This window comes from Lactobacillus sp. VURO6/B1 (VP7), from assembly GCF_058139575.1.
In genome coordinates, this window is record NZ_JBVOWJ010000002.1 from 172,768 (window position 1) to 219,134 (window position 46,367).

The 46,367-nt window shown below is 35.6% G+C and carries 45 protein-coding genes and 1 pseudogene (1 of these 46 running past the window's edge); 39 read left to right on the plus strand and 7 right to left on the minus strand.

Translation table 11 applies throughout. The features are described from left to right. From uvrB to whiA, 6 genes are all read left to right on the plus strand, one after another. Window positions 1-1,005: the 3' end of an excinuclease ABC subunit UvrB gene (gene uvrB / locus ACZ2M0_RS01980; protein ID WP_490058317.1), read on the plus strand. The gene continues 1,038 nt to the left of window position 1, outside the view; 1,005 of the gene's 2,043 nt are visible here — the last part of the coding sequence; the start codon falls outside the window, past its left edge; the stop codon is at window positions 1,003-1,005. After that, a complete protein-coding gene (gene uvrA, locus ACZ2M0_RS01985) occupies window positions 995-3,847 on the plus strand; it encodes an excinuclease ABC subunit UvrA (protein ID WP_490058318.1) in 2,853 nt (950 codons plus the stop codon). Before uvrB ends, uvrA begins: the two co-directional genes overlap by 11 nt. A gap of 50 nt (window positions 3,848-3,897) precedes the next feature. Beyond that, the gene (locus ACZ2M0_RS01990; RefSeq protein WP_490058319.1) at window positions 3,898-4,440 is read left to right on the plus strand and encodes an HdeD family acid-resistance protein; all 543 of its coding nucleotides are present in this window, start codon (window positions 3,898-3,900) and stop codon (window positions 4,438-4,440) included. 90 nt (window positions 4,441-4,530) lie between these two features. Continuing rightward, window positions 4,531-5,409, plus strand: coding sequence for an RNase adapter RapZ (gene rapZ, locus ACZ2M0_RS01995; protein ID WP_490058320.1), 879 nt, complete (start codon window positions 4,531-4,533; stop codon window positions 5,407-5,409). 4 nt (window positions 5,410-5,413) lie between these two features. After that, window positions 5,414-6,439 (plus strand): gluconeogenesis factor YvcK family protein, encoded by a 1,026-nt coding sequence (locus ACZ2M0_RS02000; protein ID WP_490058321.1) that lies wholly within the window; start codon window positions 5,414-5,416, stop codon window positions 6,437-6,439. 6 nt (window positions 6,440-6,445) lie between these two features. Next, entirely contained in the window at window positions 6,446-7,381 is a 936-nt protein-coding gene (whiA, locus tag ACZ2M0_RS02005) for a DNA-binding protein WhiA (RefSeq protein WP_490058322.1), read from the plus strand. Between the two features lie 60 nt (window positions 7,382-7,441). Here whiA and clpP read toward each other — a convergent pair whose 3' ends face one another. After that, window positions 7,442-8,026, minus strand: coding sequence for an ATP-dependent Clp endopeptidase proteolytic subunit ClpP (clpP, locus tag ACZ2M0_RS02010; protein WP_034977497.1), 585 nt, complete (start codon window positions 8,024-8,026; stop codon window positions 7,442-7,444). 160 nt (window positions 8,027-8,186) lie between these two features. Between clpP and ACZ2M0_RS02015 the strand changes: the two genes are divergently transcribed. The 6 genes from ACZ2M0_RS02015 to ACZ2M0_RS02040 all read left to right on the plus strand — a co-directional run bounded on the left by ACZ2M0_RS02015 (window position 8,187) and on the right by ACZ2M0_RS02040 (window position 16,755). Continuing rightward, complete coding sequence (locus tag ACZ2M0_RS02015; protein WP_490058323.1) at window positions 8,187-9,893, plus strand: SH3-like domain-containing protein; 1,707 nt, start codon at window positions 8,187-8,189, stop codon at window positions 9,891-9,893. Between the two features lie 609 nt (window positions 9,894-10,502). Further along, complete coding sequence (locus tag ACZ2M0_RS02020) at window positions 10,503-11,477, plus strand: DUF6574 domain-containing protein (RefSeq protein ID WP_490058324.1); 975 nt, start codon at window positions 10,503-10,505, stop codon at window positions 11,475-11,477. 23 nt (window positions 11,478-11,500) lie between these two features. Beyond that, complete coding sequence (locus tag ACZ2M0_RS02025) at window positions 11,501-12,910, plus strand: zinc ribbon domain-containing protein (protein WP_490058325.1); 1,410 nt, start codon at window positions 11,501-11,503, stop codon at window positions 12,908-12,910. A 31-nt stretch (window positions 12,911-12,941) separates the two neighbouring features. Then, window positions 12,942-14,762, plus strand: a complete 1,821-nt coding sequence (locus ACZ2M0_RS02030; protein WP_490058326.1) for an SEC10/PgrA surface exclusion domain-containing protein — start codon at window positions 12,942-12,944, stop codon at window positions 14,760-14,762. A gap of 432 nt (window positions 14,763-15,194) precedes the next feature. Next, entirely contained in the window at window positions 15,195-15,491 is a 297-nt protein-coding gene (locus tag ACZ2M0_RS02035; RefSeq protein WP_490058327.1) for a GtrA family protein, read from the plus strand. 211 nt (window positions 15,492-15,702) lie between these two features. After that, window positions 15,703-16,755: a hypothetical protein gene (locus tag ACZ2M0_RS02040; protein ID WP_490058328.1), complete on the plus strand. Its 1,053-nt coding sequence runs from the start codon at window positions 15,703-15,705 to the stop codon at window positions 16,753-16,755. A gap of 330 nt (window positions 16,756-17,085) precedes the next feature. Here ACZ2M0_RS02040 and ACZ2M0_RS02045 read toward each other — a convergent pair whose 3' ends face one another. Both ACZ2M0_RS02045 and ACZ2M0_RS02050 read right to left on the minus strand, forming a co-directional pair. Then, on the minus strand, window positions 17,086-17,535 hold the full coding sequence (locus tag ACZ2M0_RS02045; protein WP_490058329.1) for a Fur family transcriptional regulator: 450 nt from the start codon (window positions 17,533-17,535) through the stop codon (window positions 17,086-17,088). A gap of 87 nt (window positions 17,536-17,622) precedes the next feature. Beyond that, a complete protein-coding gene (locus ACZ2M0_RS02050) occupies window positions 17,623-19,059 on the minus strand; it encodes an APC family permease (RefSeq protein ID WP_490058330.1) in 1,437 nt (478 codons plus the stop codon). A 165-nt stretch (window positions 19,060-19,224) separates the two neighbouring features. On the opposite strand from ACZ2M0_RS02050, the gene ACZ2M0_RS02055 reads away from it, so the two are divergent. The 12 genes from ACZ2M0_RS02055 (at window position 19,225) to ACZ2M0_RS02110 (ending at window position 31,174) form a co-directional block, all read left to right on the plus strand. Beyond that, window positions 19,225-20,751 (plus strand): LBA0864 family S-layer associated protein, encoded by a 1,527-nt coding sequence (locus tag ACZ2M0_RS02055; protein ID WP_490058331.1) that lies wholly within the window; start codon window positions 19,225-19,227, stop codon window positions 20,749-20,751. A gap of 246 nt (window positions 20,752-20,997) precedes the next feature. Further along, window positions 20,998-21,990 (plus strand): ornithine carbamoyltransferase, encoded by a 993-nt coding sequence (argF, locus tag ACZ2M0_RS02060; protein WP_490058332.1) that lies wholly within the window; start codon window positions 20,998-21,000, stop codon window positions 21,988-21,990. 423 nt (window positions 21,991-22,413) lie between these two features. Beyond that, window positions 22,414-23,445, plus strand: coding sequence for a sugar-binding transcriptional regulator (locus ACZ2M0_RS02065; protein ID WP_046331889.1), 1,032 nt, complete (start codon window positions 22,414-22,416; stop codon window positions 23,443-23,445). A 63-nt stretch (window positions 23,446-23,508) separates the two neighbouring features. Next, window positions 23,509-24,525 (plus strand): type I glyceraldehyde-3-phosphate dehydrogenase, encoded by a 1,017-nt coding sequence (gap, locus tag ACZ2M0_RS02070; RefSeq protein WP_046331890.1) that lies wholly within the window; start codon window positions 23,509-23,511, stop codon window positions 24,523-24,525. 107 nt (window positions 24,526-24,632) lie between these two features. Next, a complete protein-coding gene (locus ACZ2M0_RS02075; protein WP_490058334.1) occupies window positions 24,633-25,844 on the plus strand; it encodes a phosphoglycerate kinase in 1,212 nt (403 codons plus the stop codon). A gap of 24 nt (window positions 25,845-25,868) precedes the next feature. Beyond that, on the plus strand, window positions 25,869-26,624 hold the full coding sequence (gene tpiA, locus ACZ2M0_RS02080; protein ID WP_490058335.1) for a triose-phosphate isomerase: 756 nt from the start codon (window positions 25,869-25,871) through the stop codon (window positions 26,622-26,624). Between the two features lie 155 nt (window positions 26,625-26,779). Beyond that, on the plus strand, window positions 26,780-27,361 hold the full coding sequence (locus ACZ2M0_RS02085; RefSeq protein ID WP_490058336.1) for a hypothetical protein: 582 nt from the start codon (window positions 26,780-26,782) through the stop codon (window positions 27,359-27,361). Window positions 27,362-27,495: 134 nt separating this feature from the next. Continuing rightward, complete coding sequence (locus ACZ2M0_RS02090; protein ID WP_490058337.1) at window positions 27,496-28,137, plus strand: hypothetical protein; 642 nt, start codon at window positions 27,496-27,498, stop codon at window positions 28,135-28,137. A gap of 128 nt (window positions 28,138-28,265) precedes the next feature. Then, window positions 28,266-28,871, plus strand: coding sequence for a hypothetical protein (locus ACZ2M0_RS02095; RefSeq protein ID WP_490058338.1), 606 nt, complete (start codon window positions 28,266-28,268; stop codon window positions 28,869-28,871). Window positions 28,872-28,937: 66 nt separating this feature from the next. Next, window positions 28,938-29,510, plus strand: coding sequence for a GDSL-type esterase/lipase family protein (locus tag ACZ2M0_RS02100; protein ID WP_490058339.1), 573 nt, complete (start codon window positions 28,938-28,940; stop codon window positions 29,508-29,510). 111 nt (window positions 29,511-29,621) lie between these two features. After that, window positions 29,622-30,686 carry a PucR family transcriptional regulator gene (locus tag ACZ2M0_RS02105; RefSeq protein ID WP_490058340.1) on the plus strand — a complete coding sequence of 355 codons (1,065 nt, stop codon included), beginning with the start codon at window positions 29,622-29,624 and terminating at the stop codon, window positions 30,684-30,686. 5 nt (window positions 30,687-30,691) lie between these two features. Continuing rightward, the gene (locus tag ACZ2M0_RS02110; RefSeq protein WP_490058341.1) at window positions 30,692-31,174 is read left to right on the plus strand and encodes a PTS sugar transporter subunit IIB; all 483 of its coding nucleotides are present in this window, start codon (window positions 30,692-30,694) and stop codon (window positions 31,172-31,174) included. Between the two features lie 125 nt (window positions 31,175-31,299). Here the strand turns inward: ACZ2M0_RS02110 and ACZ2M0_RS02115 are convergent, their stop codons facing one another. Continuing rightward, complete coding sequence (locus ACZ2M0_RS02115; protein WP_490058356.1) at window positions 31,300-31,815, minus strand: KpsF/GutQ family sugar-phosphate isomerase; 516 nt, start codon at window positions 31,813-31,815, stop codon at window positions 31,300-31,302. A gap of 242 nt (window positions 31,816-32,057) precedes the next feature. Between ACZ2M0_RS02115 and ACZ2M0_RS02120 the strand changes: the two genes are divergently transcribed. The 8 genes and pseudogenes from ACZ2M0_RS02120 to ACZ2M0_RS02155 form a co-directional block, all read left to right on the plus strand. Next, window positions 32,058-32,540 (plus strand): PTS sugar transporter subunit IIB, encoded by a 483-nt coding sequence (locus tag ACZ2M0_RS02120; RefSeq protein ID WP_490058342.1) that lies wholly within the window; start codon window positions 32,058-32,060, stop codon window positions 32,538-32,540. A 15-nt stretch (window positions 32,541-32,555) separates the two neighbouring features. Then, complete coding sequence (locus tag ACZ2M0_RS02125) at window positions 32,556-33,311, plus strand: PTS mannose/fructose/sorbose/N-acetylgalactosamine transporter subunit IIC (protein ID WP_338211851.1); 756 nt, start codon at window positions 32,556-32,558, stop codon at window positions 33,309-33,311. Window positions 33,312-33,313: 2 nt separating this feature from the next. Next, a complete protein-coding gene (locus tag ACZ2M0_RS02130) occupies window positions 33,314-34,138 on the plus strand; it encodes a PTS system mannose/fructose/sorbose family transporter subunit IID (protein ID WP_490058343.1) in 825 nt (274 codons plus the stop codon). Between the two features lie 12 nt (window positions 34,139-34,150). Then, window positions 34,151-35,080 carry a phosphoglycerate dehydrogenase gene (locus ACZ2M0_RS02135; RefSeq protein ID WP_490058344.1) on the plus strand — a complete coding sequence of 310 codons (930 nt, stop codon included), beginning with the start codon at window positions 34,151-34,153 and terminating at the stop codon, window positions 35,078-35,080. 5 nt (window positions 35,081-35,085) lie between these two features. Then, complete coding sequence (locus tag ACZ2M0_RS02140; RefSeq protein WP_490058345.1) at window positions 35,086-35,505, plus strand: PTS sugar transporter subunit IIA; 420 nt, start codon at window positions 35,086-35,088, stop codon at window positions 35,503-35,505. Then, a complete protein-coding gene (locus tag ACZ2M0_RS02145; protein ID WP_490058346.1) occupies window positions 35,498-36,388 on the plus strand; it encodes a dihydrodipicolinate synthase family protein in 891 nt (296 codons plus the stop codon). The genes ACZ2M0_RS02140 and ACZ2M0_RS02145 overlap by 8 nt, the downstream gene beginning before the upstream one ends. Before the next feature lie 8 nt (window positions 36,389-36,396). Beyond that, window positions 36,397-37,029, plus strand: coding sequence for a beta/alpha barrel domain-containing protein (locus ACZ2M0_RS02150; protein WP_490058347.1), 633 nt, complete (start codon window positions 36,397-36,399; stop codon window positions 37,027-37,029). A 164-nt stretch (window positions 37,030-37,193) separates the two neighbouring features. Next, window positions 37,194-37,392, plus strand: a pseudogene (locus ACZ2M0_RS02155) (aldo/keto reductase); the annotation flags it as partial. A 127-nt stretch (window positions 37,393-37,519) separates the two neighbouring features. On the opposite strand, the gene ACZ2M0_RS02160 reads toward ACZ2M0_RS02155, so the two are convergent. Both ACZ2M0_RS02160 and ACZ2M0_RS02165 read right to left on the minus strand, forming a co-directional pair. After that, window positions 37,520-38,041, minus strand: coding sequence for an LURP-one-related/scramblase family protein (locus ACZ2M0_RS02160; protein WP_045927831.1), 522 nt, complete (start codon window positions 38,039-38,041; stop codon window positions 37,520-37,522). Between the two features lie 10 nt (window positions 38,042-38,051). Then, the gene (locus tag ACZ2M0_RS02165) at window positions 38,052-38,927 is read right to left on the minus strand and encodes a Cof-type HAD-IIB family hydrolase (RefSeq protein ID WP_490058348.1); all 876 of its coding nucleotides are present in this window, start codon (window positions 38,925-38,927) and stop codon (window positions 38,052-38,054) included. 194 nt (window positions 38,928-39,121) lie between these two features. Between ACZ2M0_RS02165 and ACZ2M0_RS02170 the strand changes: the two genes are divergently transcribed. Genes ACZ2M0_RS02170 through tsaE form a run of 3 tightly spaced genes read left to right on the plus strand, consistent with a single transcriptional unit; the run spans window position 39,122 to window position 41,290 of the window. Then, entirely contained in the window at window positions 39,122-39,817 is a 696-nt protein-coding gene (locus ACZ2M0_RS02170) for a uracil-DNA glycosylase (RefSeq protein WP_187154425.1), read from the plus strand. An 11-nt stretch (window positions 39,818-39,828) separates the two neighbouring features. Beyond that, entirely contained in the window at window positions 39,829-40,827 is a 999-nt protein-coding gene (gene pta / locus ACZ2M0_RS02175) for a phosphate acetyltransferase (RefSeq protein ID WP_490058349.1), read from the plus strand. Continuing rightward, on the plus strand, window positions 40,817-41,290 hold the full coding sequence (gene tsaE, locus ACZ2M0_RS02180; protein ID WP_490058350.1) for a tRNA (adenosine(37)-N6)-threonylcarbamoyltransferase complex ATPase subunit type 1 TsaE: 474 nt from the start codon (window positions 40,817-40,819) through the stop codon (window positions 41,288-41,290). The genes pta and tsaE overlap by 11 nt, the downstream gene beginning before the upstream one ends. 33 nt (window positions 41,291-41,323) lie before the next feature. Here tsaE and ACZ2M0_RS02185 read toward each other — a convergent pair whose 3' ends face one another. Continuing rightward, window positions 41,324-41,857: a 3'-5' exonuclease gene (locus ACZ2M0_RS02185; protein ID WP_187154423.1), complete on the minus strand. Its 534-nt coding sequence runs from the start codon at window positions 41,855-41,857 to the stop codon at window positions 41,324-41,326. Window positions 41,858-41,957: 100 nt separating this feature from the next. Between ACZ2M0_RS02185 and murB the strand changes: the two genes are divergently transcribed. From murB to glmM, 4 genes are read left to right on the plus strand one after another with little or no spacing between them, the layout of a single operon-like run. Further along, window positions 41,958-42,857, plus strand: a complete 900-nt coding sequence (gene murB, locus ACZ2M0_RS02190; RefSeq protein ID WP_462985081.1) for a UDP-N-acetylmuramate dehydrogenase — start codon at window positions 41,958-41,960, stop codon at window positions 42,855-42,857. Window positions 42,858-42,892: 35 nt separating this feature from the next. Next, on the plus strand, window positions 42,893-43,738 hold the full coding sequence (cdaA, locus tag ACZ2M0_RS02195) for a diadenylate cyclase CdaA (RefSeq protein WP_046331904.1): 846 nt from the start codon (window positions 42,893-42,895) through the stop codon (window positions 43,736-43,738). Continuing rightward, window positions 43,735-44,712 carry a CdaR family protein gene (locus tag ACZ2M0_RS02200; RefSeq protein WP_490058351.1) on the plus strand — a complete coding sequence of 326 codons (978 nt, stop codon included), beginning with the start codon at window positions 43,735-43,737 and terminating at the stop codon, window positions 44,710-44,712. Before cdaA ends, ACZ2M0_RS02200 begins: the two co-directional genes overlap by 4 nt. Window positions 44,713-44,732: 20 nt before the next feature. After that, window positions 44,733-46,085 carry a phosphoglucosamine mutase gene (gene glmM, locus ACZ2M0_RS02205; protein WP_046331906.1) on the plus strand — a complete coding sequence of 451 codons (1,353 nt, stop codon included), beginning with the start codon at window positions 44,733-44,735 and terminating at the stop codon, window positions 46,083-46,085. Window positions 46,086-46,367 lie beyond the last annotated feature (282 nt).

Sequence of the window (46,367 nt, forward strand, 5' to 3'; positions counted from 1 at the left end):
GCTACAATGCCGGAAATACGGGCAATGTATAACGGCGACCGCAATCGTAAAAAGACTCTAATTGATTACGGCTTTCGTTTACCATCTGCGCTTGATAACAGACCTTTGAAACTGGCTGAATTTGAAAAACATGTAAATCAAATTCTTTATGTCTCAGCGACTCCGGGAGATTATGAACTAGAACGCACAGATCACAAAGTTGAACAAATAATCAGACCGACAGGTTTGCTTGACCCCAAGATTGAAGTTAAACCAGTTGAAGGACAGATCGATGATTTGGTTGCCGAAATTAACAAACGAATTGAAAAGAATGAACGTGTTTTTGTTACTACATTAACGAAAAAAATGGCAGAGGATCTGACAGATTATTTGAAAGATTTGGGTATCAAAGTACAGTATCTGCATTCAGATGTTAAAACATTGGAACGGATGCAGATTTTGCGTGATTTGCGGACTGGCAAGTATGACGTTTTGATTGGGATCAACTTATTGCGTGAAGGAATTGACGTACCGGAAGTTTCACTAGTTGCAATTCTTGACGCTGATAAAGAAGGATTTTTACGTGCCTACAGACCTCTCGTTCAGACAATGGGCCGGGCTTCAAGAAATGCTGATGGTGCGGTAATTATGTATGCTGACACGATTACTGACTCAATGAGAGAAGCCATTGAAGCAACACAGAGAAGACGTAAATTACAGATTAAGTTTAATGAAGAACACGGGATGAAACCGAAAACAATTGTTAAACCTATTAGGGATGTTATTTCTGCCACCAAAGTTGCCGATGAAGATACCCAAAGCGATAGTTTTGCCGATCTGAATTTTGATGAACTAACCGTTAAACAAAAGAGAACCATGATCAAAGACTTGCGCAAGCAAATGCAGGATGCCGCCAAGAAACTTGACTTTGAAGGTGCGGCTACTTTACGTGATGCCATCATGGAATTGGAGAGCTCAACTAGAAGCCCAATTAAGAAAAAAGGAAAAGCATTAAATGGTAAATGATAAAATTGTTATTCGAGGCGCTCGCGAACATAATTTAAAAGACATTAACCTGTCAATTCCTAAGGATAAGTTAGTCGTTATTACCGGTTTGTCAGGCTCTGGGAAAAGTTCTTTAGCTTTTGATACGCTTTATGCTGAGGGACGCAGAAGATACGTTCAATCACTGTCAAGCTATGCGAGACAATTTTTAGGTCAAATGGATAAACCTGATGTAGATTCGATTGATGGTTTAAATCCTGCAATTTCAATTGATCAAAAAACCACTTCGCATAATCCACGTTCAACTGTGGGTACGGTAACGGAGATAAATGATTATCTCAGATTATTATGGGCTCGAGTAGGGCATCCAGTTTGTCCAAATGATGGCACTTTAATTGAGCGGCAGTCAGTTGAACAGATGGTAAACCGCATTTTGGCATTACCTGAACGCAGTCGTATTCAAATTCTGGCTCCAGTAATTAGAGCTAAAAGGGGAGCACATAAAGAAGTATTTAAACGGGTACAACGCGCTGGATATGTGCGTGTTATCGTTGATGGCGATATGCACGAGATCGTTGAAAAGTTTGATTTAGAAAAGAATAAACGCCATTCTATCGATATCGTGGTTGACCGCCTAATTGTCAAAGAAGGTATTCGTTCACGCCTTTTTGATTCAGTAGAAGCTGCCTTGCGCTTATCAGATGGCTATATGAATGTTGATATTATCGGTGGTGATATGATCAACTTTTCAGAGTACTATGCCTGTCCTAAATGTGGTTTTACAGTAGGCGAGATGGAACCACGCCTGTTTTCTTTCAATGCACCGTTTGGTGCTTGTCCTGATTGTGATGGCTTGGGCGTTAAATTATCAGTAGATGAAGATTTAGTTGTTCCAGATAAAAGCAAAACTTTGGCTGAAGGAGCAGTTGCACCGTGGAAAAATTCAAAGTACTATGGGGAAATGCTTGAACAAGCTTGTGCGGCACTGAAAATTCCTCTAGATAAACCTTTTAGTAAGCTAACCAAAAAGCAAAGAGAAACAATTCTACATGGCTCTGCGAAAAAAATCAAATTTCATGTGACTGGTGATTTTGGGGTCAATGATACTACAGCACCTTTTGAGGGTGCTATGGAAAATGTTGAAAGACGTTATTATCATCCGATGTCCAAGTTCATGCGGGATGTTATGGGCAAGTACATGACAGAACTTACATGCTCAACTTGTCATGGCAAAAGATTAAATCGTAAAGCTTTGGCTGTTAAAGTCAACGGCAAAGATATTGCGGAAGCATCTGAATTGGCAATCAGTCATGCACTTGAATTCTTTAACGACATTAAGCTTGACGAGCAGGAGTCTGTAATTGCTAAACCGATATTAAAAGAAGTGCGAGACAGACTCACTTTTTTAAATAGCGTAGGCTTAGATTATCTGACACTGTCAAGGTCTGCCAATACCTTGTCTGGTGGGGAAGCTCAGAGAATTAGACTTGCTACCCAAATTGGTTCTAATCTTTCAGGTGTTATGTATGTTTTAGATGAGCCTTCAATCGGTTTGCATCAACGTGATAATGACCGATTAATTGCTGCTTTGAAACGTATGCGCGACTTGGGCAACTCACTTATTGTTGTCGAACATGATGACGAAACTATGAGGCAAGCAGACTATTTAATTGACATGGGACCAGGTGCTGGTACTTATGGCGGTGAGGTCATGGCTGCTGGTACTCCAAAAGAGGTTGAAGAGAATGACAAGTCTCTGACTGGGCAGTATATGGCTGGTAAAAAGTTTGTTCCAGTTCCTTTAAAAAGACGCAAAGGTAATGGCAAAAAAATTACAGTTACTGGTGCAGCAGAAAATAATCTTAAAAATCTGAAGGTAGAATTTCCTTTAGGCAAATTAATTGTGGTTACCGGCGTTTCCGGATCTGGCAAGTCAACATTAGTTAATATGATTTTAAAGCGAGCTCTAGCGCAAAAACTAAATCGTAACCAAACAAAGCCTGGCAAATATAAGAGTATTAGCGGCTATCAAAATATTGAAAAGATTATTGATATTGACCAAAGCCCAATAGGTCGGACTCCGCGTAGTAATCCTGCTACATATACTAGTGTCTTTGATGATATTAGAGCTCTGTTTGCGCAAACAAATGAAGCTAAACTACGTGGTTATACCAAAGCACGCTTTTCATTTAATGTTAAAGGCGGTCGTTGTGAAGCCTGCCATGGCGATGGCATTATCAAGATTGAAATGAACTTCCTACCGGACGTTTATGTTCCTTGTGAAGTATGTCATGGGAGTCGTTATAACTCTGAAACTTTAGAGGTTACTTACCGCAAGAAAAATATCGCGCAAGTGTTGGATATGACAATTAGCGAAGCATGCGGCTTTTTTAAAAATATCCCTAAAATTGCCCGAAAATTGCAAACGATTGTAGATGTCGGCCTAGGCTATGTCAAATTGGGTCAATCTGCGACTACTCTTTCTGGTGGGGAAGCTCAAAGAATGAAGCTGGCTGCTGAACTACAAAAGTTATCAACGGGAAAGAACTTCTATATTCTCGATGAACCAACGACTGGACTTCATACTGATGACATTAAGCGGTTACTGGAAGTCTTACAAAGATTGGTTGATCAAGGAAATACTGTTTTAATAATTGAACATAATCTTGATGTGATTAAAAATGCTGATTGGTTAATTGACCTAGGTCCTGAAGGAGGAGAAGCTGGTGGCAAAATAGTTGCTACTGGAACTCCAGAACAGGTGGCACAAGTTAAGGAAAGTTATACTGGTCAGTACTTAAAACCCGTGCTTAAACGTGATACGGCATTAACTGAAAAGGCTAGTAAAAAAGCAAGTAAATAGTATTAATTTATTGCGATAAAGTGTACAATAAAGCGCAAGGAGGAATAGAAATGGATAATTTTTCTAGTTACAGAGAAAATCGCGGGTTTAACTGGGCAGCATTTATCTCTGGTATTTTAATGGTAATTGCCGGGCTGTTCTTATTGCGTCACCCTGGCAAAGCACTTCATGCCTTTGTATTGCTTTTTGCTATTGTGTCTATTGTTCAGGGATTCGTGTGGCTGGTATTCTACAGTCGTTTTCGTTACTTTATCCCTTCCAGTTGGTTATCGATTGTTTCAGGGGTGCTGGATATTATTGTCGGAATTTTATTTCTCTATTCATACGATGCTGCGGGCTTGACAATCGCTTACCTGTTTGCCTTTTGGTTTTTATTTGATTCAATTAGCGGGATCATTTTTTCATGGAGTATGAGGAAGATTTCTACCTTTTTCTTTTGGCTCAATTTAATATTAAATATTTTAGGGTTACTGATAGCAATTAGTTTGATGTTTAATCCTGCATTGTCAGCTTTAACATTAATCTGGCTGGTTTCCTTCTGGTTGCTAATCTTTGGTATTAATCAGATAATTGCAGCATTTGTCAACAGATAATTTTAAAAAGTTCATTTGAACTTTTTTTTTGCCAAAAAAGTAATGAAACACCTGGTATGTTATAATTTTAGTAATAGGAGGTCAGCGAAAATGGCTAAGCATAAAAAGCAGCTACTGATTGTTACAGGCATGAGTGGTGCAGGGAAAACCGTGGCTTCTCATGCTTTAGAGGATATGGGCTATTTTGTGGTTGATAATTTACCTCCATCGCTTTTATCTAGTTTTTGGGACTTAATTGTTAATTCGGATGATTTTACTAAAGTAGCAGTTGTAATTGATTTGCGTGTTAGACGATTTTATAAAGATCTTGATAATGAAATTAATTCGCTGGAAGACAATGGTACTGTCCAAACTAGAATTATTTTTCTGGATGCTGCAGATAATACTTTAGTAGCACGTTATAAAGAAACAAGGCGTGTTCCGCCATTGGCCAATAATGGACGCTTACTTGATGGTATTCAGGAAGAAAGACGAATTTTAACCAGCATTAAGGGCCGGGCAAATGATATAATTGATACTTCTAATCTAACTCCAAAAGAATTGAAACAAGAACTGGCAAATAGGTTTAGTGAACTGCATAAACAGCCCTTTTCAATTGAGGTATTATCTTTTGGTTTCAAATATGGTATGCCGATTGACGCTGATATCGTGATGGATGTCAGATTTTTGCCTAATCCGTTTTATATACCAGAATTGCGCCCTTTTACTGGACTTGATAAAAGAGTTTTTAATTATGTGATGGAGAAAAAGGAAACGCGCAGTTTTTATCAGAAATTTCTGGACTTGTTAAAAGATGCTTTACCAGGTTACATCAAAGAGGGTAAAAGCAAGTTGACTATTGCTATTGGTTGTACGGGTGGACAGCATCGCAGTGTTGCAATTGCAAACCAATTAGCCAAAGACTTGGCTGAAGACTATACGGTTGACCTAACCCATCGCGAAATTAGTCGTTACACTAGAAATAGGTGATTATATGACATTTGGTGAAAAAACAAATCATACCAGTAAAAGCAGGAGACCGCAGGTTGTGGTTATTGGTGGCGGTACCGGTTTGCCTGTTGTTTTGACTGCACTCAAAGAGCAAAATGCTGATATCACAGCAATTGTAACGGTATCAGATGACGGTGGTTCTTCTGGCTCAATTCGCAACTTTATTAACGTTGTTCCACCGGGTGATATCCGTAATGTCTTAGTTTCGTTAAGTGAAATATCCCAAGAAGAAAAAGACGTTTTTCAGTATCGCTTTGATTCTTCTGATTCCTTTTTCTCTGGTCATGCCATTGGTAATTTGATTATTGCTGCTTTGAATGAAATGCACGGAAATATTTTTGATGCTGTCCAGTCTTTATCTAAAATGATGAAAGTAGACGGACATGTTCTCCCAGCTTCTAATGAGCCTTTAACGCTTAACGCTGAGTTTGTTGATGGTTCCGTTCAAGCTGGTGAAAAAGAAATTACTGATAAGGATAAAAGAATTAAACGGGTGTGGGTTACTGATACAAACTCCAAGTCCGAACCAGAAGCCGTACCACCTGTTTTAGAGGCAATAAAAAATGCTGATGCTGTAGTCTTAGGCCCTGGAAGTTTGTTCACATCAATCTTGCCTAATCTGATGATTCCTAATTTAGGAGAAGCAGTCAAAGAAACTAACGCAGAAGTAATATATATTTGCAATATCATGACTCAGCTAGGCGAAACGGATCACTTTTCAGATTGTGACCATGTCAGAGTAATCAATGCCCATCTTGGTGGGCATTATATTAATACGACCTTGGTTAATGGTGCCAAAATAGATATGTCCAAGTTTAATCCTAAAGATTATGATGCCTACCTAGAACCTGTAAAAAATGATTTCAAAGGGTTACGTGAGCAGGGCTGCCGCGTGATCACTGATGATTTTATTGACCAACATAGTGGCTTGGTTTTTCATGATGGCAGAAAAGTAGCTAAGGAAATCATCAACTTGGCTTATGCTGCAATGACTCGCAGGAAGGAATAACTAACAATGGCAAGCTATGCAAGTAATGTGAAAAAAGAGTTGACCTCACTACCTATTCATCCTGAACATGCTAAGGCAGAATTAGCTGCTTTTTTGCGCATGAATGGCGTTTTAAATTTTCACGAGCATCAGTTTAGCCTTGATATTACTACTGAAAACCCTGCAATTGCTAGACGGATTTTTTCTTTAATAAAGACTGCGTATAAAGTTGAACCACAACTAATAGTTTCACGCAAAATGAAGCTTAAGAAAAATAACCAATACCTGGTACGATTGCAGAATCATGTCAAAGAAATACTGAATAATTTAGAAATTTTAACACCTACGTTAAATTTAATTACCAGAATTCCAGAGAGGATTATTAAATCACGTGAAGGGGCAATGTCATACCTTAGGGGTGCATTTTTGGCAAGCGGTAGCGTGAATAATCCTAATACCAGTCGATATCATTTAGAGATTTATTCTATTTATCAAAATCATAATGATGATCTACTCAAGATTATGAATGATCGCTTTAATTTAAATGCTAAAAGCACAAAAAGGCGACGAGGCTATATTGTATACCTGAAAGAAGCCGAAAAAATTGGTGACTTTTTACATATCGTGGGGGCTTTAAATGCAATGCTGTCTTTTGAGGATCTGCGTATTATGCGTGATATGCGTAATTCTGTCAACCGGCTTGTTAATTGTGATACAGCCAATTTAAAAAAGACTGCAAATGCAGCAGCGAAACAGGTTGAAGACATAGAACTAATTGAGCGCAAAATTGGCTTAGAAAATATTCCTGAAAAGTTGCAGGGATTGGCTAGACTACGATTAGAGGAACCGGAACTGTCACTGAAAGAAATAGCGCAGCAGGTTCCGGACGGTCCAATATCAAAATCAGGAGTCAATCATCGTTTTAAAAAAATTCATGATATAGCAGAAAACATTCAGAAATAAAAAAAGAAACTCATCCATGTGAATGAGTTTCTTTTTTTAATACAAGTTAATTGCTAAAGCTTATTTCTTTTGGTTAACCATAATTTCATCGATTAAACCATAGTCTTTAGCTTGCTGTGCGGTCATGTAATTGTCCCGCTCAGTGTCCTTTTGAATTTTTTCTAAGGGCTGACCAGTAGTTTCATGCAAAATTCTGTTAATCTTTTCACGGCTCTTTAAAATTTCATTGGCAGCAATTTGAATGTCTGTTTGCTGACCCTGTGCACCACCTAAAGGCTGGTGAATTAGAACCGTTGAATTAGGTAATGCAAAACGTTTACCTTTTGCACCACTAGTCAGTAAAATGGAAGCCATAGAGGCTGCCATACCGATAGCGATGGTTGAAACATCAGATTTAATAAAATTCATGGTATCCATGATTGCTAAGCCAGAAGTGATTACACCACCTGGTGAGTTAATGTAAAGTGAAATATCCTTGGTGTTGTCTTGGGCATCAAGAAATAGTAATTGTGCAATAATTGAATTTGCCATATCATCGTTAATTTCACCACTTAACATGATGATTCTGTCTTTCAATAAACGTGAATATATGTCATATGCGCGTTCGCCGCGTGCAGTTTGTTCAATAACTGTAGGTACAAGCATCTTTCTACCTCCTAAATATAATTAGCACTCTATCAAGTACAGTGCTAATTAAATCACTTACATTACTTGCTGTCAATGAAAGTGTATTAAAATTGTATTCTTTTTAATAAGGTTTTTATTATATAATTTAGATGTAAACTTAAATATTGGAGGATATATTTTGAAGCTTTATAAGAAAACAATAACCTATTTGCTGACTTTAGTTGCCGGATTATTGATCTATACCGGTTTGTCAACTACATCAGTTGCGGCAGATTCCAGTAGCACTCAGCCGCCAGTTCAAGATGATAGTAATAAATCATCGAATAGCTCAACTGATGCAAATTCTGATAATACTGATGCCAATAAATCAGGTCAAACTGATCAAAATGGTACAGATGATCAGGATAATACTAAGCCTAAACCCAAACAGGTTGTTACCGGTTTTGCTATGATGACAAAAGTTGCCGGTAATAAGAACTATAAGGTTTGGAAAGAAGTTAAAGACGGCAAAGTTAATACTAAAGTAGCTGATGGCATAAATTTTCAGTATAGTCATATTCAGTCAGATCAACTGATCGAAACCAAGAAATATCGCTATTGGCGTATTTATGTTAATGGTCGTGAAGTAGGCTATGTAAATGAAAATTACTTTGACAGAAACAAAATCGCTGTTCCTAAAACTGTCACTTTGGTCCGCAATGAGTTTTATAACTTTTCACCAAAAGATGCAATTTCATATGTCACTAACAGTATGGGAACTGTGATTGACAATAGTCAAGTTATTGTGTCAAAGGATAGTATAAATTGTGGTACGCCAAAAACATATAAAGTTAAATATACCTATGGGGATGCGACTGCTACAGTTAAAATAACGGTTAGAAAGAGCACTAAAGAGGGAGTTGTTAATCCTGATACTTTTAATTCCTTCCCTGCTCAACCAGGTACAAATGATTATCAAGCTTGGAAAACTCATTATGGCTCATCCTTAAACTACGTTAGTCCAACAGAGTATAGTCCTGAAGATAGTAAACATACCTTAACTAGTGGTGACTTGACACTGAAAACCAAGTTTTATCAACCAGTTTTATTAAGTGTTGCAGATCCAACCGATGATAACATCAATCGTGTCGGTCATATTCCAGAAGGAGTAACCGTTTCTGATGGGTGGGCCTATACCAGTCTTTTGAGTCATACAGATGTGATGTCTGGGCACATTGTAGGCTATGATTTGAACAAATTAACTAGTCCATATAATGCGCAGCACCTACTTGATATGACCCAAAAGAAGTTTAACAATTACGTTAAACATATCAAAGTTAGTCCGTATATTCCAATCGGCCACGGCCAAGCTATGGGTTCAAGCGACAAATACATTTATGTTTTAAACAACGACAATACTTTAAAAGACACAAATGATTCTGAAGAATTGATTCAAATACGTAAAAGTGACTTGCAGATTAATAAAATTTGGACAATCAAAACGTGGATTGATGACGGCAAGACTAACCGCTATTTCCATAATGGTGTGATGATTTCTGACTATGACATGTATACCGTTTATCATGACACTGAAAATAATTGTTATGAATACTGGGAATTTACTCGTACCGGTGATAACTGGTATCCAAAAATAGTAGGAAAAACTGATGGCAACTTTGTTAATAACAATGCACCTGTCCAAGGTTTTACTTATGATCCCAAGCATAAAAACTTTTATTTAGCCTTTAACGATTTGATTTTTAAAATTGGTCGTAATGGTAAAATAAAAGATACCTACTCATTTGATACTGGTCGAGAAATCGAAGGCATCTCAATTAGCGATAATAAGCTGTATGTAAATCTAGCTCAAAGAGCTGAATTACTCGTAAGTATGAACATTAAGTAGCCAAAATAATTTGAGAGTCTGGGAAAAAAGTGTTCTTTGAAGTTAAATTAAAAAATTTCACAATTTAAAAAGACCGACAAATCAACGTTTTATTGACGTGATTTGTCGGCCTTTTTTAGTTAGGTTAGAGTTTTTTCCCAGACTCTTTTGCTTACAAATAAAAAATTCCTTTAATAAAATTACGCGTTGATAAATCTTAAAGAAAGTTAAATATCGCTAATCTATAATATTATAATAATATTTATTAAATATATATAAATGATGATATCATATAAAAACAAAAAGCAAAAAAGTATTTCTAATAGCAGAAAAACTAAATTTAGTCTAAATCGTTTTTGTATGTGAAAAAATAAAAAGCAAACTGCTAATATAATCTTTGTTATTATTATTTTTATATGATGTTCCAAAACCACTACAGCAGTTCTATTATAATTTGTAGCACTTTTACGATTAGTTTTATATATTAATTAAAGTAATTGTATGCAATATAAACTTTGATTATTTTGTTAGGAAAATGACTTCTTAATTAATGTTTTTATATAATTATAATAGATATAATTAAGTTTAAAATATCAGATTTGAATACTTGCCTTTTAAAGGAGTAAATAAATGAAAAAATGTCCCAATTGTGGTGCTTTGATGGAGGCTGACGTTAACTTTTGTACTAAATGCGGTACTGATTTGCGTAACATCAACAATACTCAAGCTAATAAATCAGAACTTAAGCCAAATGTTAACCCACCAATTATTCCAGAAAAAAATGAGTCGGAGCATATGAAACAAAGTGCAACTCCGAATGAACAACAATCAATTTCTGATCAAGCTAGTCAAACTGAAAGCCAGTTTGCAGAGCCTAGAATAACGCCGCAGCCTCCACAGTACAATTCTCAGCCAACTTATTCAAATCAAGGACAAACAAATAATCAATATCAAACTTCGAATAGTGAAAGAAAAGAAAAGTTCAACAACTATTGGCAATGGTGTGTGGCATCATGGAAGTGCCCATTCTCAGAACTTACTGGAGAAAGTTGGTATGGCTGGGTGACGATCCTCGCAGAAGATATTGTGCTGGTTTTAGGAATTTATTTTGGAATGAAAGCCGTTGCTAATAGTTATGGTGCAAGTTCTTTTGGTCTAGGAGATACAGTTTCTGGAATTGCCTTTAATGCTACAATTGCATTATTATTTTTCTCAGTCCTTTTTGAAGTGATAGTTATTGGTGGCTATTATGCTGCTTATAGATTTATATATGGTCACGGCAAAAATTTGCTTGAATTTGTTAATTCTGGTGTTCACAGTAGTAATTTGAATTTAATCCTAACCGTTTTAACGTTTATCATCATGTTATTAGGATCAAGTAACGGTTCAGTGGCAGGTTTATTGTTTTTGCTAATAATTGCAAACTTCTTTATGGGTTTTCAGGTGACTACTTTAGGTGAAAATCTTAAGCCGGTACGTGACAAAATGTACGGCTACATTATTTCCTTCTTTATTATTATTATCGCGCTAATAATTTTGTTCTCTCTGATATATAGTTCAGCCTATGATTCATTAATGAATCAGTTGTTTTCAGCCTTTAGCTGATAAGGACAGAGGAGCAAAAAATAATGAGTGGAAGAAGATTTTGTCCCAATTGTGGCACAAAGTTAGAGAGCAACGTTGAGTTTTGTCCCAACTGTGGTTTCAAATTAGCAAAAAAAGAGCATGCCAGTCCGTCAAGACAAGCATATCAGCAGACAGTTAAGAAACAGAGCTCGTCTCAAGGACGTCAAGCTTATCATGCCCAACCCATGAAGAAGAAAACGAAAGTTTTGCTTACTCTGGGTGTAACATTTTTAGCAGTTTTTACAATATTTTATGCTTGGGGCTCAAGCCATTATTCAAAAGAAAATCAAATTAATAGAATTAAAGCAGATTTAATTGATACTAAAGCCGGATTAGCTAAAGATGTTGTTGCAGATGATTCTGCTATGCAGGTAACAGATACGGCTTTAAAACCGACTCAGACTTATTTTGCGGAACATCATAAAGCCGCTAACGAGCTAATTAATTATTTAAAAGAAGATGCTTCATTCAATAGAATTCATCTTGTTCAATCTGGTCATCATATGTTGCTTTTTCCGAGATATGTTTTAAGAGTGCCTACGATTTATGCAACTGTAGCCACTAATCATTCAAATTCTTCCATAACTGTCAATGGTAAATACATTGGTCAGGTTAAACCCGGGAATTTTGCTAGTGAAAAACAAGATAATAAATATGGTGTTAAATTAAGACACTTGTTCGTCGGAACGTACCACATAAAAGTTAAATCTAATATTTCAGGCAGAAATTTGTCGACTACTTCAAATTATGACTTGTGGTCCAGTGGCACAGTCGATATGGGAATTAGGACTGAAAATTTCACGGTTAAAAGTACTCCAGGTGCAATAATTTACTTGAACGATAAAAAGGTTGGCACTTTAAACAAAAAAGGTAAATTAACATTTAAGGATTATCCAGTAACCGATAAGTTGAAAATTTATGTTAAGGCTAAAGTTGGTAATAAGACTATTAAATCTCAGGAAATAAATTATGGTGATGTGCAATATGATGATGCAAATGATAGTCATAAGACCATTGAGCCTAAGTGGGATGGTCTTATTGCCAAAGAGGATGCCCAAGAATTATTAGAGGACAATTTTAAGGATCCCGATGAAGATGCTTTTGTTAATGGAGCGGAAAACAAGAGTTATCAAGAGTTACGCAAAATGGACAAGGGATATGATGATGATGACGATATTGACAGTTATGATATGTCATGTTCTGTTATTTCTGTTAGTCCTGCACCAAATAAGTCTAGCAATGTAGTTTATAAAATTACCTTTACTTTTGAAGTTGGTGATACTGAAAGAAAACAAGTTTTGCTATATAAAGGTGCTTCATTCCGTTCTTCTGCTAGCGATGGTGAAGATAATGAAAGTCAAAAGATTAAATCAATTGGAACTGGTAAAATAGTTAGTGATAAAAGGTATTAGTAAGGTAGATTAATTTAGAAGGAGTTTAAACATGAAAAAGAATAGTTTTTACAAAAAAATGATGATGTCGGTGGCTGGTGCAGCTTTGGTATCAGTTGGCTTGAATCAATCACCAAATAACGCGTTTAATAGCGGTGTCACTGATGTCAGTGCTGCTAAGAAGACCAAAAAAGCCAAAACTGTTGGTGCAAATTCTGCGGTATACCAGAAAAAGGGCAAAAAGATGGTCAAAACCAAGAAGACCATTAAAGTAGGAAAAAAAGTACACGTTTTTGCTAAGAAAACTGTTAAAGGCAAAACTTACTACAAGATCGGCAAGAATCAATATATCAAAGCTGCTAATGTTGATGGCAAGACCCGTAAAGCAGGCAAAAAGACAGTATTATATACCAGAAGTGGCAAAGTAATTAAGAACAGTAAGGTTCGTAAAGGACAAAAGATCAAGGTATATGGTGGCCTAGTAACCATTAAGGGCAAGAAGTACTATTCAACAAAGTACGGTTACATAAAAGTAAGTGCTTTGGCTAAAAAAGCACCTGTTGTAAAACCAAACAATGATACATCAGACAATACTTCAACACCAACAACCCCTAAGCCAGTAGAAAACAATAGCAATGGTTCAAATGGCTCAACTGCTGGTTCCAATTCAAATGGGTCGAATGCAACAAATAGTTCAGTGTCAAATTCAAGTTCTAGCGGCAGCATAAGTGTGCCAACAGGAAACGATAGCAGTTCCAACAATACTGGTTCAAATGGTTCTAGCTCCAATGGTGGCAGTAGTAATGGCTCGGGTAGCACTGGTTCTAGTTCAAATAACACTAATTCCAACAGCAGCGACAATAATAGCTCAAATGAATCCGGCTCCACCAGCAGCGACAATAACAGCTCGAATGATTCCGGCTCCAACAGCAGCGACAATAATAGCTCAAATGATTCTGGCTCCAACAGCAGCGACAATAACAGCTCGAATGATTCCGGCTCCAACAGCAGCGACAATAATAGCTCAAATGGTTCCGGCTCCAACAGCAGCGACAACAACAGCTCAAATAGTTCTGAATCAAACTATGCTGAAAATACTATAGTTATTCCTTCTGATTACACATTGGAAAAGGTTAACAAAGCTGATGCTAGCGGTGCAACTACTGAAGATATTAGAGCGCTAGATAATGCTTCGAGCACTGGGATGAAAACCAATAAGTTTAAATCAGAATCGCAAGCTGATGATGAAGAAATTGTGGACTTGAATGCACTTACAGATTCGCAAAGTAAAGAATTAAGTGATTTCTTTGTCAAAATGTTGAATTCCGTTAGAGTTCAGTTAAATGAAAAGCCAATACACACAGACCCAAAGAATCAAAAATTGGCAAATGATATAGCTGCAATATATTTAAGGGATAAAAAATTTGGTTTTGTAACAGAGACCGAACCTACTGGCCATTACGTAAAGGGAATAGTTGAAGCCGCGCATAATAATGGACTTAATATATATGAGAACAACATTGAAGATGCTGGCATTAATTTTCAGACAGAGGGTTCTACGAGCATATTTACAGAAAAGACTAGCATGACGCAAGCAAAGAAATTTGTATACGGCACCATAGTAGGTATGCTCTTTGGAGGCACTACTAAAGAAGACGGAACAATCAGAGAAGGTACAGAATATCATCATGCAGCTTCATTATTAGCTGATGATAACCTTACAGGAGCCGTTTCATTTCATAATGCTAAACCAGATAGTGGCTTAGGAGCTGGATATGGTGTTACGGTTACCCATTTTATCTTAATAAATCAAAGTACTATTGATTATTCAAACTATAAAGGTGGTACTTATAAGCCTACCAGTCAAAACTAAATTGGTATAAAAGAAGTATATAACGTAAAAAAGAATAGTTTCTTAAAAAAAGATTATGTCGGTAGCTGGTGCAGCTTTGGTATCAATTGGTTTAAATCAAACACCAAATAACGGCATTTAGTGGCGGTGTTACTGAAGTCAGTGCTGCTATGAAAAAGCATTAAAAGCTTATAAGGAACCGATTGAAAAGAATATTACGGCTTGGGATCAAGTTTCAAGTGAAGGGATGAAAAAAATCATTTCTTTGTTAATCAAAAGCAGATGATGAAGAAGTTGTAGATTTAAATAATTTGATAAGTAATGAAAATAAAAACCTTGATTGTGAAATATTGGCAGGTAATAGCATATCTGATTTTTGGTGGCTTAACTACTTTAATTAACTTGCTATTATTTAACTATTTATATACTTAGAAACATATGACTGGCTACCAGATGGCCACCTTTGTGGCTTGGCTGGTGTCAGTCATTTTTGCCTATATTACTAATAAACTGTATGTGTTTCATGCACATTCTCCCACAAAAAAGGAAATGATTGGAGAAATTTTTTCTTTTTTCTTCTGGCGAATTCTCAGTTTATTAATAGATTTTTTGATTTTAAAAATTGGCATTGGGATCATGAATGCAAATGCTTTTTGGGTAAAAATTGTCGATAACGTAATTGTCATTATTGCTAATTATCTGTTTAGTAAAGTATTTATTTTTAAAGATAAAACTCGGCCAGATAATTAAGAGATGTAGTTAGATTTAGGAAGAATGTAAATCGTGTACAAATGAATATAAATTTTTCAAGTTAGGCATCTAATTTTTAAAACTTTTTTTATTATTTAGTTGCCTTCTGACACTAGAAATTTTTACTTATTGCTTCCTTAAATTAAAGCAGACTAATTAATGATAATATATTACAATCGGAGAGTTAAAGAAAGAGTTTAAAAATTCAAAAATGAAAGTCTTGAAAATGTTAGGTAAATTGAAAAAGTCAAAAATATTGCAATTTTTAGCTTTTTCATCTTTAGTGCTTTTATTGTTATCGGCTTGTAGTCAACAAACACAAAGAAAATCTGCTTCTGCTCCTGAAATAGTAAAGTCAAAACCAAATGAATCTAATTCTAAGACTAAATCTGCACCTAGAAAACGTAAAGCAATTGATTCCAACATAAATCCTAAAAGAACAGCTACTGTCATAGCGGTATATGCTGCCAAAAAATATGGCGGTGATTGGCAAAAAACATTAGCAGACGAAAAAGAAAATGGAATTGCTGTGGCTGTTAAAAACAGCGAATATTTTCCTCATGTACCTTCGAGCTTTGGTGTGGTTTACCAAATAGGAGATCACGAAGTGCTTTATACGTTAAAACAAGTCGGTCAAGATAATGTTGTCTATTTATATACAAATAATGGCATGAAAGAGTTGGGTCAAGCAACATTTAGAACTATGAGTCAATACTTGAAAGGAAATGGTTGGGAATATTTAATTAGCGAATATGCCCATAAAACTAAGATTTTTGATCTAAGGATCAGTCCAAAGCTAATGAGTCAAAAAATGCAGGGTGATGCTGGGTCTTTTATCATGCCACTTGCTATGCGAGGTAACTGGTATAGTTATTTTAATAAACGTATGAATACTACGACAATTGGCCCAAATTATACTATTGAAAATGGTGAAAAATATGAACTGCATCGGATCGATGATAGATTTTTTGAACATAAAACTTATGGAGAAATGTCTAAAAACTATCAAATAAGAACCGAAAATTGGAAAATGACAGGAGAAATGAACAGAAAGATCCATGGCATCAGATGGATTAATTTTCGAGCTTGGATGCAGGGAGCAGGAGATGGTATATTTTTGGGTCTGCATTCAGAAATGGGTCAACCAGTTTTAGTTGCTGCAAGCGGTGCCTCAATAGCAACTGATCAAATTTATTGGAAGACACCACAACTTGCCTTGCAAAATAAAAATAAAGAATTTAGCGATTTATACTATATTAGGTAACCCTCAAAATTTAAAAATGAAAATTATAATGTAATTTTTAGTTATGAATTTAAAAATATCATGATTAAAAGAGATTCATTAAGTAGGGTAGAATTAATTTTTATTTTGTCACATTCCTCTGAAGTAACTTACTTTTAATACAGAACAAAAAGGTTGTACTGATCTACTTTGGTTCTCAAATTTCAGCTTATAGAAGCAGAATTGGATCAGTTAGCAAAAAGCAATGGTAAATAAATCTGGTTAAAGAAAGTTACCAATAAATTATTTATCATAAACAAAAAAAGAGCCACTTTGATGTGACCCCATATTTTTTTAAATTTAGGAGCCGTATCATTCAGCTCTTTTTTCTTTCTTCTGGCATTCAGGACATAAACCATATATTTCAACATGGCTAGAGGATGTGACGAACCCAGTTTGCTTTTCGGCTTCTGTTCTCATGCGGTTTTCAATTGTATCAAATTCAGGATAATAAACGTCAGCTATTTTACCACACTTTTTACAGATAATATGAAAGTGGGGTTTGACAAAATAATCGTAGTGCAGAGAATCATCGCCATTTTTTATTTCGATTACAATTCCGGCATCAACCAATTTGTTTAAAGTATTATAAACTGTAGCACGGTAGGTAGGCTCGTCTCCACTGATTGCTGTATAAATTGTAGCAGCAGTAGGATGATTATGATGTGCCATTAAGTATTCTAATATTTTTAAGCGAGGTTTAGTAGCTTTTAAGTGGTGACTACGTAACAATTCTTCAGCATCATCATGAAAATTAGGCAAAGTTCTCATCTCCTTTATTATTTAGTTATAGTTTAGCATTTTTGTTAAAGAAAAAACCGCCTTAAGCAAGGCGATTTTATATAATTATTATTTTTCTTCTTGATGTCGTCTGATAGTAGGCATAATCAAACCAAGTAGCAGTAAAACTACAGGGGTAGCGATATTTAGACATAATGTAAATGGATCAGATGAGTACATACCCATTAAACAGCATGCAATAGTAACAGCCAATCCCCAAAGACCAGCTAAATAGGCCAGCCATTGATGCTTGGTCATTTGGTAGTTGTCAAAACCGTTATGAAACTTTTCATGTTGTTTTCGTAAAGCCAAATATGCAATAAAAACCCATAAATAACGCATAGGCATCACAATCGAATTAAGCTTGACCAATTGTGCCATTACTGCTTGTGCATCAGGCATAACGGCTTGAAGTGCTATAATTCCACCAGAAAGAATAACAATCATCCAAATACCGTTAATGTAGGCACCATGTTTATTAACTTTTAAAAGCTTTTTAGGAATGAAATCTTTAGCTTCTTTGCCTCCTAACAGCATTCTTAGGGGCGCATCAATACTTATAACTAAAGCAGAAAATTGACCAATCACATTGCACCAGGCATAGATGTAGAGGAATAATCCGCCAACTCCGTAATATTCACCCAATTTTTGAAAGGCAATGTATGGACCGTTTGAAATGTATTCATTCAAATTGCCATTAACAGTCTTAGGATCAAACATTAATGCTAAAGCAATTGTGCCCAAAATAGCTGAAATCATCACCATTCCGGCCAAGCCTAGCATTGCTTTCGGGAAATTTTTCGAAGGATTTTTCAATTTATTAACATATGGCGAAATTTTCTCCGCTCCACCGACGGCAAATACTAAAATTGACAGAGAAGTAAAATACTTAATGTTAAAATTTGGTACAAAATTTTGCCAATTCCAGTTTACAGTATTGAAATTAGCGTGCGGATTAATCATTGGCGCCGCAAACATCATGATAATAAATAAAATTGACATGATGAACATTGAAGTACCAGCAATTGTCGACAAAGTTTTAATTACTGGAATTCCTCGACTGGCTACCCAGCAGAAGAATAAAAAGACTACTAGTGTAGCTAGTTGTGTCCAAGCAGTTGGCAGGCTGTCATACCAATTAGTATTTCCAAAGATACCCCAGGCCATGCCTCTCAAGCCACCTGTACCTTTACTAGAAATGTAAACTACGTGAACCGCCCAAAAGGTCCAACCAGCATAATAGGCCCATTTAGGTCCAATGGTGGCGTTAATCCAAGAAGCCACACCACCTTCAGAATCTTTAAAAACAGACCCTAGTTCACCAACCATTAGGGCATAAGGGATAAAGAAAAGCAGGAAAATAACAATCCAGCTGAAAATTACCTTTGTGCCATCAAAATATATAAATCCGTTGACAACGTTGCCGAAGCTCCATACTATAGAAAAAGCCATAGTAGCAAGCGTTGTCCACATCATCTTTTTAGAATTGTTTGGTGTTTCACCCATGAAACTACTCCTTATTTTAAGATAACAATTTTATTATTTTAGCTTAAATGTTTTTAAAAATCTAATAAAAAGTAGTTTATTTTTTATAACGTCGGTAATTATTGATTTATGCCTAAAAAAGTGCAAAACTGTTATTATATTATAAAAGAAGGGTTGTAAGCTTTAATGAAAAAAAGATTTAAAAACACGCTGCTGGTTGCTGGAACTATAGCCGCAGTTGGTTTATTTGTTGGGAGTAATAATTCTTACATTTCTGCTAAAAGTTATCATAAGGCCGTCACTAAAATAGCTGGTAATGGTAACTATGCAGTTTATCGTCATGCTTCGAAGAAAGGACCATCCGGAAAATTTACTTCGACAAAATATTTTAAACACGCACAGATTCAATCTAAGAAGTCAATTAATACTAAAAAGGGCAAGTTTTGGAAAATAATTGTTGACGGTCGTACTGTTGGCTGGGTTAACCAAAACTTTTTTGCCAGAAATAAAATTTCAGTAGCTAATAAAGTTAGTTTAGTACAAAATAATCAATATTCGTTTAACACCAAAGATGCTATTAATTACGTGACTGATAGTGCCGGAACAGCCGTTGACGCAAGTAAAGTTAATGTATCTAAATCTAAGATTAATTCAGGCACACCAGGAAAAACTACTGTTAATTACAGTTATGGCAAAGCTAAGGCTAGTGTTGCTGTGACTGTTCGCTCTGACAAAAACGAAGGCATCGCAAGAGCCAATAAAACCCCTAAGAAGGGTCCAAAGGAAGTTACAACCTGGAAGGGAAGTTCCAAGTCTTCTTCCAGAAATTGGAATGCAGCTCATCACTATACCCCTGAAACCAGATCCAATACTTTTAGAGCTAATGGATTAACGTTAAAAACCAAGTTGTTCCAGCCCCGGTTTGTAAGTCTTGACTACCACAAGGCTGGCGACAAAATGGGGCAAGTAGGTGTTATTCCAGAAGGCATCACTGTTCATGGCTCAAACTTTACTGTTGCGGTCTTTAACTCTAGCAAAGCTCAAAACGGTCACTTAGTTTCTTATGACTTAAAACACATTAACAAGTTTAAGGCTCAAAACTTATTAACCTTAAACTGGTCAACTTTTAAGAAATATGCATCACATATTAAAGTCAGTCCTTATGTTAAATTAGGACATGGCCAGGCTATTGGTTCATCATCTAAATATGTTTACGTAATTGCCAATAATAATACTTCAAGCAATTCAGATGCTTCTGAAGAAATCTTACAAATCCGTAAGTCAGACATGAAGATTAATCAAATTTGGACCTTTAGAATTTCTAACTATGGTAATCCAAGATACATTCACAATGCTACATTTGCCGGAGACAATACAATGTATTGCCTATTTCACAATGGTGGCCACGGTTATTACGAATATTGGAAAGTTACCCGCAGTGGTGACACTTGGACTCCTGTTGAAGTTGGCGCTACAAAAGGCAACTTTGTAAGCAATCATTCTCCAGTTCAAGGATTCACTTATGATCAAAAGCACAGTCAATTTTATGTCGGTTTTAATGATTACATCTTTAAAGTTGATAAAGATGGTACATTTAAAAAGACCCATCATTTGAATGTTAGACGTGAAATTGAAGGGCTATCCTCATATGGCAATAAGCTTTATGTTGAGTTTGCTCAAAGAGGAGAACTAACAGCCGGTAACACGAATTAAAAATATTTACTGAGCAGCTTGATTTTCAAGCTGCTTTTTTTGTTTATTATTTTTGAAATTGTTATAAATGAAAAATACTATCAATTATGAGTTTAGTTCTGAAAATTATACTCAACTTTTACTCAAAAATGTTTTAAAAGTAATTAAGACTTTCTATATTCGACCCCAATTGGTTTTAAAAGAAGCGGAATTCCTGTATTATGATACGCAACAACACAAATAGCAGTTATTTATAAGGAGGATTTTTTGGTTAAAAGAGACTTTATTGATACTTGTAGCTTTTCAAAAGACGAAATGGAATATTTAGCTGAGCTGGGTATTAAAATTAAAGAAACTATTAATCATGGATATTACCCATCGTTATTAAAAGGAAAAAGTTTGGGAATGATTTTTGATCAAGTATCTACCAGAACTCGTTGTTCTGCTGAAACTGCCATGACTGAACTTGGAGGACATGCCTTGTATTTAGCTCCGGGTCAAATTCAACTAGGAGAAAATGGTCACGAAGGTTTAGCTGATACCAGTCATGCTTTGGGCGACTTGGTTGATATCATAGGAGTTAGGACTGCCAGTCATGAGGATATTGTTGAAATTGCTCAAAATTCGCCTGCACCCGTAGTTAATTTCATGAGTGATAACGATCATCCAACACAAGCCCTTGGAGATTTAATTACAATCAAGGAATTTTTGCCTCAAGGAAAAAGTCTATCTGATGTAAAGCTGGTTTTTGTAGGAGATGCCACACAAATTACTCTTTCTGCTCTATTTTTGTGTGCACAAATGGGGATGCACTTTGTCCAATATGGTCCAAGATCAAAGTGGGTTCCTTCAGCCGTTTATGATAAAGCGAAGAAGTTAGCGCAGGAAAATGGTGGCACGATTACACTATCTGATGACGAAAAAGTTTTAGAAAATGCTGATTTTGTATATACAGATGTCTGGTATGGTCTGTATGACCAAGAGATTGATAAAGAAGAATACATGAAGATTTTTTATCCTAAATACCAAGTTAATGATGAGTTATTAACTAAAACAAATAATCCCGCTGTTAAGTTTATGCACTGTCTGCCTGCAAACAGAGGTGAAGAAGTGACAGCCGCTGTGCTTGACGGTGAAAAATCAATTGTCTGGCAGCAAGCTGCCAACAAAAAAACAGCGATGAGGGCAGTATTCACTTATCTGCTTAAAGGCCAACTTAATAATGAAAGCCAAAAAGCTTTACAAAATTTATTAGCTTAAAACTAAAAGAGTATCTTTTGCTAAATTGCAAGAGATACTCTTTTTAATTCAATGGGTCCCCTGAGAGTCGAACTCAGATTTTAAGAACCGGAATCTTACGTGCGATCCATTACACTAAGGACCCAAATTGACACAACAACAAGTATAACAGAAAAAAACTAAAAATTGAATTGTTTTTTCTTTAGCAAAAGGAAAAGACGGTAGATTATTTTAAGAATAAGAGTTGGTCAAAAATATTAAGACTTTCTAATTGATTCATTTAAACTTGAATTATTTACTTGGTGTTGCTATACTATAGTTGTCGATTGAGAAATGATTAACTTGATCAGTGTCAAGTCACGTTTCTCATATATTTTTAGACAATCTGGGACATCTAATGACAATAAATGGGTCAATATCGTCCCAGAAGAAGGAGAGATATTAATGTACTCGGAATTTCCCGTGCTTGAAGCTCTCGTTCCTGACATCTTAAAAGTTTTTCGACAAAGATATCTAGTCCTTGAGCAAATATCATTTAATGCACCAATTGGTCGCAGAAGTGTGGCTCAGTCATTAGGACTTTCTGAAAGAAATGTGCGAACAGAAACTGAATATTTGCGTGATCATGGTTTGATCGAGATCAAAAGTTTTGGCATGTTTATGACAGAAAAGGGCAAAAAGATATTGCAGGAGGCCGCACCTCTAATAGATCGCCTGTTTAACGCTCGCAAATCAGAAATTGATTTAGCGCGTAGACTTGGTATTGAACGGACAATCATTGTACCGGGAGATAGCGATTTACAGGAATTGGTTTATGAGAGAATGGGTGAAGAGCTTAATGCAGCTCTAGATCTGATTTTACCTTTAGGACATTCAATTATTACTGTTCTTGGTGGCGAAGCTCTTGCAAGATCTACTAGGAATTTGTCTAAAAGTTTAAGTAAAAATCGACAACTGGTATTTGTGCCAGGTCGTGGGGCCTTGGGTGAAAATGTTGCGATTCAAAGCAATACTATTGTTCAAGAGATGGCAGCTGAAACTGGTGGTAAATACAAAACTTTATATTTACCGGAACAGATTTCTTCAGCAGCCTACAAATCCTTGATTCGTGAATCTACTTTTACCGATGTGCTTGAAGATATTTCACAAACGGATGTAGTAATTCATGGAATTGGACTGGCACACGATATGGCTAGGCGCAGAGGATACGATTCAATTCGCTTGTCTGAATTGCGTGAAAAAAAAGTAGTCACCGAATGTTTTGGGTGTTTTTTCGATGGCGAAGGAAAGATTGTTGACCGCGTGCATCAGGTTGGCTTGCAGTTTGAGAATCTAAATAAAATACCCCACATATTTGCATTTGCTTGCGGTGGCCGCAAGGCCAAAGCAATCAAGGCTTATATGCCTAATGCTCCCCATCAAACCTGGTTAATTACTGATGAAGGAGCCTCAGAGAAGATTTTAAAGGAGAAATAATTCTCATTTAAAATAAATTGATGTTTACAGTTCTTACATAGTTCTTAAGGAGGACTTTAGAATATGACAGTTAAAATTGGTATTAACGGCTTTGGCCGTATTGGTCGTTTGGCATTCCGTCGCATTATGGACTTGGGCGAAAAGTCAAAGGATATTGAAGTTGTTGCTATTAACGACTTGACTACTCCAGCACTTTTGGCACACTTGCTAAAATATGACTCAACTCATGGTACATTTGACCACGAAGTTTCAGCTACTGAAGATTCAATCGTTGTAGATGGCAAGAAATACCGTGTATACGCAGAACCTCAAGCTCAAAACATTCCATGGGTTAAGAATGATGGTGTTGACTTTGTTCTTGAATGTACTGGTTTCTACACCAGCAAAGCTAAGTCACAAGCTCACCTTGACGCAGGTGCCAAGAGAGTCTTGATTTCAGCTCCTGCCGGCAATGACTTGAAGACTATTGTTTACTCAGTAAACGATGACACTTTGGATGCAAACGACAAGATCGTTTCAGCTGGTTCATGTACTACTAACTCATTAGCACCAATGGTTGATGCTTTGCAAAAAGAGTTTGGCATCAAGGTAGCTACTATGACTACTATCCACGCTTACACTTCAACCCAAATGCTTTTGGATGGTCCTGTTCGTGGTGGTAACAAGCGTTCAGCACGTGCTGCTGCTGTTAACATTATTCCTCACTCAACTGGTGCTGCTAAGGCTATCGGTCTTGTTGTTCCAGAATTGAATGGTAAAGTTAATGGTCACGCACAACGTGTTCCAGTTACTGATGGTTCATTAACTGAATTAGTTTCAATCCTTGACAAGAAAGTTACTGCTGACGAAGTTAACTCAGCATTGAAGAAGTACGAAAGCCCATCATTTGCTTACAACGATGATGAAATCGTTTCAAGTGATGTAGTTGGTATGACTGCTGGTTCAATCTTTGACCCAACTCAAACTATGGTAACTACTGCCGGTGACAATCAGTTAGTTAAGACTGTTGCTTGGTATGACAATGAATACTCATTCACTTGCCAAATGGTTCGTACTTTGTTGAAATTTGCTACTCTTTAATCTGTATTGTTTGATTACTGTTAAGTGGTAAAAGAGAAGGCGGAGGGAAATTCTTCCTTCCGCCTTTTTTTCAAAATTAAAAATAATTAAGTTATCGGAGGATATAGATGGCTAAATTAATTGTTTCTGACCTTGATGTAAAAGACAAAAAGGTTTTAGTCCGTGTTGATTTTAACGTGCCAATTAAAGATGGTGTGATTGGCGATGACAACAGAATTGTTGCTGCACTTCCTACTATTAAATACATCATTGAAAATGGTGGCAAGGCTATTCTTCTTAGTCACTTGGGACGTGTAAAGTCAGATGATGACAAGAAAGAATTGTCATTAAAACCAGTTGCGGAACGTTTAAGCGAGCTCTTAAAGAAGCCAGTTACCTTTGTTCCAGCTAACGAAGGTAAAGAAGTTGAAGACGCTGTTGCCAAGATGCAAGACGGTGACGTTGCTGTTTTAGAAAACACTCGTTTCCAAGATATCGACAATGACTTTGGCAAACGTGAAAGCAAGAATGATCCTAAGTTAGGTGAATACTGGGCTTCATTAGGTGACATGTACGTTAACGATGCTTTTGGTACTGCTCACAGAAGTCACGCTTCTAACGTTGGTATCGCTGAAGCCATGAAGAAGGATGGCAAGCCTGTTGCTGCCGGTTTCTTAATGGAAAAAGAAATCAAGTTCTTAGGTGATGCTGTTGCTAACCCTGTACATCCATTCGTTACAATTTTAGGTGGTGCTAAGGTTTCAGACAAGATCGATGTTATTACTAACCTCATTCCAAAATCTGACCACATTTTAATTGGTGGTGGTATGGCTTACACATTCTTAGCAGCTCAAGGCCATGAAATCGGTAAATCTTTGTTTGAACCAGATAAAGTAGATCTTGCTAAAAAATTGTTGAAAGACGCTGATGGTAAAATTGTTTTGCCTGTTGACAATGTTGCAGCTACTGAGTTTTCTAATGATGCAGCTCGCAAAGTTGTAGAAGATGACATTCCCGAAAACATGATGGGTCTTGATATCGGTCCTAAGACTGTTGCCAAGTTCAAAGATGTTTTAAAAGATGCCAAGACAGTTGTTTGGAACGGACCAATGGGTGCCTTTGAAATGTCAAACTTTGCTGAAGGTACTTTAGAAGTAGGCAAGGCACTTGCTGATTTAACTGATGCTACAACTATTATCGGTGGTGGTGATTCTACAGCTGCTGCTAAACAACTTGGTATTGCTCCAAAGATCACCCACATCTCAACTGGTGGTGGAGCTTCCTTGCAATACCTTGAAGGTAAGGAATTACCAGGAATTGCCTGCATTTCAGACAAGTAAATTTAAAGAAAGGACATTATTTACATGCGTACACCAATTATTGCTGGTAACTGGAAATTACATATGAATCCTAAGCAAACAACTGAGTTTGTTGCTGCTGTAAAGGATAAATTGCCAGAAGCAAGTAAAGTTGAAGCTTTGATTTGTGCTCCAGCTGTTGACCTTGAAAGTTTAGCTCAAGCTGCAAACGGCTCTGAATTAAGGGTCGGTGCCGAAAATGCTTATTTCGAAGATGAAGGTGCCTTCACTGGTGAAACCTCACCTAAAGTTTTAAAAGAAATGGGTATGAATTATTGTATTATTGGTCACTCTGAACGCCGTGGCTACTTCCACGAGACAGACGAAGATATTAACAAGAAAGCTAAAGCTTTATTTGCTAATGATATTACCCCAATTATTTGCTGTGGCGAATCACTTGAAACACGTGAGGCTAATAAGCAAGAAGATTGGGTAGTTAGTCAAATCAAAGCTGCACTTGCTGGCTTATCTGCGGATCAAGTTGCCAGTTTAGTTATTGCCTATGAACCAATCTGGGCTATTGGAACCGGTAAGACTGCCAGTTCAGATCAAGCTGAAGAAATGTGCAAGACTATTCGTGATACTGTCAAGGATTTGTACAATGAAGAAACTGCTGAGAATGTTAGAATTCAATACGGTGGTTCTGTAAATCCAGGCAATGTTAAAGAATTAATGGCTAAACCTGATATTGATGGTGGCTTAGTCGGCGGTGCTTCACTTAAACCAGATTCCTTCTTGGAATTAGTAAACTACCAAGATTAATTTTAAATGCAATTTAACAAAAAGTTTCTGCAATTTGTAGAAACTTTTTTTGTTTGTTCCAAAAGATATTTAGTTTATGCTTGATTTTTAATAAAATAGAAAATAATATAATTTTATAAATAATTTATATATAAATAATAAAATGAGGCAGTAAAATGAAAAAGAAAGTTAATTTTAAACTAGCAGAAATATTGGTAGCCCTCTTGGTATTGCTAGTTTTAGGAATTTGTGTTAGTCAAGGCAATAGTAATTTTGCGGATTTTAATAAAGTTGTAGAGGCAAAGCATGTTAAGGGAGACTTAGGAAAATTTACTGTACCTAAAAAAATGCGCGGCACATGGTATGGCAAGTATTTTGACATCAATGGAATTAAAGCAAAGAAAATTAATAAGATAAAGATTACTGCCCACACGATTGCCGGGAGTCCATTGCATAAGCAAGAAGCTAATTTTAAAGGTACCAAAATACCAAAGGCGGCTCGGAACTGGTCGAGAACATATTATCCAGTAAAGTTTAAAAAAGATAAGGGTATAAAATACATATCCATGTATCCGTGGGTAAGTCCGGTTTTATCTGGTGAGAGTCTTGGCTTATATCATTACAAAGGTCATACGGTTTTAATTGATAGAACTACATCCTCATTTAGAATTACTAATGTTTATTGGAAAACAGGCAAGCTGGCTAAAAAATATGGAGGTCATAAGCCTAAAGAGCTAAAAAGATACGGAGAATGGTAATTTCATGCATTTTTCCTAAGTAATCGAGGTCACTATTCATAGTGGCTTTTTGTTTACTTTCAGTGATACCGCTTGCAATAAGGAAAATACCTGTCCATAATATGAGGTAAAAATTATAGTAAGGAGTCAATACTATGAAATTTCGTAAAACTGCTATTTGGACAGCAACAGTAATTGCTTTAGCTGCAGCAGGTGGAATTATTAATAGCCAGACAAATCAAGCTCAGACTATTAAGGTGCAAAAATCCGTTAAGAAAATCAGTAATAAAACTAAGTATGGCTTTAAAAGAGATTTCAAATTTCCACGATCATGGCGGGGCAAGTGGTTTAGTAATACACATGGTCACTTGAGCAACATGATTATTAAGAAAAATGGTTTCAACACACCTTGGACTGGAGAATACGTTGAATTAGTTTCAGCCGGTAAAGTAAAAGGTACGAATAAGTACTTGTGGCAAATGCCTCAAAGTTGGTTTACCAAGCATGATAAAATTTTCAAACATTTGGGTCGAGTAACAACTAATAAGATTAGCAACAAAAAATGGATTGTCTTTAGCCCAATAGATGAAAATAATATCAAAATCGGATATGCTTTCAGTTTACAAAATAAAAAAATTGACGGTAAAACCCAGAAAGTAATGTTTGAAGCTAATCCTAAGACTGGCGAAATCTATGATCAATTTTACAGTTCACCAAAATTAGCACAGAAATATCAGAATTATCATTTTAAGAATGAGACATATGCTCCTGTTTTTAATCAATATCAGAAAAAGTAAATATATATTTTAGAATTAAAAACTGGTTTTAAATGGAACCAGTTTTTTCATAAAAAATGTATTTCTTAAATTGAGCAGCCAGTTTATAATTATTACTATATAATAAAAAGTATTTTAGGAGAAAATAAATGTCTAAAAAAATCACTGCATTAATTGCCATAGCATCTCTCACTCTATCACTTGGTGTACCAATTAAAGCAAACGAACCGCAAACGGCGAAAGCTGCGCAAAATCAGAAGAGCCAGCTTAGACTGGGGCAGCAATTTAAATTTCCCAAGACTTGGCGGGGTAAGTGGTTTAGCAACAATAATCTCACACCGAGCCCCATGTTTATTCACAAGACTGCGTTTAATACTCCTTGGGCAAATGATTATGTTAAAGTTGTGAAAACAGGTTTTGTTAAAGGAACAAGAAAATATCCTTGGCAAATGCCTAATGCCTGGAAACAAAGTAACAAAGATGAACTTGCTAAATACATGCGTGTTACAAGTAAGAAAATAAATGGTAACAAATGGATTATTCTAAGCCCAGTCCAAGAAAAATCCTTAAAAAATGGCTATGCTTTTATAGTTAAAAAAGAATCGATCGCAGGTAAAAATCATAAAGTACTATTTCAAGGTAATCCTGAAAATGGTCTAGTAATAAATCAATATTTTAAATCTAAAACTTTAACTAATAAGTATAGTGCATATGAATTTAAAAATATGAAGTATAGTAAAATTAATCCTCGTTAAGATATTAAACTGTAGTCTCAACTCTCTGTGATTACAGTTTTTTTTATGAAAAGTTAGGTGAGACTCGTGAAACTACTGTTAACAGGGGATAGCATTATTGCACGCAAAGAAGGCTTAAAAGAGCCTCGTATTAATGCAGAGATAAAAGAAAAAATACCAGGCACAAATTTAATTAATACGGCAGTTTCTGGTATTAACTCAGGAGCATTTTACGCATTATTGCCAGATTTAGTGTTAAAAGTTGAGCGTTGTGACAAATTAATTCTACTCTTGGGAACTAATGACTTGACCCTGCACAAAAATGTTCCGGTTACACAATTTAGTAAAAATATTTCTCTCATAATTTCCAGCGTAATTTGTTTATATTATCCGCAAAATGTAATTTTGATTTCACGGCCTGCAGTTGATGAAACCAGACAAAAAAATAGAATCAATCGTGAAATAGCTATTTATACTGCAGAATTAATAAAACTAGCCGAAACTTATAATTTGCATTTTATTAACCTATTTCAAGCTATGATTAAACGTGGTGACTTAACAAATCTTTGTCGAGGACAATTAAATGATGGTTTGCATTTTGGAGCAGAAGGATACCAGTTTTTATCAGATTTACTGGTAAAAGAATTATTGATTACCTAAAAGTACTCAACATTTTTTAATTCCTTGTGCTATACTGTTTCACTGAAATTGTGATTTACAAAAAATCTGGTTGAATGAATAGGTTATTTAAAGGTTAAACTGGAATAAAAAATGAATTTAAAAGCTATTTTTCAGGATTTCGAAAAAGTGGTTAAAAAAGATTCAAATATTTCTATTAGCTTGTTTGATACCAAAGGCCAATTAATAGATAGTAGTCAAGAAGATACCTCAGATCTTAATTTAAAGCTCTTAAAAAAAAGTAATTCACATGTTGCTATATATAAAATTGAAGTCTTAGATATTTTTTATGGTTACTTGGTGGTAAAAACAAAAGAAGCATATAAATATTTGGATGATGTTGGCTCTGTATTGTTTGAAACTTTTAAAACCCGTATAGAGTTAGAAAACGAAAAACAACAAAGAGATAGAATTCTTTCTGCTAATGAAAAATTGATTGAATCGATTATTTACGGTAATAGTATAAACATTAGTTTATCCTTGATGAAACAAGTTCTTTTAAAAAGTAACATTTATCGAATTCCGATAGTTTGTGTAAATTTGCATTCATTTGCGAGTGATGTATTAATTAATTTAAAATATAGGATTAACGATAATCAAACTTTTTATTCTGAAATAAATGAAAATACCATCATTTTATTTATGCATATAAACGATAAACAATTTGATGGCTACGAAGAATTTTTAACAGCTATGCTAAAAGATCTTGAAGATTGGGGATTAGAAAATACAACGTTTTATGTAGGTACCTTAGTAAACAATATTAATGATTATGAACAAAGCTACCTGCAAGCACTTTGGCTAAAAGATTACATTACTCCCAAAACTGGTTCCGTAGTATTTTTTAAAGATTATTATTTGACTTACTTAATAATGACCAGTAAGGAGTTTTATAATTCTTTTGATAATTACATTGAAAAAATTGAGCAAGAAAATATGGATTTGAAACAAGTTAAATCAGTTTTAGAAAATTTAATTGATTGTGATTTTAATTTATCTCTCACTGCGAAAAAAATGTTTATTCATAAAAACACATTATTGTACCGAATAAATAAGTTAGAACAAAATATTTTTGGATTTAATATCCGAAATAATTTTCAAAATAAAGTTTTTGTAGGTTCTTTCTTAAATTACATAAAATATATAAAAATTAGGTAAATAAAATGTCATTAAACGTAAAATTAGTCAGAGTTGATAATCGACTTTTACATTCAACAATTGTTTTAACATGGAGTAGATTTTTAAATATAAATTATTTTTTAATAGTTGATGATAACGAGCATGTTAACGGATTTTACTATCATATTCTAAAACTGGGAATCCCAGAAAATAAAGAATTAAAAATAGTTTCAAGTGAATCTTTGAACTCCACGCTAAACAAATTAAAAAAAGTAAATAAAAAGTATAATATAATCTTAGTCTTCAGTTCTTATAAAACACTTTTAAAATCAATTAAAATGGGTATGTCTTATAAAGATATTCAAGTTCCATACAGAAGCAGCAGATTAACAATGGCTGGGTTAGACAAGCAATTTGCTGCTTCAGATTTGGATTTAATTAAATTATGCAAAAAAATGGGAGCCAAATTCTACTTTCAGACAACACCATATGAAGAAAAAAATTATGGCCCATTTAGCAAATTGTAGGGTCATTAATTATTTAAATATTGACCTAAAAATCAAAGAATATAATTATAAAAAGATTCGCTTAAATACTGCTAAATTAGTATTTAAGCGAATTTTTTTATTTTGTGTCATAAAAACAATCAGTTTTATTTTCCAAATAGTTCTTTTCCTAAAGCACCATTTGGATGAAAACCTGCAAAATCCTTTCTAGTAAAATTTTTACTCTCTGATAAAGCACAAGCCAATGCATCACCAACTGCTAGTTCAGCCGTCGAACTGGAAGTTGGAGCCAAATTTAAATTATCAGCTTCATTCTTAACATGAATTATTAATTTGTAATCACACTTTTTAGCTAAAGTTGAGGTCACGCCACCTGTCATTGCTATAGTTTTTGCACCAATCTTTTTAATAAATTTTATAGGTGCAAGAGTCTCTTTGGTTTCACCACTGTTTGACAAAATGATAACAATATCATTTTTAGTAATCATACCAAGATCTCCGTGCATACTTTCTACGGCATGTACGAAAAGAGAAGGAATTCCTAGGCTGGAAAAAGTTGCGGCTAATTTTTGACCGATATGTCCTGTTTTACCTACTCCCATAAAAATTATTCTTCCGTGACAATTTTGACAAGCTGCTATTACTGCTTGATAGTCATTCATATTTGTCGAAATTTGCTTGTTAACTTGTTCAATTGCTTCTGCTTCATTGTCTAAAACTCGTTTCATAGTTTCAATTGCTTCTGTCATTATCAATTCCTCCTTATTTTTTTATTGATAGCTTAATAAGAATAAGGAAATTTGTATTCGTACAAATGCACAAATAATTTCTAATATTTTTGTACTTTATTACGTACATTTTGAAAGCGTATTCAAATATCATTGAAGTAAAAGGAGGAAAAATAATGTCAGTAAGATTAACAAGAGTAGATTATAGAATGATCCATGGTCAAGTTATTACAAGATGGATTAAACAGTGTGATATCAATGAAATTGATGCTATTGACACAGCATTGAGTAATGATGAGTTCATGCAAGAAGTTTTCAAAATGGCTGTACCAGCAGGTGTTAAAATTAAAATTTTTTCAGTAGATGAAGCAATAAAAGCACAACAGGAAGGTGCTTTTGATAAAAGACATTGTTTATTGCTTTTTAAAACTGTGCCCTCAATTTATGAAGCTGTTATGAAGGGTTTCAAAATGAATGAAATTCAAATTGGTGGCTTAGGTGGAGGTAAGGACAGAAAGGCAGTAAACAATGCAATCACACTTAATTTGGAAGATGGCCAAAAATTGAAGGAAATGGAGCAAAAAGGCATTCATATTTATCTTCAGACAACACCTGATTATCCATCAATAGAACTTGATGAAGCTTTGAAAAAGCTTTAAAGGGAGGTTAAGAAAATGATTGTAAAGGCTATTTTAGTTGGTATTTTATATTGGCTGGGTATGGGCAGAGCAGAATATTATGTGGCCTATGCTTTAAGAAAGCCCGTAGTTACGGGTACTTTAATTGGTTTAATATATGGTAATGTTCAAGCTGGCTTGTTATATGGCGCTACCATTCAGTTAATGTGGATGGGCGGTATTGAAGCTGGAGGAAACATTCCAGCAGATCAAAGTTTAGCAACATGTATAGCAGTTCCTGCAGCAATTTTAAGTGGTATAAAGCCAGGAGCAGCTGTTGCTTTAGCAGTTCCTTTTAGTGTATTAGGAGTCTTAATTAATAATTTACGCAGGACTTTTAACTCATTTTTTAATACAAGAGTAGACAAACTTATTTCTGAAAAAAAGTTTGATGCGGTTAACAAATGGGAGTTTCTTATTCCTTGGGCTTGTAACTTTGTTTTATATTTCACTCCAGTATTTGTGGCAACCTTATTTGGTCCTTCAGTGTTAAAAGCATTTGTAAATATTATTCCAGTATGGCTAATGAATGGTTTAAATAATGCAGGGATGATGCTTCCAGCTCTTGGTTTTGCCTTAACAATTGTTGTTATGGGAAAGAAAAAATATATTCCGTTCTTTGTTTTAGGATATTTTATGTTTGCTACTATGAAATTTTCAATGCTAACAGGAGCAGTATTTGCAATTTCAATCGCTTTAATTTTCTCTTTATTACAACAAAATGATGATGCTGAAGAAAAAGAGGAGGTATAAAAATGGATAGCTCAAAAGAAAAAAATAAGAAAATAACTAAACTAGATATAGTTAAGGCATGGGCAAAGTGGTGTTTAGCGGTAGAAGTACCGGTTAGCTTTGATAGAATGCAGGCATTGGCATTTAGTTTTTCAATCAGTCATATACTAAAAAAAGTTTATCGTGATGATCCCGAAGAATATCAAAATGCAATGATTCGTCACGTGCAAATGTTTAACTCCAATTGTGATTGGGGAAGTATCATTCACGGCATTACTATTTCTTTGGAAGAACAAAGGGCCCAGGGAAACAAAAATGTTACACCTGAGATGATAGAGTCATTGAAAGTCGGTTTAATGGGACCTTTAGCCGGTATAGGAGACAGTGTAGATCAAGGTATTGTTGCAACAATTCCGCTGGCAATTTTTGTTCCTATGGCCTTAAAGGGTGCAGTTTGGGCAGCTTTTGTTCCGGGAATTATCTATCTCGTTTGGAGTTATTGCTGGTCATTTTTCTTAATAAATCAAGGTTATAAGTTAGGTCGTAATTCTGTTATGAAGTTGCTGAAATCCGGGTTACTTCAAAGAGTTATTGATGTAGCAAGTATTGTTGGACTGTTTATGATAGGTTGTTTGTCAGCATCTTATGTAAAATTTCCAATTGCATTAAAAGCTGGTGGAGTGAGTATTCAACAGATCTTAGATCAGATACTTCCAGGCATGTTGCCTTTTTTACTAACAATGGGCATGTACTTTTATATTGATAAAAAAGGACCGAAATTTATTAGAATTCTGCTAGTAACAATGATTTTAGCCATAATTTTAACAGCAACAGGAATTATGGCTTAGAAAGGGCGTAAAATGAAAATTTTAATAACTCCAAGGGGTTTTGCAAATGTGGGTCAGAAATATATTCAAGAACTAATCGATGCTGGTTTTACTGTTGACTATAACAAAACTGGTGCTCAATATTCATATGAACAATTTAAAGAAAAAGCAACGGATGCAGATGGAATCATCGTGGGTGTTGATAAGGTTGACAGTGAAGTTTTTGATGTAGCTCACAATTTAAAAGCGGTATGCAAATTTGGTGTTGGTATTGATAACATCGATGTAACAGAAGCAAAAAAGAAAAATGTTGAAATAGGCAGGACCGTAGGCTCTAATTCTAATTCAGTTGCAGAGCATGTTCTTTCTTTTATATTTGCCGATGCCAAAAATTTGTTTAATACATTTTCTAAAGTAAAAGCTGGACAGTGGGACAAGCCTACCGATATTGAAATTGAGGGAAAAGTATTGGGCATTGATGGCTTCGGAGCAATTGGTAAAATTTTAGCAAAAAAGGCAAGCCAGTTAGGAATGACTGTACTAGTTCACGACATTTTTAATATTGATCACGAAACTCAAAAAGTTTTTGGTATTAAACAAGTTTCTTTTGATGAACTTTTGAAAAATTCTGATTACTTGACGTTACATTTGCCATTAACCAAAAAAACTCGAAACACAATTGATAGTGATGAATTTAAAAAGATGAAACGTAATGCTTGTTTAATAAATGCTGCTAGGGGTGGTATTGTCAACGAAGAAGCTTTATTGGATGCACTAAAGAAAAATATGATCAGAAGTGCTTATTTTGATGTTTTCAGCAGTGAGCCTCCTGCTAAGAATGATCAGTTATTAAGGCAACCAAATTTTTATTTAACAGCGCACACTGCAGCCAGGACTAAAGAAGCTGAGTTAAGGACATGTGAATATTCCACTAATTTCATGTTAAAGACACTTAGGAGGTGAGTAGAGTGGCAATAAAAATAGTGGTAGCTACTCATGGTAACTTTGGTAAAGAAATTATTAACTCTGCTAGTATGCTTATAGGAGATATTTCAAAAATTACGTCACTTTCGTTAATGCCTGGAATGTCTTTTGAGGATTTTGTGAATGAAGCAAGAGATACTTTGATTAAAAATAAGGATGAACAAATATTATGTTTTGTCGATCTTTTTGGTGGTACTCCATCTAATACAATGACTGCCTTAACTAGAGAATTTCAGATGAACGTTATTACAGGTTTAAATTTGCCTATGCTTATTGATGCTTGTCTAAAAATTCAGAGTGGAGAAACAAATTTAGCTAAGTTAACTGCTGAAGAGCATAAAGTAGGAAAAGACTCAGTAGTGATTACAAATGAAAAATTGGAGGAGAACAATAAAAATGTTTAACGGAATTATTACGCCAATCGTGACTCCATTTAATGATGATGAAACGCAAACTATTAATTATCAGGCAACAGACCAACTGATCGACCACTTGATAAAAAATGGTGTTAATGGAATATTTCCGTTGGGAAGCAATGGGGAATTCAATGTTCTTACTATAAAAGAAAGAAATGAGTTTGCTTCTCATGTCATTAATTATGTAAATCACAGAGTACCAGTTTATGTAGGCACAGGAGCCTGTAGCACTAATGAAGCTGTGTACTTATCACGAAAAGCGGAAGAACTAGGAGCTGATGCCCTTTCAGTAATTACTCCTTACTTTTTCAAATTACGAGATGAAGATATTTATGATTATTATAAGCAAATTGCTGAAAGCGTTAAAATTCCAATTATCTTATACAATATTCCCGGAAACACACAAAATAATATTAATCCTAAAGTTTTAGACCAATTAGCTGAAATTCCAAACGTGGCCGGAATTAAGGATAGTAGTGGCAATACAGAAAGCATAGATGCATACTTAAAAGTGGTGCAAAAACATGAAAATTTACATTTTTTAATTGGCTCTGATTCCAAAATTTCTTATGCCTTTGAAAGAGGAGCTACCGGAGCAATTGCAGGTACAAGCAATTTATTAGTTAAAAATGTGGTGGCGCTAAATAATGCTCTGCGTTCAGGAGATATTGAAACGGCAAAAAAAATGCAAGAAAGTCTTAATCCTTTAAGAAAAATTATGCATGAAGCTCCAGTACCATCAGTTTTAAAACGTGCAGTAACACTTGCAGGAATAGCTAATGTAGGTAATGCTAGAAAACCAGAGATCGCTCCTAATGAAACCTTGAATCAAGAAATAAAAGAACTTATTGTTGAATATAATCTCAAATAGGAGGAAAAATGCGTAAATTTGATAATATGAGAAGAATTTTAGATAGTTGTGCTTTAGCTGTTGTTAGGGCTCCTAAAAAACGAGTTTTAGAAGTGGCCCAGGGAATAAGTCAAGGTGGAATAGATGTTATGGAGGTAAGTTACACTAATAACGATGCACCATTGGCGATTGATTTGGTACACGAAAAGCTTGGGGATAAAGTTTTAGTTGGAGCTGGAACCGTTCTTGATGCTCCAACCGCAAGAGATGCAATTTCACATGATGCCGGGTTTTTATATTCTCCGATGTTTGATAAAGGAGTTGCAGAAATTGCAAATGAGTATCAAATTCCTTATGCTGCTGGTTGTACAACTGTAACTGAAGCTATCACAGCAATGCGTGCTGGTGCTACATTTATCAAGATGTTTCCATATTCAGGAATTGAAGGCCCTGAGGTCATAAAAACAATCAAGACACCAATACCATGGATGCCTGTTCTCCAATCTGGATCTATAAATGTTGACAATATTCATGAATGGCTTGATGCTGGAGCTGAAATCTTGGGAATTGGTAGTGCCCTTACAAAAGGAACTGTTGAAGATATTGCTCAAAGTGCATCAAAAATACGACAGACTATAGATAACTATTACCAAAAAGGGTAACTGCTATATACTACAAAAATAATCAAAATTCCTGCAAAAAGCAGGAATTTTTTATTAAAGAATTTAAAATTACTTTAACGATTAAGTAATATTTTTATTTAATTTGCTATAAAGTTAACTCCAAGGTTTACAATCTGTTTGTAATTTAATAAAGGAGTAATAAAATGAAAGAAATCAAATTAAATAATGGTATTACAATGCCTATCTTGGGCTTTGGCGTTTTTCAAATAAATGATTTGAATATTGCTGAAAATGTGGTTGAGGATGCAATTAGATCCGGATTATCGTTTAATTGACACAGCTGCTTCTTACGGCAATGAAGGAGCGGTAGGAAAAGCTGTTAAAAATAGTGGAGTTAATCGATAAGATTTGTTTATTACTACTCGCGCTGAAGAAATTGCCAATTTTACTTTTACAGATTTGTCATTAAATTAGTTTTAAACAGTAAAAAAGTTACTAGTAAAGTCAGTTTGATATGCTAGTAACTATATTAATTAAAGTTAACATTATATTTACGACCAATAGGTGGAAAAGTTGGCAGTCTCAATGGTGTAGTATGCCATTGGGTGAAAAGAGTAGCACATAATAAAATAAAAGGAACATCTTCAGGTCGTTCAATGTCGCAAATGAGGACTACGCCCTCACTTTGAACAACAGTACGCACTGTTGCGACTTTTTTGATACCAAAGAGGAACTTATAACTTCCCTTTTTGATACTGCCAGAGACTATATAATTTAATCTAGTAATATAAAAAAGGTTTGCCAATTTATTGTTTAAGCGTTTAACCTTTACTAAAGAATGGTTGATAACATCAATTGTGTAGGAAGAAATAAATCCATTGCCATCGGTATAAAGACGTCCGATTTCTTTACCATTAACTTTTTTTAAGTACAGAGTATGGTTGGGATTATCTAAATTGCCTTGAATAATATACTGAATTTTATTGTTTTCATTTGCTACAGGTATTTGACCATATTCCTGTTTTTGAGTTAATTCCAATAAGTAGCGCATCTAAGCACCTCTATTCTTTTGCATTATCCTTGATAAATTTTCTTAAAACATAAGCAACTCCATCTTCATTATTTGACTTGGTTTTGACTTGTGCTAATTCTTTTATTGCCGGAACAGCATTGGCCATAGCCACCCCTGTTCCGGCATCTCTAATCATGCTGGCATCATTTAAATTATCACCGATAGCAGCTACTTCTTCACGTTTAATACCCTTTTGACGTGCATAATCAAGAAGCGCTGGTCCCTTTTGTGCTTTAGCATCATTAATCTCAATATTAGCAGCAGAGCTTGAAGTCACAACAACGTCACCTAAAGCATTGATTTCTTTTTTAGCTTGAGTAAAAGCAGCTTGACCGCGACCATCGAATGCAATAATTTTCATGATTTCAATCTTGGGATTTGTTAGCAAGTGATCATAATCATCTACTAAAGTCATGCTTAGCATAGCATCACTACCTGCAGCAGTAGCTACTGCTTTTTTAAAATTAACCTTTGGATCAAGTAACATTAAGGAACGAGCTAAATTAACTATTCGCTTACTAGTATCCGTTGAGAAAATCTTTTCAGCGGTGACTAATTCAAAATAAATATTATTTTCCCTGAGGATTTTTGAAATTAGACTGGCTTTTTTATTTGGCAGTTTGTGCTTAACCTTTAAATTGGCATCCGCATCATAGACTAATGCACCATTAATATTGATAAAGCCAGTTTTAAGACCATAATCATGCATAGTTTTACGAGATTGTCGTGGCGCACGCCCGGTTGCCACTAAAAATTCAATACCATTTTTTTGTGCTGCACGAATCGCAGCGACATTTTTGTCTGATATAGCCATATCACTGTTAAAAAGAGTTCCGTCTAAATCACAAGCTACTAATTTAATCAATGGTAAAATTACTCCTCCTCCAATTTTGCTAGTTAAATGAGTACTTTACATGTTAACATTATGAAGAAAACCTTACCTTTAATTTTTATCAACTTCACATGAAAATTAAAAGAAATTAAAAGTATTTATTGTCCCAGTTTCATTATTAATTTCATGATAACATAAAAGTTAACGAAAGAGAGGCTGTTTAGGTGATGAAAAAATTTATTGGAAACGACTGGGATGAAATCTTGGCTCCAGTGTTTAACAGTGAAAAGTATCAGCGATTACATGAATTTTTAAAAAAAGAATATGCGACCAAAAAGATTTATCCTGATATGTATCATATTTTTACCGCTTTTAAGTTAACTTCATTTGCAAATACTAAAGTAGTCATTTTGGGACAGGATCCGTATCATAATCCTGGTCAGGCAACAGGGATGAGCTTTTCAGTTAATCCCGGTGTAAAATTGCCACCTTCTCTGCAAAACATTTATAAGGAACTTTATGATGATGTGGGTTGTAGACCCGTTAATCATGGTTATTTAAAAAAATGGGCAGATCAGGGAGTTTTACTATTAAATGCTGTTTTAACTGTCCCTTACGGTCATGCTAACGGTCACCAGGGAAAAGGGTGGGAAGAAGTAACTGACGCCGCAATTAAGGCTTTAAGTGATCGTGGCAAAGTGGTCTTCATATTATGGGGTCGCTATGCTCAAAATAAAATCGTTTTGATTGACCAAGATAAAAACTTTGTGATTAAATCAGCTCATCCAAGTCCGTATTCTGCAGACAGAGGATTTTTTGGTTCAAGACCTTTTTCACGCTGCAACGAAGCACTAAAAAATTTTAACGAAATCCCCATTGATTGGCAGTTGCCGACCAAAGTTACACAAGCAGATTTAGCATAGGTAGGAAATAAATGAGCGTTTTTGATTTATTAAAAAATAAAGTACAAAAGTCACACAGAAAGTATCAGATTGTTTTTCCTGAAGGAGATGACCTCCGCATTTTAAACGCAGCCAGCAAATTATCTTTGGATAATGTTGTTAAGCCCATTTTATTAGGCAGTTCCACGAAGATAACTAGTTTGGTACAAGAACAAAATTTAACTTTTAGAGAGTTAGTAATAATTGATCCAGCTCACTATGAGAACAAGGCAGCTATGGTGCAGAACTTTATCAACGCACGAGGGAAAAAAGTTGAACCCACTGAAGTAGCAGAAACAGTAAAAGATCCAAATTATTTTGGCACTATGCTCGTTGAAATGGGGCTGGCCGACGGCATGGTATCAGGAGCAACTCATTCGACTGCTGCAACGGTAAGACCGGCTTTGCAATTGATCCACACCGCTAAAGGCATGAAACGTGTTTCTGGCAGTTTTATTATGGAGCGGCACGATGAAAAATATATCTTTGCTGATTGCGCAATTAATCTAGATCCAGATAGCCAAACTTTAGCTGAAATTGCATACCAGTCAGTTAAGACTGCACAAATGATTAATATTGATCCTAAAGTCGCATTTTTAAGTTTTTCAACTAAAGGTTCAGCCCAGGCAGATATGGTTGCTAAAGTTGAACAAGCTGCAGAAATTTTTAAACAGCAACATCCAGATATTCCTGCAGATGGTGAGTTACAATTTGATGCTGCTTTTGTGCCTGAAGTAGCTGCTAAAAAAGCTCCAGAATCTGTCATTAAGGGACGAGCAAATATTTTTATTTTTCCTGAATTGCAGTCTGGCAACATTTCTTATAAAATTGCTCAACGTCTAGGTAACTTTGCGGCTATTGGCCCTATCTTGCAGGGACTGCGCAAACCTGTTAATGATCTTTCGCGCGGGGCAAATACTCAAGATGTTTATAACATTGCCGTTTTAACTGCTGCACAGGCACTAATAAGGGATGAAGAAAATGAAGCTTGAGGTCAATTCGACACAAGAAATGCAACATTTAGGTGCAGTTATTGCTCAAACTGCACAAGCTCATGATTTATTACTGTTAAATGGTGATTTGGGCGCAGGTAAAACGACTTTAACTCAGGGAATTGGCAGGGCACTGGGAATTAAACGCCCAGTAAAAAGTCCTACTTTTACTATTGTGAGGGAATACACTGAAGCCAAGCTGCCATTATTTCATATGGATTTTTATCGTTTGGAAAATGATGATTTATCATCAATTGATTTAAGTGCTTATATGGCCGAACCTGGCTTGGTTGTAATTGAATGGCCGGAAATTGTGCAAGAACAACTTCCTGAGCAATTTTTACAACTGACCATCAAAAGAGTAGATGATAGCTGGAACTCGACTAAGCGAATAGTTGAATTCGCGCCCAAAGGCAGTAGGAATAAACAATGGGCAGAAAATATTATAGAAAAAATAAGTTAAAAAATAGGGCCTAAAAGGCCCTACTTTTTTATGCTATATTTGATAAACTAAGTTTTTCAGTGCTTCGTCACCATATTGTTTATCTTGTGCTATTAATATACCGGCACATGCTTCACTATCACTTAAGGCATTATGATGGTGCCATAATTCTACACCAAGAGCATTTGAAACAGTGTCGAGTTTATGGTTAGGTAATTTCGGTTCAAATAACTTGCTGGTCCGTAAAGTATCAATAACAAAATAGTGTGGTTCAGGTATGTCATAGCGTGCCAAGCTCTGTCGCATGACATTAGTATCAAAGCGGGCATTATGAGCCGTGACTAACATCCCCGGTTGATATAAATCCTTAATTTTAGGCCAAACTTCAGCCATCGTTGGGGCATCTTTGACATCTGCCGCAGTAATATCGTGAATTTGAATGTTGCGAGCATCAAAAGGCATTTGCGGATTAATTACCGTATAAAAACGATCTATAATTTGATTGTCCCGAACCATCACTAGTGCCAAAGAGCAAGCACTCTCTGGATGCCGGTTGGCTGTTTCAAAGTCCATCGCGATGAAATTCATATTATCTCCTTTAAATTTTAATTTTAGTATAACATATGATGAAGCAATTAACTGAATGCGGTAAAATAGTAAAAGATTAGTAAAAAAGGGGATTTTTGTTTTGAAATTAGCGGATTTAGCCCAAAATGGTATTGAAATGGAAAAGCAGGTTCCGCTTAGTAAATACACATTTACTAAAACTGGAGGACCAGCTGAATTTCTCGCCTTTCCTCGTAATGACAGTGAATTAAGGAAATTAGTAATTACTGCTAACGAAAATAATGTTCCCTTAACGGTAATAGGTAATGCTTCCAATTTAATTATCCGAGATGGTGGAATTGATGGTTTAGTCATAATTTTAACCAAGATGGAAAAAATAAAAGTTAAAGGTAATTGCGTTATTGCCCAAGCAGGAGCCACAATTGTTGATACGGCTTTTACTGCTGCTCATCATGGTTTAAGTGGTATGGAATTTGCAGCTGGAATTCCAGGCAGTGTTGGTGGGGCAGTCTTTATGAATGCTGGTGCTTATGGAGGAGAAACTTGCAATGTAATCCAAAGTGTAAAGGTGCTGACACGAGCAGGTGAATATAAAAATTATTCTCAAGCAGAAATGAAATTTTCCTACCGTCACTCCTTGGTGCAGGAAAATGGTGATATTGTAACAGAAGCAGCTTTTACCTTAAAAAAAGGAAATAAAAGCAAAATCTTGGCAAATATGAATTATCTCAACGCTTTGCGTAAGTATAAGCAGCCTCTGGAATATCCATCTTGTGGAAGTGTTTTCAAGCGCCCAGCTGGTCATTATGTTGGACCTATGATTATTCAAGCAGGACTTCAGGGAAAACAAATTGGTGGTGCTCAAGATTCAACTAAACATGCTGGTTTTATCGTGAATAAAGGTGGTGCTACGGCTACGGATTACTTAAATTTAATTCATTTAATTCAAAAGAAAATCAGGTCAAGTTTTGGACTTGACCTACAAACAGAAGTTAGAATAATTGGTAAGCCCAATGATTAAAGTATTATGTTTACACATAATGGGAAGGAGAATTTATGCAAAGTGTTGGTACCCATATTTTTACTTGGAGCACCTTTTCAACAATTCTTGATATTCTAATTATCTGGTTTGTTGTTTACCACCTGGTGGTTTTGATCCGGGGAACTAAAGCAGTTCAACTGGCCAAGGGCATTGTGCTGATATTTCTTGTACGCATTATTGCTGGCATCTTGCAATTGCATGCTACCACCTGGTTAATTGATCAAATCGTTTCCTGGTCCGTAGTAGGTATTATTGTGATTTTTCAGCCAGAAATCAGACGTGGACTTGAGCACTTAGGCCGTTTGCCTATTTTTGGCGGCCGTGAGGACAGTGCTCGGGATGAATCAATTAAATTTATTAATGAGCTTGATAAAGCTATTCAGTACATGTCAAAAAGAAGAATTGGAGCATTGATTACAATTCAGCAGGAAACCGGTCTTGAAGATTATATTGAAACTGGAATTAAGTTAAATGCAGATGTTACGGGGGAACTGCTTATTAACATTTTCATTCCCAATACTCCGTTACATGATGGTGCGGTTATCATCAACAATGATCATCAAATTGCAGTTGCTGCGGCCTATTTGCCACTTTCAGATAACAGCATGATTCCTAAAAGACTGGGAACACGCCATCGCGCTGCTGTAGGTATTTCTGAAGTGACGGATGCAATTACTGTAGTTGTTTCAGAGGAAACTGGAGGGGTTACAATTACCCGTAATGGCCGTTTTATGGTTGATTTAACCCGTGATGAATATCTAAAATATCTCAATGCAGAACTGGTTCCAAAGAAAAATGATAACGATAAATGGTATCAAAAAATTATCCGCAAGCTCTGGAAATGGGGTGCTGACCGATGAGAGAATTTTGGAAAAAATCTTGGTTTATTAAACTGGTATCTTTGTTAATAGCTGTTTTACTGGTTATTTATATTAACTCTACTCAGGCCGGATTTTTATCTCAAGGACAAGCAGAAAAAACAAAGCAAACTGCAAATAAAACCCAAACCATTAAGGTTCCCCTGCAAGTTTCGGTTGATACTGATAAGTATTATGTTGTTGGCTATCCTGAAAAAGTAAGTGTGACACTCGAGGGTTCAACTGCATTGGTTACTTCAACCGTTAATACCCAAAACTTCAGAGCGTACATCGATTTGACTAATAAAAGTATTGGCAAACATAACGTTAAAATTCATGTTAACGGCATTAACAGGCAAATATCCTATTCGCTTAATCCTCGCAGTGTTGAAGTTGATATTCAAAGACGAAAATCTACTACAATGCCTATACAAATAGAGTATAATAAGAGTGCTGTTGCTCGTGGCTATCAACTGGGTCACTCCAGTGTTTATCCGCAGCAGGTTGAAGTGACCGGAGCTCGTTCTGAAGTAGATCAAATTGACCAAATAGTAGCCAAAGTAGTTTTACCAAATGGGATTGACCACACATATGAGCGGCAGGTCAATTTAATAGCAGAAGATCATAAGGGCAGGCAACTAAACGTAGTTATTGATCCCGCAACGGCTAAAGTATCAATTCCCGTTACAACAGCCAAAAAAGCAGTTAAAATAAAGCTTGAGCCTGAGCATGAGAAAATGAATAAAATATATTCTCTAACTGCTAAAACTAAGTATGTTACTTTATATGGTAGTGAAGAAGACTTGGCTAAGGTGAAGCATTTAAAGGTCCCGGTCGATTTGAGAACTATTACGTCTTCTACTACCAAAACAATTACTTTTAATTTACCTGATGGGGTTGTGAGATCAAATCCCAGGCAGATTACTGTTGATGTAAAAGTGGAAAATGCAAACGATTCAAAAAATAAAAATAATTAAGATAGGAAGGTTGTTTAATAATGTTGAAATATTTTGGCACTGATGGTGTACGTGGAGTGGCTAATCAAGACTTGTCTCCAGAATTGGCATTTAAACTGGGTCGTGATGGTGGCTACGTTTTAACTAAAAATAAAGCTAAGGAAGAGCAGGCAAAAGTTCTAGTTTCTCGTGATACCAGGATTTCGGGGCAAATGTTGGAATACGCTTTGATATCCGGACTTCTTTCCGTTGGGATTGAGGTTTTAGAAGTTGGTGTAATTACTACCCCTGGTTTGTCCTACTTAGTCCGTGCTCAAGGGGCTGATGCCGGTGTTCAAATTTCCGCTTCCCATAATCCTGTAGAAGATAACGGTATTAAGTTCTTTGGCAGCGATGGTTTGAAATTGTCGGACGAAATGGAGGGCGAAATTGAAAAACTAATTGATGCTCCAGAAGATAATTTGCCTAGACCTTCTGCTAAAGGATTGGGTTCAGTCACTGACTTTCATGAAGGCGGTGCCAAATATTTACAATTTATTGAAAATACTATTCCCGAAGACCTTGGTGGTATCAAAGTGGTTATTGACGGTGCCAACGGTGCTGCCAGCAGTTTGATTTCTCGGCTATTTGCTGATTGCGGAGTTGATTTCACTACTATTGCTACTCATCCTGATGGCTTGAACATTAATGATCACGTTGGCGCTACGCATACCAAAAAACTGCAGGAAGAAGTCGTTAAACAAGGTGCGCAACTTGGTCTCGCTTTTGATGGCGATGCTGATCGTTGCATTGCTGTTGATGAAAATGGTCACGAAGTTGATGGCGACCACATCATGTATATTCTCGGCAGCTATATGGAAGATGGCGGTCGACTGAAAAAAGATACCATTGTCACTACTGTAATGAGTAATCTCGGCTTTACTAAGGCATTACAAAGGCGTGGCATTAAAAATGTTCGTACACAGGTGGGCGACAGGTATGTTTCAGAGGAAATGCGAGCAAACGGTTATAATTTAGGTGGAGAACAATCAGGTCACGTGATTATGAGTGACTATCATAATACCGGTGACGGAATGTTGACTGGCTTGCATCTAATGTTAGTAATGAAAAGAACTGGCAAAAGTTTGACAGAATTATTAACTGATTTTAAGGAATATCCCCAATGCTTGGTTAATGTTCCGGTTAAGGATAAAAAATCCTGGAAAGAGCACCAACCTATTTTAGACGTCATTAAAGAAGTTGAAAATGAAATGGGTGATGAGGGACGAGTATTAGTGCGGCCTTCCGGAACACAGTCGCTTCTGCGGGTAATGGCTGAAGGACCTACTCAAGAGGAAACTGACGCTTACGTTAAGAGAATAACCGATGTAGTGGAAGCGGAAATGGGAGTATAAATAAATAAAACCTACTTGTGCGTTTGAGTTAAAAAGCAGTTAAACCAGAATAAGACCCTCAAAATTGAGGGTCTTATTTTATTCTTTAACATTTTTTTCTATGCCAGCTGGTGTGACATCAGCTGCTGTATTTACTGGCTTTAAATTTTGCCAACTTATCTTACTAAAGCAGCCCATTCGTTTTAAGATAAGAATATTTTTTCTCACCCTTTTTGTTATAAACACGAGTCTTATGATTCAAGGTTAGCTTGCCTTGCTCAGAATTTACATTTGACGTAGTAG

Bases quoted from the DNA above. Each gene is read 5' to 3' on its own strand.
- ACZ2M0_RS02030 (WP_490058326.1), top strand. From the start codon at position 12,942: ATGAAAAAGAATAGTTTTTACAAAAAAATGATGATGTCGGTGGCTGGT.
- ACZ2M0_RS02110 (WP_490058341.1), top strand. From the start codon at position 30,692: ATGTCATTAAACGTAAAATTAGTCAGAGTTGATAATCGACTTTTACAT.
- ACZ2M0_RS02095 (WP_490058338.1), top strand. From the start codon at position 28,266: ATGTCTAAAAAAATCACTGCATTAATTGCCATAGCATCTCTCACTCTA.
- pta (WP_490058349.1), top strand. From the start codon at position 39,829: ATGAGCGTTTTTGATTTATTAAAAAATAAAGTACAAAAGTCACACAGA.
- ACZ2M0_RS02160 (WP_045927831.1), bottom strand. From the start codon at position 38,041: ATGCGCTACTTATTGGAATTAACTCAAAAACAGGAATATGGTCAAATA.
- clpP (WP_034977497.1), bottom strand. From the start codon at position 8,026: ATGCTTGTACCTACAGTTATTGAACAAACTGCACGCGGCGAACGCGCA.
- ACZ2M0_RS02185 (WP_187154423.1), bottom strand. From the start codon at position 41,857: ATGAATTTCATCGCGATGGACTTTGAAACAGCCAACCGGCATCCAGAG.
- ACZ2M0_RS02035 (WP_490058327.1), top strand. From the start codon at position 15,195: ATGGCCACCTTTGTGGCTTGGCTGGTGTCAGTCATTTTTGCCTATATT.
- ACZ2M0_RS02065 (WP_046331889.1), top strand. From the start codon at position 22,414: ATGTACTCGGAATTTCCCGTGCTTGAAGCTCTCGTTCCTGACATCTTA.
- ACZ2M0_RS02000 (WP_490058321.1), top strand. From the start codon at position 5,414: ATGACATTTGGTGAAAAAACAAATCATACCAGTAAAAGCAGGAGACCG.
- ACZ2M0_RS02040 (WP_490058328.1), top strand. From the start codon at position 15,703: ATGAAAGTCTTGAAAATGTTAGGTAAATTGAAAAAGTCAAAAATATTG.
- ACZ2M0_RS02135 (WP_490058344.1), top strand. From the start codon at position 34,151: ATGAAAATTTTAATAACTCCAAGGGGTTTTGCAAATGTGGGTCAGAAA.
- rapZ (WP_490058320.1), top strand. From the start codon at position 4,531: ATGGCTAAGCATAAAAAGCAGCTACTGATTGTTACAGGCATGAGTGGT.
- ACZ2M0_RS02120 (WP_490058342.1), top strand. From the start codon at position 32,058: ATGTCAGTAAGATTAACAAGAGTAGATTATAGAATGATCCATGGTCAA.
- gap (WP_046331890.1), top strand. From the start codon at position 23,509: ATGACAGTTAAAATTGGTATTAACGGCTTTGGCCGTATTGGTCGTTTG.
- ACZ2M0_RS02125 (WP_338211851.1), top strand. From the start codon at position 32,556: ATGATTGTAAAGGCTATTTTAGTTGGTATTTTATATTGGCTGGGTATG.
- whiA (WP_490058322.1), top strand. From the start codon at position 6,446: ATGGCAAGCTATGCAAGTAATGTGAAAAAAGAGTTGACCTCACTACCT.
- tsaE (WP_490058350.1), top strand. From the start codon at position 40,817: ATGAAGCTTGAGGTCAATTCGACACAAGAAATGCAACATTTAGGTGCA.
- cdaA (WP_046331904.1), top strand. From the start codon at position 42,893: ATGCAAAGTGTTGGTACCCATATTTTTACTTGGAGCACCTTTTCAACA.
- ACZ2M0_RS01990 (WP_490058319.1), top strand. From the start codon at position 3,898: ATGGATAATTTTTCTAGTTACAGAGAAAATCGCGGGTTTAACTGGGCA.
- tpiA (WP_490058335.1), top strand. From the start codon at position 25,869: ATGCGTACACCAATTATTGCTGGTAACTGGAAATTACATATGAATCCT.
- ACZ2M0_RS02085 (WP_490058336.1), top strand. From the start codon at position 26,780: ATGAAAAAGAAAGTTAATTTTAAACTAGCAGAAATATTGGTAGCCCTC.
- ACZ2M0_RS02020 (WP_490058324.1), top strand. From the start codon at position 10,503: ATGAAAAAATGTCCCAATTGTGGTGCTTTGATGGAGGCTGACGTTAAC.
- glmM (WP_046331906.1), top strand. From the start codon at position 44,733: ATGTTGAAATATTTTGGCACTGATGGTGTACGTGGAGTGGCTAATCAA.
- ACZ2M0_RS02200 (WP_490058351.1), top strand. From the start codon at position 43,735: ATGAGAGAATTTTGGAAAAAATCTTGGTTTATTAAACTGGTATCTTTG.
- ACZ2M0_RS02130 (WP_490058343.1), top strand. From the start codon at position 33,314: ATGGATAGCTCAAAAGAAAAAAATAAGAAAATAACTAAACTAGATATA.
- ACZ2M0_RS02055 (WP_490058331.1), top strand. From the start codon at position 19,225: ATGAAAAAAAGATTTAAAAACACGCTGCTGGTTGCTGGAACTATAGCC.
- ACZ2M0_RS02150 (WP_490058347.1), top strand. From the start codon at position 36,397: ATGCGTAAATTTGATAATATGAGAAGAATTTTAGATAGTTGTGCTTTA.
- ACZ2M0_RS02050 (WP_490058330.1), bottom strand. From the start codon at position 19,059: ATGGGTGAAACACCAAACAATTCTAAAAAGATGATGTGGACAACGCTT.
- ACZ2M0_RS02075 (WP_490058334.1), top strand. From the start codon at position 24,633: ATGGCTAAATTAATTGTTTCTGACCTTGATGTAAAAGACAAAAAGGTT.
- ACZ2M0_RS02090 (WP_490058337.1), top strand. From the start codon at position 27,496: ATGAAATTTCGTAAAACTGCTATTTGGACAGCAACAGTAATTGCTTTA.
- ACZ2M0_RS02105 (WP_490058340.1), top strand. From the start codon at position 29,622: ATGAATTTAAAAGCTATTTTTCAGGATTTCGAAAAAGTGGTTAAAAAA.
- ACZ2M0_RS02115 (WP_490058356.1), bottom strand. From the start codon at position 31,815: ATGAATGACTATCAAGCAGTAATAGCAGCTTGTCAAAATTGTCACGGA.
- ACZ2M0_RS02145 (WP_490058346.1), top strand. From the start codon at position 35,498: ATGTTTAACGGAATTATTACGCCAATCGTGACTCCATTTAATGATGAT.
- uvrA (WP_490058318.1), top strand. From the start codon at position 995: ATGGTAAATGATAAAATTGTTATTCGAGGCGCTCGCGAACATAATTTA.
- ACZ2M0_RS02025 (WP_490058325.1), top strand. From the start codon at position 11,501: ATGAGTGGAAGAAGATTTTGTCCCAATTGTGGCACAAAGTTAGAGAGC.
- ACZ2M0_RS02170 (WP_187154425.1), top strand. From the start codon at position 39,122: ATGAAAAAATTTATTGGAAACGACTGGGATGAAATCTTGGCTCCAGTG.